Raw genomic sequence first — 57,226 nt, 5'->3', positions numbered from 1 at the left:
TCGTGCCGCGACACCGGCTGGCTGCTCGTCGAAGCGCTGCGCCGCCTCGGACTCGCCGCCCGCTTCGTCTCGGGGTATCTCGTTCAGCTGACGTCCGACCAGGCGGCACTCGACGGCCCCGACGGACCATCGGCCGACTTCACCGACCTGCATGCGTGGGCCGAGGTGTACGTGCCCGGCGCCGGCTGGATCGGTCTCGACCCGACATCCGGTCTGTTCGCGGGCGAAGGGCACATCCCGCTCGCCTGCACACCCCACCCGTCCTCGGCGGCGCCGATCACCGGGTCGACCAGCCCGTGCGAGACCGAGTTCTCGTTCTCGAACGTCGTCCGGCGGGTGCGTGAAGACCCGCGGGTGACCCTGCCGTACACACCCGACCAGTGGGCGAGCATCGGTCGGCTCGGCCGCCGCGTCGACGCCCGGCTCACGGCCGACGACGTCCGCCTCACCATGGGCGGAGAGCCGACGTTCGTGTCGATCGACGACATGGACGGCGCCGAGTGGAACGTCGCCGCCGACGGCACGGCGAAGCGTGCGTTGGCGCTCGACCTGGCCGAGCGGCTGCGCGAACGGTTCGGGTTCGGTGGTCTGATCCAACACGGCCAGGGCAAGTGGTACCCCGGCGAGCCGCTGCCGCGGTGGCAGATCGACATCGTGTGGCGCAACGACGGCGAGCCGTTGTGGCGCCGGCCGGAGCTGCTCGCCGACCCGAACACGCCCGGCGAGGCCACGCTCGACGACGTCGCAGCGTTCGCGAACGCCGTCGCCGATCGATTCGGCATCGACGGGGTCGTCGCCGCGTACGAGGATCCGGTCGATCAGGCCTGGGCCGAGGCCCGCCTCCCGGCCGGTGACCCGCCCGTCGCCGACGTCGACGTCGACGCCGACGACGATGCCGACGATGCGACCGACAGTGATCCGGCCGACGCGAGGCGCGCCCTGATCGAGCAACTGTCGGGCGACGCCGGTCGACCGACGGGATTCGTCGTGCCGCTGCACGAGTCGGTCGACGGTGACGGCTGGGGCACGACCACGTGGCATCTGCGGCGCGGTCGGCTGTATCTGATCCCCGGCGACTCGCCGATCGGACTCCGGCTCCCGATCGACTCGCTGTCGTGGGCGCCGCACCCCCCGACGTTCGAACGGTCGCCGTTCGAGGAACGCGACGAGCTGCCCGCGCCCGGATCACTCCCGCAGCCCGCCGGCCACGTCGAACGCCACCGGTGCCCACCGACGTCGATCGGGTTCGAGCGACGCGACGGGCACGTCGCCGTCTTCCTGCCGCCGATCGAACACGCCGAGCACTCGATCGAGCTGCTCGCCGTCGTCGAGGACGTCGCCGCCGACCTCGACCAGCCGGTGGTCGTCCAGGGATATGGACTGCCCCGCGACCCGCGCCTCGGATCGCTCACGGTCACGCCCGACCCCGGCGTGATCGAGGTCAACGTCCAGCCGAGTTCGTCGTGGGACGAACTGACCGAGGTCGTCGAGACGCTGTACGACGAGGCGCGGCTGACCCGGCTCGGCACGGAGAAGTTCGCGCTCGACGGCACGCACACCGGCACGGGCGGCGGTAACCACGTGACCCTCGGCGGCCGGACCCCGGCCGACAGCCCGCTGCTCCGCCGCCCCGACCTGCTGCGCAGCCTGGTCACCTATTGGCAGCACCACCCGTCGCTCAGCTACCTCTTCTCGGGCCAGTTCATCGGCCCCACCAGTCAGGCGCCGCGCGTCGACGAGGGGCGTGCCGACAACATCTACGAGTTGGAGATCGCCTTCGCGGAGCTCCAGCGGCTCATCGACCAGGACGACGAGCAGACCGCCGACGAGATCGACACCCCGAGCGACGATCCCGGCGGGTCGGCGCCGGCGTGGATGGTCGACCGGTTGGTGCGTCACCTGCTGGTCGACCTCACCGGCAACACCCATCGAGCCGAGTTCTGTGTCGACAAGCTGTTCAGTCCCGACAGCGAACGAGGTCGGCTCGGCATCCTCGAACTGCGGGCGTTCGAGATGCCGCCACATCCCCAGATGGCGCTCGTGCAGTCACTGCTCGTCCGGTCGATCGTGTCACGCATGTGGCGTGACCCGTATCGGGGACGGCTCGTGCGATGGGGGACCGATCTGTACGACCGGTTCATGCTGCCCTGGTTCGTGCGCGCCGACATCCACGACGTCGTCGACGACCTCCGGGCGCACGGGTTGCCGTTCGACGAATCGTGGCTCGACCCGTTCCTCGAGTTCCGGTTCCCACTCATCGGCGAGGCGACCGTGTCGGGCGTACACCTCGAGCTGCGCCGTGCGATCGAACCGTGGCACGTGTTGGGCGAAGAGGTGTCGGGTGGCGGGACGGCTCGCTACGTCGACTCGTCGGTCGAACGGTTGCAGCTCCGGGTCGACGACGTGCTGCCCGAACGCCACGTGATCACCTGCAACGGGGTGCCGGTACCGCTGCAGCCGACGACGACGCCCGGGACCGCTGTGGCCGGGATCAGGTTCAAGGCGTGGGCGCCGTGGTCGGCGCTGCACCCGACCATCGGTGTGCACGCACCGCTCGTGTTCGACGTCGTCGACCGGTGGAGCGAGCGGTCGCTCGGTGGGTGCACGTACGACGTGTCGCACCCGGGCGGCCGGAACTACGACACGTTCCCGGTCAACGCCGCCGAAGCAGAGGCGCGCCGTGCCGCACGCTTCCGTCGGCAGGGCCACCAACCCGGCCGTGTCGACATCGAACACATCGACCGCCTCCTCGCCACCATGCCGAGGGAGTACCCGAGAACCCTCGACCTCCGCAGGTACTGAACAGATGGGGTCAGGCACCTTCTGTTCGACAACCGCTCGGGTTCATCGAGTCCGTTCCAACAGAAGGTGCCTGACCCCATCTGTTCTGTTCGACAACCGCTCGGGTTCATCGAGTCCGTTCCAACAGAAGGTGCCTGACCCCATCTGTTCTGTTCGACAACCGCTCGGGTTCATCGAGTCCGTTCCAACAGAAGGTGCCTGACCTCATCTGTTTGGGCTCGGTGTTCCATGGGTACGGTCATCGGTCGTGGAGGCTTTTCGATGTGCGGTGTGCGGGGCGCTGGTCTTCTTCGACAACTCCCAATGCCTGACGTGTGGGTCGTCGCTCGGATACCTGCGCCGTGATCGGTCGGTCGTCACGCTGACCGACACCGACACCTACCGCTACTGCGCCAACCACGAGGTGGCGCGCTGCAACTGGCTCATCGACGCCTCCAGCCCCGACGCGCTGTGCGACAGCTGCTCGCTCACCTCGGTCCGACCGAACGACGACGACCTCGATGCCCTGGTCGCGTTCGCCGACGCCGAGACCGCCAAGCGTCGCCTGATCTCGCAGCTCGACGCGATCGGACTGCCGATCGTGTCACGCACCGTCGACCCCGACGCCGGACTCACCTTCGAGTTGCTGTCGTCGCGTGGCCGTTCGGTCACGACCGGACACCAGGGCGGTGTGATCACCCTCGACCTGTCCGAATCCGACGACGCCCATCGAGAGTTCGTCCGTCAGCAGCTCGGCGAGCCGTACCGCACGGTGCTCGGTCACCTCCGCCACGAGATCGGCCACTACTACTGGCCGACCCTGATCGAGACGTCGGGCATGCTCGACGAGTTCCGTGACCTGTTCGGCGACGAGCGGGCTTCGTACGAGGACGCGCTGTCGCAGCACTACGGCGACGCCGGTCCGCAGGCCGACTGGGCCGAGACCCACGTCAGCCAGTACGCGACCATGCACCCGTGGGAGGACTGGGCCGAGACCTTCGCCCACTACCTCCACATCCTCGGTGGTCTCGAGACCGCCGACGCGTTCGGTCTCGACGTCGGCGAACCCGCCCGCTCGGCCGGTGCCGGCGCCTGGGCGAGCACCACGAGCGTGTCGATCGGTCCGATGATCGGACGCTGGCTCGGCGTGACGTTCGCGCTCAACGCGATGTCGCGATCGATCGGCCAGAACGACCTGTATCCGTTCGTGCTGTCGCCCACGGCGGTGTCGAAGCTCGACGTCGTCCACCGTGCCGTCGGCACGGCGGCGTGACGCGATGTGACGTGATGTGACGTGATGTGACGTGACGTTGGCGTGACGTCGACGTGACGTGATCCCGATGCCGGCCGCTCCCGGGGCGGTGTGTCGGCAGTGTGAACAAACACGGCCCCCGATGACAGCGAGGTGACGACTGACCTATGGTCGAAATGCAGATGGACGAACTGATCGATCCGAACGGCGCTCCACGGCCGTTGGCGAGTGCGGTGATGGACCTCATCGCCCGCCTCGGCGAGGACGAACTCCGCGCCCGCCAGGAGCTGGCCGAACTCGACATCCAGACGATGGGGATCACGTTCACCGTGTATTCCGACGGTCAGAACATCGACCGGTCGTGGCCGTTCGACATCATCCCTCGCATCATCGAAGGCAGTGAGTGGGATCGGATCTCGCTCGGGTTGCAGCAGCGTCTGGTGGCGCTCAACCGGTTCATCGACGACCTGTACAACGACCAGCGGATCATCGCCGACGGGGTGTTCCCCGCCGACCTGCTCGACCAGTCGGTCAACTACCGGCCCCAGCTGCGTGGCTTCAGCCCGAAGTTCGGGGTATGGGCCCACATCTCCGGCAGCGACCTCGTTCGGGACGACGACGGTGAGATGTACGTGCTCGAGGACAATCTGCGGGTGCCGTCCGGTGTCAGCTACGTCGTCGAGAACCGCGGCGTGGCGAAGCGGGCGTTCGCCGAGTTGTTCGAACGGCAGCGCATCCGCCCCGTCGACGGCTACACCGACGAACTCAACCGGCTCCTCACCTCGCTGGCGCCCGACGGTTGCGACGACCCACAGATCGCGGTGCTGACGCCCGGCATCTTCAACTCGGCGTACTTCGAGCACTCGTTCCTCGCCGAGCGGATGGGTGCCGAACTGGTCGAGGGTGCCGACCTCGTCGTCGGCGACGACGACTTCGTCTACATGAAGACGATCGAGGGGCTCGAACGCGTCGACGTCATCTATCGGCGGATCGACGACCTGTTCCTCGACCCCGACGTGTTCCGGGAGGACTCGCTCCTCGGTGTGCCGGGCCTCATCCGTTCGTGGCAGGCCGGCAAGGTTGCCTTGGCCAACGCGCCCGGCGCCGGCGTCGCCGACGACAAGGTCGTCTACGCCTGGGTCCCCGACATGATCCGCTACTACCTCGGCGAAGAACCGATCGTCGCGAACGTGCCGACGTACCGGACGATGTACGAGGACGAGCGGCGCCATGTGATCGACAACATCGGCGACCTCGTGCTGAAGCCCGCCAACGAGAGCGGCGGGTACGGGATCCTCATCGGCAGCCGGGCAACCAAGGACGAACTCGACGAGGCCGTTCGGGCGATCGAGGCCGACCCGCGCAACTGGGTCGCGCAGCCGATCCTGTCACTGTCGACGGTGCCGACGCTCGTCGACGAGGGGGTCGAGGGTCGACACGTCGATCTGCGACCCTTCGTCCTGACCGGTGAGACGAGCTACGTCACCCCGGGCGGTCTGACCCGCGTCGCGCTGCGCAAGGACTCGCTGATCGTCAACTCGTCGCAGGGCGGCGGGAGCAAGGACACCTGGATCGTCGACGGTCGGTACGGATCGATGTACGACTCGTCACCGCCCGACTCGCCGCCACGGTCGTCCCAGTCACAGTCGCAATCCCAGACGCAGCGAGGGGAGGACGGCTGATGGTGCTGCTCGCCCGCACCGCCGACCGCCTCTACTGGGGTGCGCGCTACGTCGAGCGCGCCGAGGACACGGCCCGTATCGTCCGCGCCTACAACGATCTCGTCGTCGATTATCCGAGTGACGAACTGCTCCGGTGGGACCCGTTGGCCGCGATCCACGGCGCCGCCGTCGACATCGAGCACCCGGCGGACGACCCGGCCGGCGAGCGCGCGGTGTTGCGGCTGCTGATCGAGGATCGAGCCAACACGTCGAGCATCGCGTCGTCGGTCACCGCCGCCCGCGCCAACCTGCGCACCACGCGCGAGGTGCTCCCGCGCGAGGCCTGGCAGGCCGTCAACCAGCTCGCCCAGTACGTCGACTCCACGGCATCCGCTGCGATCGAGCGCCAGTTACGCGACCGGTTCCTGCTCCGTGTCGTCGAGATCAGCCGCCGCCTCGACGGCGTGCTCGAGTCGACCATGACTCGCGCCAACCCCTACCGCATGCTCCGGCTCGGCCGACTCGTCGAACGGGCCGACATGACGACCCGTGTTCTCGGGGTTGCGGCTGCCGGCATCTTGTACATGGAGCGCTCCGACGACGCACAGCAAGTGAACGAGGAGGTCCGCTGGATGAACGTCCTGCGGTCGGTGTCGGCGCTCCAGATGTACCAACGGCGGGTGCGCGGGCCGATCGACGCCATGACCGCCGTCGACTTCCTGCTCAACTACTCGTCGTTCCCGCGCTCGGTGCGAGGGTGCCTCGACGAGATCCGATCGGTGCTCGTGTCGCTGCCGGCCCCGCAGCCCGTGCTCGTCGCGCTGGACGAGGCCGAGGCGACACTGGCCACGATCGACCTCGACGGAGCGGAGGCCGAACGCCTCGACTCGGCGATGGACCGGGTGCAGCAGGCGATCGCCACCATCGACCAGGCGATCCACGACCGATTCGTCGGCACGATCGACTGACGCGACGGGCATCGCTCCGGGGGCGTCGGTGTGCGACGCTGTGGGCACCATGTCCACCGCACTCGGCCGAGGGGCCCCCATCCTGCACCCGACCGGCGACCTCCGCCGGCGCCTGCTCGACCCCGACTCGCTCGCGGCGCGTCAGGCGCGCGCCGACCGCCTGCTCGCGGCGGAAGGCGCCGGTCATCTCGTGCACGACCTGCCCGTTCGAGCCGACGGGCGCACCGCGTCGCTCGAGAGTCGCCCGTGGCGGATCGACCCGATCCCGCTGGTGCTCGACGCCGGGACGTTCCAGTGGTTGTCGCTGTGTGTCGCCGAGCGGATGGAGGCCCTCGAGGCCGTGGTCCGCGATCTGTACGGCCCACGCTCGCTCGTCGCCGAGCGGGTCGTGCCGGCGGAGGCGCTGGCGTCGACGGGGCGGTACCGGGTCGACGCCGTCGGCTCGACGCCGCGGCGCTGGATCACGACGTACGCCGTCGATGTCGTCCTCGACGCCGACGGGATGTGGTGGCACGTCCAGGATCTCGTCGACGCCCCGCCCGGACTCGGGTACGCGCTGCTCGACCGGTCGGTGATGACCCGGGTGCTGCCCGACCTGTCGGCTCGGGCCGACGTCGTGAGCCTGGCCCGGTTCCCGTCGCGGTTGCTGCGTGCGCTCGCCGCGACGTCGACGGTCGACAGCCCGCGAACGGTCGTGTACTCGGCCGGCATCGATCACCCGTCGTACGTCGACCACTCGTACTTGGCGGTGCAACTCGGCGTCAACCTCGTCGAGGGCGCCGACCTGGTCGTCCGTCAGCGGAAGGTCTGGCTGCGCACCCTCGACGGGCTGGAACCGGTCGACGTGCTGTACCGGCGGGTCGAGGACCCGAGACTCGACCCGCTCGCCGTGGCTGCCCTGGGCAACGTCGGCGTGCCCGGTCTGCTGCTCGCCGAACGTGCCGGCGGTGTCTCGCTCGCCAACGCGCACGGCGCCGGGGTCGTCGAGGACCCTGCAATCGTTCCCTTCGTCCGTGCGGCGATCGATCGGCTCGCTCCGCTCACCCAGACCCTGCCCGAGTACGACGGGTCCGTGCCGACGCTCGCGTCGGTCCCATTGGCTCCCGGTTCGATCTCGCCCGACCTCGACCAGACGTCGTCGGTCGTCCGCCTGTTCGCCGTGCACGACGGCGAACGGGTGCACGTCCTGCCCGGTGGCACCGGGCGCGTGCTCGCCCCGGGCGACGATCCGGCCGAGCCGACGGCGTGCACCGCCAAGGACGTCTGGGTGCTCGGTTGGACGCCGGCTCCGGTCGTCGAACCGCCGCGACTGCCCCAGGTCGACTTCGGCCGATCCGTCCCGACCCGTGCCGCCGATGCCCTCTACTGGACCAACCGGGCGGCCGAGCGCGCCGAGGCGATGGCCCGCACGATGCGGGTCATCTCGGCGCGGCTCGAGCAGGACCCGGGCTTGGCGACGATGAGCAGCGGGGCGTGGTGCGAACGGATTGGTTCCATGACCGACCGGGTGATCCGCCGCCCGGTCGGCGACCCGCTGGGGGGCGGCCCCGAGCTGAGCACCCGGCTGTCCGAGGTCGGCGACGCGGTCGCCGCCGAGATCGGCGCACTGCTCGCGGAGGCGACGACCGTTCGCGAGTTCTTGTCGGTCACGACCGGGCGGGTGTTGTCGCACCTCGCAGAGTTGCGTTCGTCGCTCCAACGTCACGTGACCGTCGTCGACGATCTGGACGCCGTGCTCGCCGACTTCGCGGCGATCGCCGGCCTCTGGCAGGAGAGCACGGTTCGCGGTCCGGCGTGGCGGATCGGCGACACCGGCCGGCGTCTCGAACGGTGCCTCGTCGTGCTCGACCTGCTCGAGGGAGCGCTCGATCTCGACAGGCAACGTCCCGACACCGTCGCACCGGTCCTCGAGGTGCTGCTGGCGGCGAACGACAGCCTGGTCGCGTACCGCCGCCGGCACCGCAGCGAGATCGAGCCCGAACTCGCCGTGCGCCTGTTGGTGAACGACCAGTCCAACCCCCGCTCGCTGGCGGCGTCGATCGATCGGCTCGCCGAACACGTCGACGACGGCGAGAACGCGCTCGGCGAGCGCTTCGTCGAGTCGGCGAGGGCGTGCCTGCTGCTGCCGCCCGACCGGATGATCCCCGAGTTGCGCGAACTGATCGAATCCGCCGGGACGGGGATGGTCGGACGCTGGTTCTCGACGCCGGTCGACCCGATCCCGATGACGTTCGACGGGCCGGGCACGACGTGACGACGTACCGGGTCGTGCATCGCACCAGCTACGAGTACGGCGCGACGATGACCGACGGCTATTCGGTCGCGTGCCTGGCGCCGCGCGACACCGAATGGCAAACCGTGCGTCGGGCCGAGATCGACGTCGACCCCGACGTGCCCGAGATCGATCGGTTCCTCGACGCGTTCGGGAACCGTCAGTACCAGTTCGGTGTCCACGAGCCCCACGATCGCCTGGTGATCACCGCCGAGAGCGAGGTCGACATCGCGACGCGGCCCGACCCGGTCGACGCGACCCCGTGGGACGAGGTGGTCGCCCGACTCGCCGTCGAGACGGGCGCCGTCGCGCTCGAGACGGGCTGGTTCCGTTCGTCGTCGTCACTCGTCGACCTGGAAGCGCTCGCCGGTCCGCTCGGCAGGTTGACCCGTCACGTCTTTCGGCCCGGTCGTGGCATCGTCGATGCTGCCCGAGCGCTCTGTCACGAGATCTACACGACCTTCGACTTCGACCCGCATTTCAGCACGGTGTCGACCCCGCTGGTCGAGGTGCTCGCCGAGCGCCGCGGTGTGTGTCAGGACTTCGCGCACCTGACGATCGGCTGCCTGCGGTCGCTCGGGCTGGCCGCCGGGTACGTGAGCGGCTACATCGAGACCGTGCCGCCGCCCGGTCAGGAGAAGCTGATCGGTGCCGATGCGTCACACGCGTGGTGCTCGGTCTGGACGCCGGAGGCCGGATGGGTGTCGTTCGATCCGACGAACGATCATCTGCCCGCCAACGACCACGTGACGGTCGCCTGGGGGCGTGACTACGCCGACGTCATGCCGGTCCGTGGCGTCATGATCGGACCGGCAGCGACGCAGACCCTCGACGTCGCCGTCGACGTCCAACGCCTCTGACCGGCCGCGCCCCGCAACATCGTCGGTCCGGGTGTGACTTGTGTCGGATGGGGAATCGAGTGGTGGCGTCGCACGTTGACTCCGCAAGCATGACCGACGTGTCGACTCCCACCCCCCGGCTGATCACGGGGCCGTTCGTCTCCGTGATGGCAACGGCGCTCGTCTTCTTCGTCTACATCGGCATGGTCGTCGTCACCGTGCCGAGTTTCGTCGAACGAGAACTCGACGGCGGCGAGTTCGGTGTCGGCCTGACCATGGCCTCGTTCGCCGTTGCGGCGATCGTCGCTCGCCCGTTCCTCGGACGGCTGACCGAGCGGTTCGGTCGGCGCGCGCTGATGATGGCGGGAGCGCTCCTGGCGTCGGTCGCCACGTTCTCGATGGCGTTCTCGACCGAGCTGTGGCACGTCATGGTGCTCCGTGGCTTCACCGGTCTCGGTGAGGCGGCGCTGTTCGTCGCCGCCGCCACCCTGGTCGCCGATCTGTCGCCGGCGAATCGCCGCGCCGAGGCAGCGAGCTACTTCTCGGTCGCCGTGTTCGGCGGGATCGGGGTGGGCCCGCTGATCGCCGAAGCGTTCATCGGCTCGAACGACGACTACTCGGCGGCGTTCTTGGCCGCCGGCGTCCTTGCGGCTCTCGCTGCGGTCACCGTGCTCGGTGTGCCGCGCCGCGTCGACCGCACGGCGAAACCTGCCGAAGGTCGCGTCCCGTTGTTCCAACGGGCTGCGCTCGCTCCCGGTCTCGTCTTGGCGTGCGGGATGGCGGCGTTCTCGGTCTTCATGGCGTTCGCCCCCGAGTACTCGAAGTCGGTCGGGCTGCCCGGCGCCGGCGGGTTGCTGCTCGTCTACAGCCTCGTGTCGGTCAGTCTGCGTGTCGTGGCGGCCAAGCTCCCCGAGCGGCTCGGGGCCCATCGCACGGTCACGATCGCGCTGACGTTCCTGACCGCCGGCCTGAGCCTCATCGCGCTCGTTCCCGAGCCGTGGGCGCTCTGGGCAGCCGCAGCGACGATCGGCGTCGGCATGGCGTTCCTGTACCCGTCGTTGATGGCGAACGTGGTCAACCGGGTCTCGGAGCAGGAGCGCTCGACCGCGCTCAGCTCGCTCACGATGTTCTTCGAGGTCGGCACCATCGTCGGCGGCGTCGCGCTCGGAGCGATCGGCGAGATCGCCTCGAAGCAGGCCGGGTTCCTCGGCGGCGCGCTGATGGCCCTGGTCGGCGTCGCCGTGCTCTGGCAGTTCGTCGTCGAGACGCCGTTCGACGGAGCCGACGGGGCGGAACCGACCGAGCTGGCCGCGCCACTGCCGGCGTGCGATCCGGTCTGAGCAACCACGTTCCGTCGCCCGGTCGTCAAGTTCGGCAACCTCGGGAGTCCGTTCGTCAGGGCGGAGTTCACGCCGATCAAGGTCCGGCCAAGAAGGCTTCATCCGTCGTCGAGATCCGCCGATCCACAGGGGATGACCACAACAACCCCCTCGTCACTGTCGCGCCGCTACGCACTCAAGATGGTCGCCGCCGGTGCCGGCGTCGCCCTCGTCGGTTCGGCGTGGCCGACGAATGCCGCGCACGCGGCTGCACCCTCGAACGAGAGTGGTGCGGACCTGGCCGGCTGGAACCTTGCCGTCGGTGACGGTATCTGGACCGGCCCGGGGCAGTCGCCGGTCGGCCAGGCCGACATCGCGCTGACCCACACCGGGACCATGTCGGAGCTCGCCGCCAACGTCCAGCGGCGCGGCGTGATGGCCCATGCCATCGCCTTCCGCCGGTACTTCGATCTCCACCGGCTCAGCCTCCGGCACACCGCCGAACTCGAGTTCCGGTTACCCGACCTGCCGACGACGTCGAACTGGGAGTACAACGCCCAGACGCTGGAGATCGGACTGTTCGTGTGGGACGGACCCGACACGAGGCTCGACCACGGGATGGCGATCCAGTGGGTACTCAACCCGTGGGTGCCGGAGCTCGGCGAGATCCGTGCGTGGTCGATGACCGAACAGGGACCCGTCTGGCTGCCGGTCGGATCGCTCGCTCCCGACACCGCCTGGCACCGCCTGTACGTCGATTACAAGCCGGGCAGTGGCCTCGCCCGCCTCGAGGTCGACGGTCACCGGATCGACGTCGCCGAGACCCTCACGCCGAAGGCGGCACACTGGGGGACCACGATCGACGCTCGCCTGCAGGCCGAGATCGTGTCCGTCTGGCCCGGCTCGAACCCGTCGGTGCCGGCGCACCGCGCCGAGTTCCGGAACTGGGCGTGGACCACGACCCCGGGGATCTCGCTTCCCGACGGCATGGTCTGACCATGGTCTGACGACGCACGCCGCCGCACCTGGTACTGGCTGCACCAGGTTGCCACTGGTCAGGCGGCACTACTCTCGGCTGACATGACGAGCGATACCCCAGTCGACATCAAGCCGCGTTCTCGCGACGTCACGGACGGCATCCAGAAGGCCGCCTCGCGGGCGATGCTGCGTGCCGTCGGACTCACCGACGACGACTGGGACAAGCCCCAGGTCGGCATCGCCTCGTCGTGGAACGAGATCACGCCGTGCAACATGTCGATCCGCCGGCTCACGGCCGCCGCGAAAGAGGGCGTGCAGCGCTCCGGCGGGGTCGCACTCGAGTTCGGCACGATCACCGTCTCCGACGGCATCTCGATGGGTCACGAGGGCATGCGTGCCTCGCTCGTGTCACGCGAGATCATCGCCGACTCGGTCGAGGCGGTCATGCACGGCGAGCGACTCGACGGGCTGGTCGCCACGGGCGGCTGCGACAAGTCGATGCCCGGCATGATGATGGCGATCGCCCGCCTGAACCTCCCGGGCGTGTTCGTCTACAACGGATCGACGTTGCCGGGCTACCTCAACGGCAAGGCGCTCGACATCACCTCCGTGTTCGAGGCGATCGGCGCGTGCGCCGCCGGCTCGATCACGCCAGACGAACTCGATGCGATCGAGAAGAACGCCTGCCCCGGCGAGGGCGCATGCGGCGGCATGTTCACCGCCAACACGATGTCGTCGATCGGCGAGGCCCTCGGCCTGTCGCTGCCGGGGTCGGCATCACCGCCGGCGGTCGACCGTCGCCGTGAGGACGACGCCCGTCGAGCAGGCGCTGCGGTGCTCGACATGTTGCGCACCGGCCTGCGGCCGAGCGACATCCTGACCCAGGGCGCGTTCGAGAACGCCATGGCGTTGGCCAACGCACTCGGTGGGTCCACCAACGCCGTGTTGCACCTGCTCGCGATCGCGAACGAGGCCGGTGTCGCACTCGACCTCGACGACTTCAACAAGGTCGCCGCCCGCGTCCCGCACTTCGCCGACATGAAGCCGGGTGGCAAGTTCCACATGACCGACCTCGACCGGATCGGCGGCGTGCCGGTCGTCCTGAAGCACCTCCTGGAGGAGGGGTTGCTGCACGGCGACGAGGTCACCGTGACCGGCAAGACGATGGCCGAGAACCTGGCCGACATCGACCCGCCCGCCCCCGACGGCACGGTCGTGTACCCGATCTCGAACCCGATCAACGCCGAGGGTGGCCTCAACGTCCTGACCGGGTCGCTCGCGCCGAAGGGGTCGGTTGTCAAGGTCGCCGGCCTCACGAAAGAGCAGCGAACGTTCGAGGGAACGGCCCGCGTGTTCGACGGTGAGGACGGCGCGATGGACGCCGTCCTGGCCGGCGAGATCGAGCCCGGCACCGTCATCGTGATCCGCTACGAGGGCCCGAAGGGCGGCCCGGGCATGCGCGAGATGCTCGCCATCACCGGTGCGCTCAAGGGCGCCGGCCGCGGGAGCGACTGCGCGCTGATCACCGATGGTCGCTTCTCGGGTGGCACGTGGGGGTTCTGCATCGGACACGTCGCTCCCGAGGCCGTCGACGGTGGCCCGATCGCGTTCGTCCGCGACGGCGACCGCATCAAGATCGACGTCCCGACGCTCTCGCTCGACCTGCTGGTCGACGACGCAGAGTTGGAGCAGCGTCGTGCCGACTGGGCCGGTCCGCCCAACCCGCGCTACACGACCGGGGTGCTGGCGAAGTACGCCAAGCTCGCACAAGGCGCCGAGAAGGGCGCCATCACGAACATCACCTGACGGCGACGGTGTCGCCGGCGTCGGCCGACCGACGCCGGCTGACCAGCCGCCAGACCAGGCGCCACCCGACGAGGCACGCGCCGACGAAGAGCGTCGCGACCACGACGAACGAGGCCGCCGTGCCACGGTCGAACACGAGGTTGCGCGTGATCATGCCGACCAGGATCGTGATCGGCCAGATCGCGATCCCGACGTAGACCGACAGCGGATGGCGCCAGGCCCGCACGATCAGCCAGGCGACGGCGAGGCCGATCAGGAACGGGGCGGCGGTCTCGAACACGTCGGCGAGGCCGCCACCCTGCTCGTGTTCACGTCGCCCGATCGCCGCGAACAGCACGATCGCGAAGGTGTCGATACCGATCGCCGCGGCGACCTGCCGTTCGGTGACGGGGCCGGTGGGGCTGGTGAACGGACGCACGCCACCAGTCTGCCGACGAATGTCAGCCTTCCGCGGCGAAGCCGCCGAGCGTGCCCTTGAAGAACAGGAGGGGGAACGGGCCGTTGCCGTCGTGGTCGGCGTCGGCTTCGAGAGCGCCGACCCGGCCGAGCACGAAGTAGTGGTCGCCCATCTCGTAGACCTGCTCGATCGAGCAGTCGATCCAGGCGACCGCACGGTCGATGATCGGCGAACCCGACGGCGCCGCGTGCCAGGCGACGTCGTCGTAGCGCTCGGCCTCGTTCCCGCTCTTGGCGAACTGCCAGCAGAGGTCGGCCTGGTCGCGCGACAGCACGTTGACGCAGAACGAACCGCTGCGCTCGATCGCCGCCCAGGTGTCGGAATCCTTCATCGGCAGGAAGCCGACCAACGGCGGGTCGAGCGACACCGACGTGAACGAGCCGATCGTGAACCCGACCGGGTCATCGCCGTCGGCACCGGTCACGATCGTGACCCCGGTGGGGAAGTGGCCGAGCACGGTACGGAAGTCCTTCGCGTCGAAGGCGGGCGTTGGCTCGGTGTTCTCACTCACGCTCCCGACATTAGAGTCCGGGGCCGTGTCGGAGCAGATCGGCGAGCGGAAGCGGGAACGGCGCGCCGACCTCTCGGCGGTCCGAGCCGGTCTCGACCCGGACGGTGGACGGGCGGTCCGGTTGTGGTCGCACGTGCGAAACGAGGCGTCGGTACGAGCGGCCCGCGTCGTGATGGCGTTCGACTCGGTCCCCGGCGAGCCGACGACCGATGCTTTCGTGGCATGGTGCCGCTCGCTCGGCAAGACCGTCGTCGTCCCGGCAGCCGACCCTGACGCGATCGAACCGGTCGACCCGTCGGTGCCCGACGTCGTCGTCGTCCCCGGGCTCGGCTTCACCGCAGACGGTGCGCGGCTCGGGCGCGGCGGCGGTTGGTACGACCGGTTCCTCGCCCGACGCCGCGCCGATTGTGTGGCGATCGGCGTGTGCTTCGCGGAGCAACTGGTCGACGAACTCCCGGTCGAGGACCACGACGTCGCGGTCGACGTCGTGGTGACCGACGACGGGGTCGTCGCACGGTGAACCGACCGACGCCGCCGGGGCACCCCGTTCGGAGAAATTTCGGTTCGGTTGAAACGCGAGCGGCGTACCGGACGATGTACCGCCTGAATACCACCGACGGTTTCGGCCGCAGGTGAGCACCAGGGACCGGAAGGAAACAATGTGGGCGGGCCGATGGCCCGCCCACATCCGGTTTTTCGGGTCGACTCCGGGTCAGCCGGCTTCGGAGTGGGTGACGGGCTCTTCGCCCATCCACTCGCGGAGGGTGTTCTTCAGCTTCGTCTGCTGGATGAACAGGTCCTGTTCGGCCGGCGTCTCCCCGGCGGCCTGCGGGGCCTTCAGGTAGAAGCTCAGCCACTCCTGGACGCCCGACTCGCCGGCGCGGTGGGCGAGGTCCATGAACAGGGCGAGGTCGAGCACGATCGGGGCGGCGAGGATCGAGTCACGGCAGAGGAAGTCGACCTTGATCTGCATCTCGTAGCCGAGCCAGCCGAAGATGTCGATCGCGTCCCAGCCCTCCTTGTTGTCGCCGCGGGGCGGGTAGTAGTTGATCCGGACGACGTGGTCGATGTTGCCGTACAGGTCGGGGTAGACCTCGGGCTGCAGGATGCCGTCGAGCACACCGAGCTTCGAGACTTCCTTGGTCTTGAAGTTCTCGGGGGCGTCGAGCACCTCGCCGTCGCGGTTGCCCAAGATGTTGGTCGAGTACCAGCCGCGCATACCGAGCATGCGGGCCTTCAGGCCCGGGGCCAGGATCGTCTTCATGAGCGTCTGACCCGTCTTGAAGTCCTTGCCGGCGATCGGCACGCCACGCTGCTTGGCGAGTTCGATGATGCAGTCGAGGTCGGTGGTCAGGTTGGGCGCACCGTTGGCGAACGGCACGTCCGACTGCAGCGCGGCGTAGGCGTAGATCTGGCTGGGCGCGATGTTCTCGTGGTTGTTGCGCAGGCCCTCTTCGAACGAGGCGACCGACGCGTGGACGTCGCTCGGCTCCTGGTAGGCCTCGGTCGAGCCGCACCACACCATCACCAGGCGGTCGCAGTCGTTCTCTTCTTTGAACTTGGCGATGTCGTCGATGAGGGCCATGGCCTGGTCCCACTTGTTCGGGATGTCCTTGACGCGAACGCCCTCGAGGCGCGAGACCCATCGCTGGTCGAACACGGCGTCCATCGGGACGATGCCTTCCATCTCCTTCGACAGGGCGTCGAGGTCGCTGCCCTGCAGCACGCCGGCGGTCTTGGCCGCCTCCATGGCGTTGTTCGACAGCGGGTCCCAGCCGCCGAAGACGATGTCGTCGAGGTCGGCGAGGGGGACGAAGTCGCGGATGAGCGGGTTGCGGCCCTCGTCGCGCTTGCCGAGGCGGATGTTCGCCATCTGGCTGACCGAGCCGATCGGGGGATGGATGCCCTGACGAGCGGCGATCACACCGGCGATGAAGGTGGAGCCGACGGCACCCATGCCGGGGAGGAGGACACCGAGCTTGCCGGTGGCGGGAGCGATGTTGCGAGCAGTCATGACGTGCGATCGTAAGGAACGCTTGCGCGATTCTTGTGACAGTTCAGAAGATCTGAACTATCTTGCGCGGGGTGGTCCGAGCGCTCCCCGACATCTCCCTTCGCCAGCTCGAGTACCTCGTCGCGGTTGCCGAGGCACCCACCTGGTCGGTCGCCGCCGATCGGGTCGGGGTGAGTCCGTCGGCGCTCAGCCAGGGACTCGGTGAGCTCGAGCGGCGCATCGGCGTCACACTGTTCGAGCCCGACGGTCGTCGCCGGGTGCTGCGCCCGGCGGCGCGACCGGTGCTCGACCACGCCCGACAGGTGGTGTCGCTGACCCACGATCTCGTCGACTGGTCCGATCGACTCCGGGCAGCACGATCGGGTCGGGTGCGTCTCGGCATGGTCGACGTGGCCGCCGTCGAGCACTTCCCGCACGTCCTGCGGCGGTTCCGGAGCGACCGGCCCGACGTGGAGCTGACCCTGTCGGTGGCGCCGTCGGCCGATCTGCTCGACGGCTTGCGTGACGGATCGCTCGACCTGATCGTGTGCGTCGATCCACCGCGATGGCCGGGCGGTATCGAGGTCGACGCCTTGCTCGACGAACCGATCGTCGTCGTCGCACCGGCCGGTACGACCGTCGGCAACCCGTCGCGCTGGGGGCCCTGGGTCGTGTTCCCGGGCGACTCGCACACGCGGATCCAGATCATGCAGCACCTCGCCGAGCTTGGCGCCCCGCTCGACGTCGCCGCCGAATCGCACCAGGCCGACGTGCTCCGCCAGATGGTCGAGCTCGGACTGGGCTGGACGGTTCTGCCGGACTCGGCCGTCACCGCCGACCTCGCTCGCGGGCCCGTTTTGTTCGACCGGCGTCTCGTGCTGGCCCGACGTGCCGGTTCCGTGCACGATCCGGCCGCCGACGCCCTGGCCGACGCGCTCCGCTCGGCCTGAGCCGAGCACGGCGGACTACCGTCCGCGCATGCAGCTCGGCGTGCACATCGGTCAGCAGAACCTCTCGATGGACGAACTCCGCGACGTGTGGCGTCGCGCCGACGCAGCGGGCGCCGACTGGATCTCGGTGTGGGACCACCTCTACGAGGCCCCGCCGGCAGGCGGCACGATCGATCACTTCGAGGCCGTGGCGTGTCTCGGCGCGTTGGCCGCAGAGACGACGAACGCTCGGCTCGGATGCCTCGTGTTCTACGTGGGGTACCGCAACCCGGGTCTGCTCGCCAAGGCCGCGGTCACGATCGATCACATCTCGGGCGGCCGGTTCGAGCTCGGGATCGGCGCCGGCTGGCACGAATGGGAGGCGGCCGCATACGGCTACGACTTCCCGCCCGTCGGTCGGCGGCTCGACATGCTCGACGAAGCGGCAGGATTGCTCACGAGCTACTTCACGAACGATCGAACCACCCACGAGGGCGAGTACTTCCGGGCATCGGACGCGTCGATGCTGCCGGGCCCGGTGCGCGGCCACCTGCCGATCTGGGTCGGCGGCGTGGGCGAGAAGCGGACACTGCGCATGGCGGCGCAGTATGCAGACGGCTGGAACGCCGCCTACGTGTCGCCCGCCGAGTACCGCCGCCTGAACGGCGTGCTCGACGAGCACGCCACGAAGCTCGACCGGGATCCGTCGACGATCGAGCGGTCGATCAACCTGATGTTCGACCTCGGCAAGGACGAGGCCGAACTCGAGACGCAGTGGGGTGCGATGTGGAGCCGTGTCCGTGAGGGATCGCTCCACGGCAGCGTCGAGCAGGCGAGCGAACGGATCGCCGAATACCGTGACGCCGGAGCCGGACTCGTCAACGTTGCGCTGCGGGCGCCGGTCGACCACGACCTCCTCGACGCCTACCTCACCGAGATCGCACCCGCCCTGCGGACGTCCTGATCGCAGCCGACCGGATTCGGTCGGCCCCGGAGCGGGTATCGGCGACGGAACCATGGAGCCGTACCCCATTCTCCTGGCGGTCCTCGGGCTGACCGTCCTCGTCGCCGCCGTTCTCCCGAACCTCCTCGAGCGGTTGCCGGTGTCGCTGCCGATGGTCGTCGTGGCGATCGGCATGGTGGTCTTCGCCCTGCCCGTCGGTCTCGAGGCGCCGCGTCCCGGCCTCGAAGCCCGTTCCGCCGAGCGGTTGACCGAGTTCGTCGTCATCGTCTCCCTGATGGGCGCCGGCCTCAAGCTGCGCCGACCCGTGGGTTGGCGTTCGTGGAACACGACCTGGCGGCTGCTCGGGATCACGATGCCGCTGACCGTCGTTGCGGTGACCGTGCTCGGGCAGGCGGCGCTGGGACTGCCGCTGGCGACGGCGATCCTGCTCGGCGCCGTGCTCGCTCCCACCGATCCGGTCCTGGCGTCCGACGTCCAGCTCGCGGGGCCCGGCCCGCACGAGCACCGCGAGACCGACGATCTCGACGCCGTGGAGGACATCGACGAGCACGCCGGCGACGAGGTTCGCTTTGCGTTGACGTCGGAGGCCGGCCTGAACGACGGTTTGGCGTTCCCGGTCACCAACCTCGCGATCGCCATCGCCGCCGGCGGGAGCTGGTTCGTGCCGTGGCTACTCGACGACGTGCTCCTCAAGCTGAGCGTGGGTGTGGTCGTCGGGCTCGTGCTCGGCCGGTTGATCGGGGCGGCGGCGTTCGCGCCGCGCTCTCGCTTCGCGTTGGCATCCACCGGGCACGGCTTCGTCGCCCTCGGCGCCACGCTCGCCGTGTACGGAATCACCGAGATGGTGCACGGCTACGGGTTCCTCGCGGTGTTCATCGCGGCGGTCGTGATCCGCCGGTCCGAGGTCGACCACGAGTACCAGACCCTGATGCACGACTTCGCCGAGACGCTCGAGCGCCTCGCGAGCGTGCTGTTCCTCTTGCTGCTCGGGGGAGCGGTGGTCGACGGAGCGCTCCGCGGCCTCACCACGGTCGGCGTCGTCGTGGCCATCGTGATCGTCGTGCTCATCCGGCCGCTCACCGGCTGGGTCGCGCTCCTCGGCGATCGCCACGATCACTCGACGCGGGCGGCGATCGCCTTCTTCGGGATCCGAGGGATGGGCACGATCTACTACCTGGCGCACGCCGTGACCGAGGACTACTTCCCTCGGGCGACCGAGGTGTGGGCGGTCGCCGTGTTCACGATCCTCGTCTCCGTCGTCGTCCACGGCATCACGGCGACACCGGTGCTCGCACGGCTCGACAGCAGGCGACGCGAACGCGTCGAGAGCGTCGTCTGAGCCTGCTCAGGCGGTGACGGAGCCGCCGGGGACCCGGCCGCCGGTGACCGGGTCGCCGATGGCGATCGAGCCGGGCGCAGTGATCGTGGCGCCGACGGCCAGCCGGTTGCCTCGCTCCGCGATGATCTGCTTCAGCACCCGGAGGTCCCGTTCGATGCCGGGTTGGGCGCGACTGACCATCACACATCGGTCGATCGGCTTGCGGATCGTGACCAGCGTCGAACCGACGAGCTCGACGCCGAGCAGGTCGTCGTCGGACGTCGTGTCGACGACGACGTTGGCGCGGAAGCGACGCCGATCCCACTCGCCGAGCGCGCCGGTCGCCACGAGCGAGATCGTCGAGCGGCCATCGTGAAAGGTCCGGCCGGCGCTCTGCCACTGGATCCAGTCGGTCTCGTCGTCGACGTTCATCGGGTTCTCGAATGTGCCGGGGCCTTCGTCGGCGGCGACGAGCTCGACGGGTCGGCCGAGTCGCTCCGACAGCGCCTGATCGTCGGCGAGCTCGTCGCCGTGCTCGTCGGTGATGTGTGGGCGGTCGTCGGGGCGGTACTGCGCCGAGAGGAAGAGCAGGGCCGGTTCGCGCCTGGCGGTCAGGACGAGTCCGGTCGAGCGATCACGCAACCCCCACGATCGGTCGCCGACGATGCCGTCGGGTCCGACCTCGGCGCTGCGGAGTTGTTCGCCGCCCAACGACTTGACCGGGTACCGCCAGATGTCCACGACCTGCATCCGGCCACCATACGGTGCCGGCCGGGTCGTCTCGGGTCGCGTCCGGTCGGCTCATTCCAGCCGGAGTCGGAGCGGTGTGGGGTCGGGTGCCTCCGGGTCGGCCCAATGGACCTGACCTTTCCCGCCCTGCCGCTTGGCGACCAGCAACTCGTGGTCGGCCTCGATCATGAGGCCCGCGAGATCGATCGTGCGTCCGGCGAGTCGGCTCGCCCCGATCGTGATGTCGACGCCGTACTCGGCGCAGGCGGTGACCACGGCTGTCCGGACGCGGCGCAGGATGCGGTCGCTCTCCGCCTGCCCGGTGCCGCGGATGACGATCGCGAGTTCGTCGCCTCCGAGACGACCGACGAGGTCGTTCCCGCGGACGTTGGCCTTGATCGCCTCGCCGATCCGTCGCAGCACGTCGTCGCCGATCGCATGCCCGAAGGTGTCGTTCACCCGTTTGAAGTCGTCGACATCGACGAGCGCGACGACGAACGGGCCGCCGTGTTGGCGGACGTCGTCGAGCGCCGCCTCGGCATCGCTCAGGAAGGTGCCGCGGTTGGTGACCTCGGTCAGCTCGTCGATGCGGGCCATGCGCCGGAGTTCCTCGATCGGGCGTCGTAGCCACCTGGTCAACCAGGGCGTGGCGACCAGCAGGCAGATGCCGGCCACGGCGATCATCAGCAACGCGATTCGTGCACCTTGATCGAGAGCGCCGACGACTCCGACGTCGTCCGTGCGGATGAGGACCGACCACGACGGCGCATTCGCGCCGGGGAGATCGGTCAGATGGAGTCGCCCGTCGGCGCCGATGTCGACCGGGGCGTCGCTGCGGACGAGTTCGTGGAGCTGATCGAACGTGACGCCGGCGACTTCCACCGACGGCAGTTCGTCACCGTCACCGTCGAGGTCGTACCCGGTCGGCGCCGCGACGATCGTCGTCCCGGCGATCAGGAATGCTTCGGCGCCGTCGTCGATCGGCAGGTCGTCGAGGAACGATCGCAGTTCGGCCAGGCTGATGTCGACGCCCGTCACCGCGGTGACCGAGCCCTCGACTCGCCGCGCCCGGGCCAGCGTGACGCCGGGTTGCCCCGACCGGAAGAACACGTACGGCTCGGTCCACGCCGACCGGACGTCGGCGGCGGCGCCCAGATACCAGGGGCGGGTCGTGGGGTCGTAGTCGGTCTCGATGACGAAGGTGTTGTCGGTCGCGAGGTCCGAGCCCAGGCGATGATCGATGGCGCGACGCGTCGGCGTCGTGTCGATCCGTCGTAGCATCAGTTGGTCTGTGTCCCGATAGGCGAACACGAAGTCGCCATCGGGATAGCCGACGAACGAGCCGGACAGTTGGTCGTGGGCGACGAGCTGGGCGGCGAGGACCCGATCGAGGCGATCGTCACGGTCGGCGATCTCGGCGTCGGTGAGCACGGCGTCGATCTGGTCGAGCGAGGCTGCAGCGACATCGAGGTGGGCCATGACGAGATCGGCGGTCCGGTCGCCGATGCGGGCCACGGTCTCGTCGGCTGCGCTCGTCTTGTTCGCTCGGCTGGTCGCCAGGACGGCGGCGAGGCTCGCTGCCACGATCGCCACGATCACCAGGGTGACGACGAGACCGATCCAGCGTCCGGCCGAGCGCGGGTCGCTACCGCCCCGGTCTCCCGCCCGTGGTCGCGTGTTCGTCGATGATGTCATGTGCCGTTCGCCCGGGTCGCTGATGTCGGGCGGTCCGAGAGGGAGAGAGGGCGACGACGACCCGATCGTGACGTCGTCACCGAGATTTCAGTGGCGAACACATGCTATTTCACTCGGACGCCGCCAAATTCAGTCGTCCCCGAATTCATCGACGGCGGGACGTCTCGGATATCGGGACTTGCGTTCCATGGGTGAGTCGTGGTTGACTGTCAGTCATGCGTGCGAGCACCCGCGCCCTCTCGATCCTCGTAGTACTGATCGACTAGCGCACCGGCTCGACCTGCCGCGTGCGCCACGACCTCCCGAACGGGAGGTCGTTTCGTTTTTTCCGGCCCGACCACCCCTCACCCCTCCCGACAGGAGAGACCCGATGACCAATACGACGACCGGCACGACGACCGGCACCCGCATGACCGGTGCGCAGGCCCTGATCAAGGCCTTGGAGATGGAGAACGTCGACACCATCTTCGGGCTGCCCGGCGGCGCCATCCTGCCCGCCTACGACCCGCTGCTCGAGTCGTCGATGCGTCACGTGTTGGTGCGCCACGAGCAGGGCGCCGGCCACATGGCCGAGGGGTACGCCCACGTGACCGGCCGCCCGGGGGTCGCCGTCGTGACGTCCGGCCCGGCGGCGACGAACATGGTCACGCCGCTGATGGACGCGTACATGGACTCGGTCCCGATGGTGTGCATCACCGGCCAGGTCGCGAGCGGCGGGATCGGCCTCGACGCCTTCCAGGAGTGCGACACCGTCGGCATCACCCGCTCGTGCACCAAGCACAACGAGCTGGTCCTCGACGCGAACGACATCCCGATGGTGATCCGTCAGGCGTTCCACATCGCCACGACGGGTCGTCCTGGGCCGGTGCTGGTCGACCTGCCGAAGGACATCCTGCAGAACGAGATGACGTGGTCCTGGCCGACCGACGAGGAGGTCGCTGCCTCGCTGCCGGGGTACCGCCCGACCACCAAGGGGCACCCACGCATGGTCAAGGAGGCGGCGAAGTTGATCATGCAGGCCGAGCGCCCGGTGCTGTACGTCGGTGGCGGCATGCTCAAGGCGCGCGCCGCCGAGGCGCTGCGCGAGCTGGTCGACCTGACCGGCATCCACGTCGTGACGACGCTGATGGCACGCGGCGTCCTGCCCGACTCCCACGAACTGAACCTCGGCATGCCCGGCATGCACGGCACCGCCACCGCCACCACGGCGCTCCAGAAGAGCGATCTGCTCATCGTGCTCGGTGCCCGCTTCGACGACCGGATCACCGGTCGGGTCGACTCGTTCGCCCCCGAGGCCAAGGTGATCCACGTCGACATCGATCCCGCCGAGCAGGGCAAGATCCGTCGCCCGGACGTGCCGATCGTCGGCGACTGCCGGCAGGTCACCGAAGAGATCGTCAAGGCCGTCCGCGACCTGATGGACTCGGGCATCGAACAGCCCGACCTCGCCCCGTGGAAGAGCCGCATCTCCGGCTGGCAGGAGCAGTTCCCCGTCGCCTACGAGGCCAGTGAGCCGGGTCGAGCGCTCAAGCCGCAGTACTGCCTGGAGCAGCTGCGGGACGCGGCACCTCCGGGGACGATCCTGTGCTCGGGCGTCGGGCAGCACCAGATGTGGTCGTCGCTGCACTGGAACTTCGAGGAGCCGTACACCTGGGTCAACTCGGGTGGCCTCGGCACGATGGGTTTCTCGATCCCTGCGGCGATCGGTGCCAAGGCCGGTCATCCCGACAAGACGGTGTGGGCGGTCGACGGTGACGGCTGCTTCCAGATGACCGCTCAGGAACTCGTCACCGCGACGGTCGAGCGGATCCCGATCAAGGTCGCGCTGCTGAACAACAGCTACCTCGGCATGGTCCGCCAGTGGCAGGAGATGTTCTACGACGAGCGGTACAGCGAGGTCTACCTGTCGACCGACGTCCCCGACTTCGTGATGTGGGCCGAGTCGATGGGCTGCGTCGGCATCCGGGTCGAGTCACCCGAAGAGGTCGCCCCGGCGATCGAGAAGGCGAACTCGATCAACGACCGCACCGTGGTCGTCGAGTTCCGCACCGACGCCAGCGAGAAGGTGTTCCCGATGGTGCCCGCCGGCGCCTCGAACGACGACCTGCTCGTCCACCCCACCCAGCAAGCGATCCGCGACCGCCTGTCCTGAGCCGAAACGAGAACCTCCGATGACTGCCATCAATCCCACCGGTGCGTCGCTGAACCACCACATCCTGTCCGTGCTCGTGCAGAACCGGCCCGGCGTGCTCGCACGTGTCGCCAGCCTGTTTGCCCGACGCGGTTACAACATCTTCTCGCTCGCCGTCGCACCTGCCGAGGAGCAGGGCATGAGCCGCATCACGATCGTCGTCGACGTCGAGTCGGCCCCGCTCGAGCAGGTCGTGAAGCAGCTGTTCAAACTGATCGACGTCGTGAAGATCAGCGAGCTCGATCCGCGTCGCTCCGTCGAGCGGGAGCTGTTGCTCGCCACCGTGCGGTCCGACGCCGCCACCCGCAGCCAGATCGTCGAACTCGCCAGCATCTTCGAGGCCAAGATCCTCGCCGTCGCCCCCGACGCCCTCACCATCAGTTTGGAGGGACATCCCGACAAGTTGGATGATTTCGAGGGCCTGCTGGCCGACTACGGGCTGGTCGAACTCCAGCGCACGGGTAGGGTCGCCCTGCCCAAACTCGATCGTGGTACGCACCTGCGTGCCGTCACCAACAATGCACAAGGAAAGGTGAGCTGACATGGCCGCCAACGTCTACTACGAAGCCGACGCCGACCCCTCGATCATCCGCGACAAGAAGGTCGCGATCATCGGCTACGGCTCGCAGGGCCATGCCCACGCGCTGAACCTGAAGGAGTCGGGCGTCGACGTGTGCGTCGGCCTCCGCGACGGTTCGTCGTCGAAGGCCAAGGCGGAGAACGCCGGCCTGACCGTCAAGTCGATCGCCGACGCCGCGGCCTGGGCCGACGTCATCATGATCCTGGCTCCCGACACCGAGCAGAAGCGGATCTTCGACGATCACATCGCCGCCGGTCTCGAGCCGGGCAACGCGATCGCCTTCGCGCACGGCTTCAACGTCCGCTTCGGTCGCATCGCCGCCCCCGAGGGCGTCGACTGCATCATGATCGCCCCGAAGGGCCCGGGTCACCTGGTCCGCCGCACGTACGTCGAAGGCGGCGGCGTGCCGGCGCTCATCGCCGTCGAGCAGGACGCCACGGGCGAGGCCAAGGCCGTGGCGTTGTCGTACGCCGAAGCGATCGGCGGCGCTCGCGCCGGCGTGATCGAGACCACCTTCACCGAGGAGACCGAGACCGACCTGTTCGGCGAGCAGGTCGTGCTCTGTGGCGGCCTCACCAAGCTCGTCCAGTACGGGTTCGAGACGCTGACCGAGGCCGGTTACGCGCCCGAGATGGCCTACTTCGAGTGCCTGCACGAGGTGAAGCTGATCGTCGACCTCATGTACGAAGAAGGCATCGCCGGCATGCGGTACTCGATCTCCGACACCGCCGAGTACGGCGACCTGACCCGCGGCCCGCGCGTGATCACGCCGGCGACCAAGGAGGCCATGAAGGAGATCCTCGGTGAGATCCAGTCGGGCCAGTTCGCCGACGAGTGGGTCGCCGAGTCCGAGTCGGGCCGCGAGAACTACCACCGCATGCAGGACGAGGGCAAGGCGCACCCGATCGAGCAGGTCGGCGCCAAGCTCCGCTCGATGATGCCGTGGATCTCGGCCGGCAAGCAGTCCGTCAAGGACGCCTCCGGCGGCGACAGCTGACTCCGGGGTTCCGGGTCGGGTGCGCCCGAGAAACGGTTGCGCTGCGCCTCACCGTTCCGTGCGACACCCGACCCGATACACCTCGCCTTGTGTGAGGTTTTGGTGAAGTCGGGATCGCGGCGTCACGAATGACGCTCGCAGGCGCTTCTTCGTGATGTGCAGGCGGCGACCCGTACTCGTCCGGACATTCCGGTAGCGTTGCAGCGATGGCTGCGACGACCACAGCGCGGCGATTCGTCGACCTCGACACGGTCGCGCTGCTCGAACTCGTTCGCGCCGGCGACCACGACGCGTACGGCGAACTGTTCGCGCGCTACCACGACTTCGCGTACAAGGTCGCGCGTCGTCAGTCGCGCCGCCATGCCGACGACTACGTCGCGGAAGCGTTCCGGCGGGTCCTCACCGCGATCTCGCGCGGTGCCGGGCCGACCCAGGGCTTCGGCCCCTATCTCGCCGCCACGATCCGGTCGGTCGCGGCCGGGCAGGCGGCGCCGTATCAGGAAGTCGAACTCGACGTGAGCACACTGCTCGACGACGAGACCGCCGACGTCGATCCGCGTGTGGCGACGGCGTACCTGTCACTGCCGGAGGCGTGGCAGAACGCACTCTGGTACAGCGACGTGGAGGGCATGTCGCCTCGCCACGCCGCACCGCTGCTCGACCTTCCCTCCGCGAACGCCTTCTCGGCGCTCCGCAAGCGAGCGCGGGCCGGGCTGCGCTCGGCCTACTTGACCCAGGTGGTCGACGACGCGTGCAACGACGACGTCCGTCTGCACCTGCAGATGCTGATCGCCGGTGACGCGACCGCCGACGCGGTGGATGCAGTCGTCGACGAGCACCTGGGCGGGTGCGACGAGTGTGCGGCGATCGCCTGGCGTGTCGGCGCCGTGACCGGCAGCAAGCTGGGCGTCGCCCTGGCGCCGGCCATGATCGCGTTCCACGGATTCTCGGTCTCGTCGGCACTCCTGCCGGTCGGGTTGGGGATGACGGGGCTGGTCGGCTGGTTCCGTCGGCTTCCGAAGCAACTGGCCGCCGGGTTGTCGGTCGGTGTGGTGGCCGGGTTGCTCGTGTTCGCTCTCGTCGCCGGAGCGTCCCTGCGCGCCGACGGCTCGTCGGCCGTCGAACCGGCCGGAGCGACCGGATCCGACGGGGCGACAGCCGCCCGACCCGACGACGCCTCCGGGTCGGATGACGACCCCGGTGCCACCGGCGGTGCCTCGGACTCGTCCGCCGATCGGGGAGCCGGCGGCGCCGATGCGGCCGCAACCGCGTCCGATCCGGCCGGGAACGAGCCCGCCGCCGTCGTGAGTACGACGACGCCCGCGACGACCACGACCACGGTCGTGACCACGACCTCGGTCCCGACCACGGCTGCGGTTGCGGTCGAGACGCCGGACCCGACCACGACCATCGCGCCGGTGGTCGTCTCTCCCACCACGGTCACGCCCCGCCGGGCCGTGCCGACGACGACGGTGCCCACGACGACGGTACCGGTGCCCACGACGACGGTGCCGGTGACCACGACGACGACCCCGGTGACCACGACGACGGTACCGGTGACCACGACGACGACACCGGTGACGACGACGACACCGGTGACGACGACGACACCGGTGACGACGACCCCGGCGACGACGACCCCGGCGACGACGACGGTGCCGGTCGTCCTCGGTCCTGGAACCGCCTACATCGTGTCCGACTCGCCGGTCGGGAACTCGGGGGTCAAGCGGATCCACCTCGTCGTGATCGGACTGACCGGTGAGTTGGGAACGATCACCGTGTCGACCTCGTTCGACCTGCGCAGCACCTCGAACGTGTCGTGCGGTGCCGCGTCGTGCTCGCTCGGCGGCGTCGTCGCCCCCGACATCGCGTCGGTCGAGCTGCAGACGGCGGTCGGGCCCGTGACGTTCACCGTGCTCGACGCCACCGGGACCGCCGTGCAGACGCTGACGTCACCCTGAGCGGGAATTTCCGCCGAGGAGGTTCCTTCGCGGCGTTCGGAGCTGCTAGAACGACACCTGAACACTTTCCCTGGTGTTCACACAGGTTGCGCGTCGGCCTTGCCGGCGTGTCGCCTTGCGGCTGCCCCCGTCGCGTGCCCCATCCGCCTGGGGCGACGGTGGTCGGTCGTGGCTGGGTGCCGGACGGCGGGTCCGGCACCCAGCACTGTTTTTCGGCTCGAGTCGCTTCGTCGGCGCTCGCCGAGAAAAAGTCCGGTGACCCGCGTCACGATCGCGCCCGGCACAGCCTCTCTCATTTCGGAACACGCTTCCCGGGTGTTCGATGTGCGACGTCATGTCCGCTGTGACGACGCACATCGCGATTCGCCGTCGTCCTGTCCGCTGTTGGGACGGCGTGTCGGATCGTGGGGCGGCTGGAGCTCCGGCTCACACGCTGCAACGGGAACGGTCCGGACCACAGGACCACACGTCCCGGCGGCGTCCGCTGCGCCGCCGGGACGTGCCAGTCCGGATCGGGTCGGGGAGATCGGAGGTCAGTCGGACGTCGCCACCCGGCACGCGAGGCGCATCATCGCGTCGACGCCCTGCTTCAGTTCCTCATCGCTGATGCGGCTCGTGTCACCCGACTCCTCGAGCAGGTCGGAGACCGTCATGATCGCGAGCGCTTCGAGCCCACGGAGCGCGGCAACGGTGTACATCATCGCCGCTTCCATCTCGACGCCGATGTGGCCGGTGCGCTTCCACCGGGCGAACGTCGTCGAGTCCGGGTCGTAAAAGACACCGCTCGTCACGACGGCGCCGACGTGCACCGTCGCGCCCGACTCGCGTGCGAGGCGGGCAGCCGTCTCGGCGAGGGTGAACGTGCCGGTCGGGGCGTAGGAGTCCATCTGTGCCAGGCGGAGCGGTGTCTGGTCTTCGGCGGTGGCCGAGATACCGACGACGGTGTCGCCCATCTGCATCCCGTCCTTGAGGCCGCCGCAGGTGCCGACGCGCACGAAACGTTCGACGCCGAGCATCGCGAGTTCCTCGAACACGATGCCCGACGAGGGGGCGCCCATGCCGGTGGTCTGGACACTGATCGGTGCGCCCTCGAAGGTGCCGGTGAAGCCGAGCATGCCGCGCTCCTCGTTGACCATGCGGTAGCCCGGGTCGAAGAAGGTCTCGGCGATGTAGGCCGCGCGGCGGGGGTCGCCCGGGCACAGCACGTTGGGGGCGTAGTCCCCGCTCTCGGCACGCAAGTGAATCGGCATGGCCGTCAGCGTAAACGAGACCGTGCCCGCGCTCCACGCCCTCCTAGGCTGGGCGGTCATGCTGCGCTTGTACGACACCGCCACCCGAGAGGTCCGCGAACTCGCGACGCGCGAGCCCGGCACGGTGAGCATCTACCTGTGCGGCCCCACGGTGTACGGCCCGCCCCACCTCGGACACGGTCGGGCCACCCTCGAGTACGACATCTTGCGTCGCTACCTCGAGTGGACGGGGCTCGAGGTCCGGCTCGTGTCGAACATCACCGACATCGAGGACAAGATCATCGAGCGTGCCAAGCGCGAAGATCGCCCCTGGCAAGACATCACGACCAAGTGCGAGCGTGTCTGGTTCGAGGCGATGGACGGCATCGACGTCCAACGGCCCACCGACGTCCCGCACGCCACCGAATACGTCGACCAGATGGTCGAGATGATCGGCCAGCTCCTCGAGCTCGGGCGCGCCTACGACACCGAGGACGGGATCTACCTCTCGGTCGAGACGGTCGAGGGCTATGGCCTGCTCGCGCAGCAGTCACTCGACGACATGCGGTCGGGCGGTGGCGAGCGAGCGGTGTTCGGCGCCGAGTTCAAGCGACACCCGGCCGATTTCGTCCTGTGGAAGTACTCCAAGCCCGACGAGCCGTCGTGGCCGTCGCCGTGGGGTGACGGTCGACCCGGCTGGCACAGCGAGTGCGTCGTGATGAGCCTCGACCTGCTCGGTGAGGGCTTCGACCTGCACTGCGGTGGGCAAGACCTGCGGTTCCCGCACCACGAGAACGAGCGGGCTCAGGCCGTCGCGCTCGGCAAGCGGTTCGCCAACCACTGGATGCACAACGGCTTCGTGGTCGACGCCGAGGGCGAGAAGATGTCGAAGAGCCTCGGCAACGTGTCGAACCTGCTCGACCTGATCGAGCGGTTCGATCCGCGGGCGTACCGCATGGTGCTGCTCCAGTCCCACTACCGCAGCCCGGTCAAGATCACCCAGGACAACATCGATGCCGCCGTCAAGTCGCTGGCGGGTCTCGATGCGTTCGCGGCGCGTACGGCGTCGGTGTCGGCGTCCGAGCCGGATGCCGACGTGCTCGATGCGTTCCGTGGCGCGATGGACGACGATCTCGACACACCGAAGGCGACGGCGCTGTTGTTCGACACCGTTCGTCGTGCGAACGCCGCGCTCGATGCCGGCGACGACGCGGCCGGGCAGCTGGTCGCATCGGCGCTCGAGATCGCGAGCACCTTGGGGATCGCGTTGCGCGGCGCCGACGAGGTGCCCGCCGAGGCGCTCGCGACGGCGGCAGAACTCGACGCCGCTCGTGCCGCGAAGGACTTCGAGACCGCCGACTGTCTCCGTGCGGAGCTGCAGGCCGACGGCTGGACGGTCGAGACGACGAAGGACGGCACGACCCTGCGTCGCTGACGCGGCGAGACGGCCCGCTCCGGCTCAGCCGCCTCCGTCGCCCAGTGGGGCACGGTTGGTGGGGACGTACTCAGCCGTCATGTACGTCGACACGACCGTCATGTCACCGTTGAGTTCGAGACACACGAGATTGAACGTCACACCGAATCCCGTGGACACGTCGCCCGTGTTGTCGGCGGTCGAAACCTCGAAGGTCCGATGGCCGCTCGACTGGTCGAAGTATCCGGTGTCACCGCCGTTGTCGTTCATCCGGATGTACGGGTCGTCATTCACGTAGGTCGAACCGGCCTTCACGATCTGGCAGTTGGAGACGTCGTTGAACCCGTTGTTGACCTCACTCCACACGATGTCGGCGTGCACGATGGCGAGGCCGTCGGCCGGGATGTTGAGACGCACACTGCCGACCGTGGTGCTGTCCGAGTCCAATGCGATGTTCGGGTTGAGGGTCTCGCCGGCGTACGCGGCGCCGGCTTCGTCGAGGATGTCGACCTTGGTGAGGGTGTTGTTCTGCACCTCGTCGCCGGTGATCGTGAACTCGTCGGTGTAGTAGCCGACGACGTCGACGAGGACGTCGACGTTGCCTTGGTTGTTCCAGATCGAGAACCGGTCGCTGTCGTCGAGCTTGACGGTGACGGCGTTCGGGACGGGCGGTTCACCCGGGTACGGGTTGAGGTTCGATGCCGTCGGCGGTGCACCGGCGCCGGGGAAGACCCGCAGGTCGGTTATCGCGCTCGCGCCGAGGGCCGTCACGTTGAGCTGGAGACCGGTCGCGGCAGCAGGGATCGCCGTACCGTCGGCGGCCTTGCAGTTGCCGACGTCGCCGGATGCCGTGACGGTGATCGTGCCGCTCGGTCCGAGCGTGTCGAAGCTGTTGACGCGGTTGGGTGCGTCGCGAGTGTCGAGGATGCGGCACGGGTCGGTCCCGACGAACGTGGCGGCACCCTCCGGGCTGGTGTCGGCGCTGACCATGCTCATGCCGCCGGCGCCGAGGGTGACCGCCACGGCGGCACCGAACGCCGCCCATCCGGACCGGTGGTTCCTCGTGGCCGATGTCGTGGCGGTCGCCGTCGTCGTCGTGGTCGTCGTGGTCTCCATGTCGTCCCTTCGTGTGGATCGCTCGTGTCCGCTGTGGACACCGGTCAACGTATGCGGACCGGTTCGGGTCGTGCTGAGGATTTCTTCGGGGCTTCGCCGGTCGCCGTCGGGGATGCCGCAGTTCGTCGTCACCGGTCCGTAACATTGTCGGGATGTCGACCACGACCGAGACGCCGCCCGGGCTGACGCGCCCGATGCGTCGCGCTCGTCCGTCGCGTTCGGCCACCACGTTGTCGCGACCGCGGATGGGGTATCAGCCCGGCCTCGACGGGCTGCGGGCGCTGTCGGTCGTCGCCGTGATCCTCTACCACGGCGGGTTCTCGTGGATGCACGGCGGCTTCTTCGGCGTCGAGGTGTTCTTCGTCGTCTCGGGCTACCTCATCACGATGCTGCTGATCGAGGAGCACGACAAGACCGGCGGCGTGTCGCTCTCGCAGTTCTGGATCCGGCGTGCACGTCGGCTGTTCCCGGCCCTGTTCACGATGCTCGCCGCGATCGCGGCCTGGACGGCGGTGTTCGGAACCGCCGAGCAGACGTCGCAGCTCCGCAGCGACCTGCCGTGGTCGATCCTCTACGTGAACAACTGGGCCCAGATCGTCGGCGACGTGCCCTACTTCCAGCCGGGTGATCCGCCGCTGCTGCGGCACCTGTGGAGCCTCGCAGTGGAGGAGCAGTGGTACGTCGTGTGGCCACTCGTGTTCACCTTCCTGCTCGCCGGCAAGCGGCCCGATCGGGTGGTGCGGTGGTTGCTCGTCGCGATCGTCGCGGTGATGGCCCTCACGTGGTGGGTACAGCGCGGTGGGCCGACGCCGATCGATGGTCCGATCGGGTTTCTCGACGGCGCCGATCGGGTGAACTTCAACTATCTGTCGACGATCACGCGGTCCGGCGGGCTCCTCATGGGTGCGGCTGCCGCGTTCGTCTGGCGACCGTGGCGATCCGAGGCCGCGTTCCACGCGCCGTCGCGCGGACTCGACATCGCGACCGGGGTCGGGCTGGGGCTGCTCACGTGCTGCTTCGTCGCCGCCGAGCTGACCGCCGACTACCTGTACCCGTGGCTGCTCGCGTTCGTGTCGCTGGTGTCGCTCGTGCTCGTGCTGATCGTCGTGCACCCGGCGTCCGCCGGCACACGGTTCCTGCTGTCGCAGCCGGTGCTCGTCGAGGTCGGCAAGCGGAGCTACGGGTGGTACCTGTGGCACTGGCCGATCTTCGTCCTGATGGGTGCCACGACCGGGCAGTGGTCTCGATTCCTGCCGGCGTTCGTCCTGTCGATCGCGATCGCCGAGGTGAGCTACCGCTTCATCGAAGAACCGGTCCGTCGCGGTGCGCTGGCCGATTGGTGGTCGCGCCAGCGACAGTTCCCGGTCGCCCCCGTCGGGGCACTGAGCGTCGTGCTGCTGGCGCTCGGCGGCTTCTACTGGCAGGTCGACGATTTCGATGTCGCCGCCGGCGGTGACGACGTCGAGTTCGTCCTCGATGCCGCACCGCTCGCGTCGGTGGTGAGCGAAGCCGCCGCTCCCGACGCCACCATGCCCGCCGTTGCGCCCGCCGAGCCGATCGACGTCACGATCGTCGGTGATTCGCAGGCGCACTCGCTCGCCATCAACCTGCCCGACGGGATCGAGGACACCTTCGACATCACCGACCGTGCGCTCGACGGATGCAGTGTGTACGACCACGGGTCGGTTCTGAGCGAACGCACCTCGTTCAGCAACTCGTTCGCCAGCCTGTGTCCGAACTGGTCGGCCTACTGGGGCGAAGGAGCACAGGGCGCCGATGTGGTGCTGGTCGTCCTCGGTGCCTGGGACGTGTTCGACCTACAACAGGACGACGGCACCTATGTGTTCGGAACGCCGGAATGGGACGCGTTGTTCACGGCGAACCTGAACGAGGGGCTCGACGCGATGGCGCCGTCGGGCGCCCGGATGGCGTTGCTCGAGGCAGCGTGCATGCGGCCGGTCGAGGCCGAGGGAGCGGGTGTCCCACCGCTGCCCGAGCGTGCCGACGACGCCCGTGTCGCCCGGGTGAACGATCTGCTGCGGTCGGTCGCCGACGGCCGTGCCGACACGACGTTCGTCGAGGGGCCCGACGAGTGGTGTGCCGACGAGGTGATCGCGACCGATCTCGGGTACCGATGGGACGGTGTGCACGTCTACAAGCCCGGCGCCAACCTGATCTACGAGACGATCGCTCCGAACCTCGTGGCCCTCGCCGGATGACGGTCTCGCGACAAGTTACCCGAGGGTAGACAAACCCGGTTACCCGGGAGTAACTTGGTTCCATGGCCGAATTCTCCATGGAACTCAACGAGGACCAGCTCCAGCTGCAGAAGTGGGTGCACGGGTTCGCAGAAGACGTGATGCGCCCGAACGCCGAGGAGTGGGACGAGCGTGAGGAGTTCCCGTATCCCGTCGTCGAGCAAGCCGCCCAGATCGGGCTCTACGGTTGGGAGTTCATGGCCGAGGCCATGATGAACGACCCGACCGGGCTGACCATGCCGGTCGCAATCGAGGAGCTCTTCTGGGGCGATGCCGGTCTCGGCATGGCGATCATGGGGACGGGCCTCGCCGCTGCCGGTATCGCCGCGTCCGGCACGCCCGAGCAGGTCATGGAATGGGTGCCGCAGTGCTATGGCACGCCCGACAAGATCGCCCTCGGCGCCTTTGCCGCGAGTGAGCCCGACGCCGGTTCCGACGTCGGTGGCTACCGCACGAGCGCCGTCTACGACGAGGCCAACGACGAGTGGGTGCTGAACGGCACCAAGGCCTGGATCACCAACGGTGGCATCGCCGACGTCCACGTCGTGGTCGGCGTCGTCGACCCGTCGCTCGGCTCGAAGGGCCATGCCAGCTTCATCATCCCGCCGGGCACCAAGGGGCTCTCGCAGGGCCAGAAGTACAAGAAGCACGGCATCCGTGCGAGCCACACCGCCGAGGTCGTGCTCGACGACGTCCGTGTTCCGGGCAACTGCCTGCTCGGTGGCAAGGAGAAGCTCGACGAGCGTCTCGCTCGTGTCCGTGAGGGCAAGCCCGGCAACGCCCAGGCCGCCATGCAGACCTTCGAGGCGACCCGCCCGTCGGTCGGCGCACAGGCGCTCGGCATCGCCCGCGCCGCCTACGAGTACTCCCTCGAGTACGCCAAGGAGCGCGAGGCGTTCGGCCGTCCGATCATCATGAACCAGTCGATCGCGTTCATGCTCGCCGACATGGCGACCGAGATCGAGGCGACGCGCGGAATGATCTGGCGGGCCGCTTGGCTCGGCAAGCAGCGCAAGTTCCAGAACGCCGAGGGTTCGATGGCCAAGCTCAAGGCCGGCCGTGTCGCCACGTGGGTGACCGAGCGTGCGATCCAGATCCTCGGTGGGTACGGCTACACCCGTGAGTACCCGGTCGAGCGTTGGCACCGTGACGCCAAGATCCACGACATCTTCGAGGGCACCGAGCAGATCCAGCAGCTCGTGATCTCCCGGGCCATCTCCGGCCTGCGCATCGAGTGATCACGTCGCTCGCCCGACCTCGGCGCCGCTCTCGGATGGCGCCCACACAGTGTGATATCGCCCGCACCCGTCGTGGTGCGGGCGATGTCGTCTTTTCGGTGCTGGTCTGTCACCGTCCTGTTACACGACCACGGCAGGATGCGAGGCAACTCGAGGAGGACACCGCTGATGCTGCCCGAATCACCCCGCCCCGCTGTCAACCCGTCCGACGGGCCCCGGCTCGTCGTCGAGATGGGGGGATCGAATCTCGTCATCCGGTCGACGTTCAATCTCGACCATGCCGACACCGACTCGTTGGTGAGTGCGCTCAACGCCGCCAACGATGCCGACGTCGACGTGGTGATCGACCCGGCGTCGGTCCGGTGCGACGACGCCTTCGCCAGCTTCACCCATCCTCGCCCGATCGACGAGCCCGACTTCGCTCGGCCGGTCGGTGCCGAGTTCGCCGCCGTCGGGATGATCCGGCTGGCGGGGGAGGGGACCTGCTGGACCGTCGACGTGGCCGGCGGTCGTATGTGCCGCACCGACGTCCCCCACGACGTCCGATTCCTCGGCCCCGAGGCGTGGACGCCGATGATCGCCTTGTGCGTGACGCACGATCGACTCGTCGCTCTTACGGCCGACGGCCGTCACATCAGCGAGCGGCGTGCACGTCGCGGGGTCGGCCCCGACGCTCCGCCCCGGCCGCTGCGCGTCGCCTGATGGTTTGACGCGGTCGCTCACCGGGAATCGATCGGTCGTCCGATCGATCTTCCACAGGAGCGACCATGAACATCTTCGAGGCCCTACGCGACGACCACGAGACCCAGCGCCAGCTGGCCGATCTCTTGCTCAAGACCGAAGGCGACAGCGATGGACGACGGGAGTTGTTCGATCGCCTGAAGCGCGAACTCGAGGCGCATGCCGGTGCCGAGGAGCGCTACTTCTACGTGCCGCTGATGGAGCACGATCTCACGCAGGACAAGGCGCGTCACTCGGTGTCCGAGCACAAGGAACTCGACGACTACGTCGAGCAGCTCGAGGAGTACGACATGAGCGGTCCGCAGTGGATCCAGACTGCTCGCGACCTCGCCCACCGTCTCACGCATCACCTCGACGAGGAAGAGCAGGAAGTGTTCCAGGTGGCCGGGAAGGCGCTGACCGAGGACGAGAAGCGTCAGCTCGCCGAGGGGTATCGCGACGACATGGAGCGTCGCCGCGAAACGGTCGGATGATCGCCCGAGTCTCGGACGATCCGCTGCCTCCGCCACAGCCGCCCGCGCGCCCGGAGCCCCCGGAGCCGTATCGTCCCGACCCGGCCCCCGGGCCCGACCGCCCGATCCACCCGGGTCCGTCGCCATCGCCGCCACCGAGTCCGCCGCCGACGGAACCGTTCCGGCCGGCACCGGTCCGACCGTGATCGCCGAGGCGGCGAACGTCCCCGAGTGGGAGATCGCAGTCCGACTCCTCGTCGCCAGCGTGATCGGTGGTTCGCTCGGACTCCAACGAGAGCACCACGGACAGCCCGCCGGGCTCCGGACGCACATGCTCCTGTCGCTCGGTGCAGCGTTGTTCGCCGTTGTTTCCGTCGCAGGGTTCGACGGTTTCATCGTCGACGACCGGTCGGCGACAAATGTGGTCGTCGACCCGGGCCGCATCGCGTCGTACGTCGCTGCCGGTGTCGGCTTCATCGGCGGCGGGACGATCTTGAAGCGGGAACGAGAGGGTGAGGTCAAGGGGCTGACCACCGCTGCGTCGCTGTGGGTCGCCGCCGCGATCGGTGTCGCGTGCGGGCTCGGATTGTGGATCGCTCCACTGGTTGCCGCCGCCATCGCGCTGATCTCGCTCGCCGTGCTGCACCCACTCTCGAAGCGGATCGGCGACCAGTGACCGGCGACTGATTCGACGCCGTGCGTGGGGCGGGCGGCTGGCATCGGTACATTCGCTGCCGTGTCAGGAGTCGACGGCTCGCGTGGGTGAGAAGAAGAAGGCCTCGAAGCCAGCTGTCGCTGGAATCGGTGACGGCAACCCGAGCTGGGCGGTTCGGCCGTCACCCGTCCACGGTCGGGGCGTGTTCGCCACGCGCAAGATCCAGGCCGACGAGGTCGTGCACGTTGCTCCGGTCCTGCTGTTCTCCGACGAGGAGTACGAGTCGCTGGCCGAGACGCTGCTCGTCGACTACGTGTTCGAATGGCACGAGGGCGGGGTGGCACTCGCCCTCGGTGTGGGTGGGCTGTTCAACCACGATCCGGACGCGAACCTCCGGTACGAGTTGTGCGACGACGGGGATCCGGCGAAGCCGGCGCACGTGTACGTGGCCGAGCGGACGATCAAGAAGGGCGAGGAGCTGTGCATCAACTACGGCGACGACTACGCCGAGTGGCACGGCTGGCTGTAGCGCTCGACGACGTGCAGCCACGATGAACGCAGGCACGGCGAGCCCGGGCACGATGATCCCGGGCGCGCTCGTGGCGGGGCGGCTCGAAGCCGCCCCGCCACGCGAACGCTGATCGGGTCGTCAGCGGATCATTCGTCGGCGTCACCGTCGTCCGGGTCGCCGTCGAGCTCGTCCTCGACCTCGTCGACACCGTCCTCGACGTCGTTCTCGGCGTCGTTGACGTCCTCCTCGACATCCTGTTCGACGTCGTCGTCGATGCCGTCGCCATCGTCTTCGCAGGCAGTGAGGCCACCGAGGGCCAACACGCCGGTGACGGCGAGTGCAGAAGTACGGCGGGTGATGCGGTTCATGTCCGGGGTTCTCCTTTGCTGTCACATCGTCGTGACGTCGGATCCGGTACCCGGTCACCGCCGGCGTGAAGCCACGTCGCGGCGCAATCACGCTGTCGGGTGACGCCGCCACCCAGCTCAGGCGACGCGAAGCCCCACCGTCACACGGTCGCCGTCACCGATCCCCTCGGCCCGCCTCACGGCTGCTTTGAGTGGCAGGATGAACGACTCGGCTCTGCGATCGGGGAACACCGAGGTCGACCAGGTCGTCGATCCGATCGTGGCTTCGACCCGCACCGATCCGAAGCCCACCTTGGCGTCGGGGGCGTGGTCGTCGATCTCGTCGGAGAGATCGAACGGGAGCGTCACGAAACGCCAGGAGCCGTTTTCGGCGACCCAGACCTCGGCGTCGAAGCGATGCTCGATCATCACCGCAGTCTGCCAAGCCCCGTTGATCGCTGCTGACTTGGCGTTCGCCGATGGCCCCGACGTACGGTCGGCCGGGTGCGTGAGCTGATCGGGAAACTGTCGTACGAGCGGCAGATCCTGATCGTCTACATCCTGGCGGTCTTCATCACGGTGATCGACGGGACGATGGTGAATGTCGCCTTGCCCACGATGGCCGACGAGTTCGGCGTCGCCGCGAACGAGGCGGAGTGGGTCGCGGTCGGCTACCTGCTGGCGGTGGCAGCGGTGATCCCGGCCGCCGGCTGGTTGGGGGACCGGTTCGGCTCGAAGCGGGTGTTCGTCTCCGCATTGGCGTGGTTCACCGTCTGGTCGGTCGTGTGCGGACTCGCCCGGACGCTCGATCAGCTCGTCGTGTTCCGCGTGGCGCAGGGGCTGGGCGGCGGCGTCCTCGTCCCGATCGGGTCGGCGATCGTGTTCCGTGCCTTCCCGCTCGAGCGTCGAGCCAGCGCCGCGTCCGCCGTCCTGAGTGTTGCGGTGGTGGGCCCGGCGCTCGGACCGCTGCTCGGGGGCCTGCTCGTCGACAACCTCTCCTGGCACTGGATCTTCTTCATCAACCTGCCGATCGGGTCGCTCGGGGTGCTGTTCGCCTGGATGGTGCTCAGGGAGGAGCGCGACGACGACGCCGGGTCGCTCGATCTCGCCGGTCTGATCCTGAGCGCTGGTTCGGTGAGCGTGCTGGTCTACACCCTGTCGGTCGGGCCCGAGCGCGGTTGGGCCTCACCCGAAGTGATCGGTTTGGGGGTGGCCGGTGTCGCGATGTTGCTGGCGATGATCTGGGTCGAGACGCACCGCAACCGGCCCATGCTGGCGCTGTCGCTGTTCCGGGATCACCACTTCCGCGTCGTCAACATCTCCGCCTCCATGTTGTACGCCGGGTTCTTCGGGCAGATCCTCGTGCTGCCGATCTACCTGCAATCACTGCGCGGGTATTCGGCCTCGACGAGCGGGTTGATCGCCGCGACGACACCGGTCGGCGTGTTCGTCGTCTCGAATCTGTTCGGGCGGCGTTCGTACGCCCGGTTCGGGCCGCGAGCGCTGATGTCGGTGGCAGGGCTCGCCGGAGGTCTGATCTCGTGTTCGTATGTCTTCGTCGGCCTGGACACGTCGCTGTGGGTGCTCGCGGCCATGGGGTTTGCGCGGGGCCTCGCCATGGGGTTTGTGTTCATCGCGATCCAGACCTCGGTGTACGCGACGGTCTCGATCGCCGACACGGCGCGGGCCGCGTCGGTGTTCAACACACAGCGGCAGGTGGCGTACGCGTCGGGAGCGGCGTTGGGCGCGACCGTGCTGACGGGTGGGCTGCAGGGGATGTCGGACTCGGCCTCGCTCGTCGATCAGTTGCCGCCGTACCAGTGGTCGTTTCTCGCGGTCGGCGTCGTGATGCTGCCGGCGGTGTTCACGGCTCGCTGGATCCGAGACGACGACGTCGACGCGACGCGAGCGCGGATCACGACCGGCGGTCGCTGACAGCCGCTAGGACCGGGTGCGGCGCGACTCGGACCAGGTCAGACCCTGTTCGACGTTGATGTCGCGCGGGAGACCGAGCACCTGCTCGGCGATGATGTTGCGCTGGACGGCAAAGGTGCCTCCGCCGAGGGTGAGTGCCGGAGCGAACAGATAGCCGTAGTGCCAGATCGGCTCGACGTCGGGATAGTGCGAGGTCTCCCTGGTGAAGTTGACCTCGGTCGGTCCGCCGGTCGAACCCGACGGGAGGTCGCCGCTCGGTCCGGATCCGGCGATCATGCCGTCGGCGCCCGCGAGTGACTTCGCCAACTCCATCACGACCTGACCTTGCTCGTCACCGATCACCTTCTGGATCGATGCCTCGACGCCGGGGGTCTTGCCCTGGAGGCGGGCGGACAGGGTGCGGAGGCGGCTCAGGCGGAGCACCTCGGCTTCGATGTGGAGCTGGGCGAAACGCTGTCGCGCGATCGGGTCGTCGAGACCACCGTTCTGACGGACGAGGTCGAGGAGCTGGTCGGCGCTGGGGCCGACTCCCCAGAGCGAGCCCGCCGACGAGAGCGACACACGTTCGTTGGCGAGGGTGACCTTGGCGAGGCGCCAGCCGTCGCCTTCGTTCCCGACGAGGTACTTCGCCGGGAGCCTGACGTTGTCGAAGAACGTCTGGTTGAACGAGTGGGCTGTCGTCATGTCGACGATCGGCTGGAGCTCGATGCCGGGCAGGTCCATCGGCACGATGAAGTAGGAGATGCCCTTGTGTTTGGGGACGTCGGGGTCGGTGCGGGCGATCAGGATGCCATACTGCGAGTGATGGCCGCCCGAGGTCCAGATCTTGGAGCCGTTGATGATGTACTCGTCGCCGTCTCGGACCGCACGTGTGCCGAGGTTGGCGAGGTCGGAACCGGCGTCGGGTTCGGAGAAGAGCTGGCACCAGATCTCGTCGCCGCTGAAGATCTTGGGAAGGAATCGCTCCTTCTGCCAGTCGGATCCGGCGAGGTAGATCGTCGGTGCAGCCCAGCCGACGCCGATCGCATTCGTCGACGACGAGGTGCGGACCACGCCGCCGCGTTTCAGCTCGTCGTCGATGATGAGCTGGTGCATCGGGTCGGCGTTCAAGCCGTACGGTTCGGGCCAGTGGGGGACGATGTAGCCGGCCTCGTGGAGGTCGGCATTGGTCGGGTCGGGGTTCGCCTCCAGCCACTCGCGGACGGCGAGACGGCGAGGATCGTCCTCGGCGGGCATGTCGAAGTCCATCAGCGGTCTCCTCGGGGGGATGGGCCGGAGGTCGCGCCGCCGGCAAAGGCCTGAGCTTTCGACATCCAATCCTGGGCCGCCTCACCGGTGATGACCAGATCGGTGTCGGACGGATGCCGTCGTTGTGTCACGACGAGACAGAAGTCGATCGCCGGCCCGGTGATCGTGTCGGCGTCGTCGGCGTCGGCGTCGTTCCAGTGCCAGATCTCGCCGGACGGTGCCGTCAAGGTGACGGCGACGGGTCGCTCGGGCGGCTGTTCGCCTCGCACCAGATAGCTCCAGCCGCGTGTGATGACGCCGAGTTGTGCGATGTGGCGTACCCGGTCGGTGGCGGGGCGCTCGACGCCGACGGTGTCGCAGATGTCCTGACCGTGGGCCCACACCTCCATGAGTCGTGCGGTGAGGAACGACTTGGAACCCATCGAGGGGCCGTACCACTCGACTCGTGTCGAGTCGTCGAGGGTGCGGCCCGCCTCTTCGAGTTCGGCGCGGCGGCGTCGCCACTCGGCGAGTTGGGCGTCGGGCGCGAGCGATCGGAAGTGGCCGAGTGTCGCTTCGTCGACCGCGAGTTCGTCGGTCATCGAGGCCACGAGCTCATCTCGATGTGCCGTGAACCCGTCGGCGTCACGGATGGCGAGCGCGGCGGTGGTGTCGAAGTAGGTCAGGTGGCCGACCTGGTCGGCGATCGACCAGCGCGGGGACGGTGTCGGCAGCGACCACTGCTCGGGGTCGAGGGGAGCAACGACCTCGTCGAGCGCTGCCTGTTCGGCGACGAGATCGTCGAGTACGGAGTGCACGTCCATCGGCGGCGACCGTAGCAACGGCCGTCCGTCGACGACGATGCCGGGCACGACCTCGGTCGTGGTGATGTTTTCCAGCACGTGGTGAATCGTCTCGGTGTCCGGGTCCGGGGGTGTGTTGGAGCACGTGGTGAATCGTCTCGGTGTCCGGGTCCGGGGGTGTGTTGGAGCACGTGGTGAATCGTCTCAGCGGGACTCGGCATGGGTCGAGACGATTGACCACGCCGAGTCGGTCGTGGTGAGACGATTCACCAGGAACGTCGTCCTGTGCCGGTGAGACGATTCACCACGTGCGGGAAACGACCCCCCCCGACAACACAACCGGTCGAGCGGACCGAGCCGCCGCCCCTCTCCGGAACCGTGTGACACCCATTCATCACACTGGTCACATGAACCCGCCGCTGCTCGCCCGAACCTCGCAGCCGGACCGTCAGGACCGGAGCCACTGTCGTGTCGAGGACGACCGAGAGATCCATCCCTGCCCCATGTGCGGCGTCGACGTCGAACGGTACCTCTACGCCCCTGGCCGTTCCCGTGTGTATTGCACCAACGCCTGCCGACAGCGCGCCTACCGCTGGCGCAGAGCGAACGGCGTGCGGTTGTGCGTCGACCGCACCGGCCCCACGGTGCGGATGATCAACCAGAAGTCTCACGCACTGCGAGACAGCCGAGACCCAGTGGGCGATGTTCGCGACCGCCGCCGACGGCAGGTGGCGGTCTGCGGCGCCTACGCCGGCGCGGTGTATCCCGACCACGTCTCCCACACCAACTTCGTCCCCGACCACCCGTTCTCCTGCGAACGTTGCGCCGATCTGGTGGGAGCGAGTGAGCCGTATCACGGCATTCCCGAGCGGCTGATGGGCATCGTCACGTTCCCACCGAGGAGCGAACGCGATCGAGCCGCTCCGGTTGGATGGCGACAGTGGTCGATCAATTAGGTTCGCCGCGGTGGAGACCCAGACATGAGTGTCATCCGGTCCAAGCTCGACACCAGGTCCGACGACTACCGGGCGAACCGGCAGGCCATGGAAACCTTGTGGGCCGACGTCGAGGAGCAACTCACCTCGGTCCCGTCGATCGGCGGGCAGCGCTACGTCGACCGTCACCGGAGCCGCGGCAAGATGCTCGCTCGCGAGCGCGTCGAACAGCTCGTCGACCCCGACACCCCGCTGCTCGAACTCAGCCCGCTCGCCGGCTGGGGGAGCGAGTTCCCGATCGGTGCCGGGAGCGTGAACGCAATCGGCGTCGTCGAGGGCGTCGAGTGCGCGATCACAGCGAGCGACATGACGTATCGCGGTGGCTCGATGAACCCGCGATCGGTCGACAAGGGCGAACGATTCCGCGAGATCATCCGCCAGAACCGCCTCCCGTGGATCAATCTGATCGAATCGGCCGGTGCCGACCTCCCGCATCAGGCCGACATCTTCATTCGCGGCGGTGCGGGATTCCGCGATCAGACGCAGTTCTCTCGGGAAGGCATCCCCACGATCACCGCCGCCTTCGGACCGAACACCGCCGGTGGCGCCTATGTGCCCGGCATGAGCGACTACACGGTCTTCGTCAAAGAACGAGGCACCGCCTACCTCGGTGGCCCGCCGCTCGTGAAGATGGCGATCGACGAGATCGTCGACGAGGAAACCCTCGGCGGTGCCGAGATGCACAGTCGCACGAGCGGTCTCTCCGACTACCTCGCCCACGACGAGATGGACGCACTGCGCATCACGCGCGACATCGTCCGCCACCTCCGTTGGCGCAAGCTCGGTCCCGGCCCCTCCGAACCGGCCGACGACCCCCTCTACGACCCAGCTGACCTGATCGGCTGTGCGTCTGCCGATGTTCGGATCCCGTTCGACATCCGGGAGATCTACGCCCGCGTCCTCGACGGCTCACGTTTCGAGGAGTTCAAACCGCTCTACGGCGACAAGCTGGTCTGCGGCTGGGGCTCTGTCCACGGCTTCCCCGTCGGCTTCATCGGCAACAACGGCATCCTGTTCGCCGAGGAAGCCAAGAAAGGCGCCCAGTTCGTCCAACTGTGCAACCGCACCGACACCCCGTTGGTGTTCCTCCACAACATCACCGGGTTCATGGTCGGCTCCAAGTCCGAGCAGGGCGGCATCATCCGCAACGGGGCCAAGCTCATCAACGCCGTCTCGAACAGCGACGTCCCGCACTTCTGCCTGATGGTCGGAGCGTCGTACGGCGCCGGCAACTATGGCATGGCGGGCAAGGCCTACAACCCCCGCTTCCTGTTCTCCTGGCCGAACCACAAGATCGCCGTGATGGGCGGCCGCCAGCTGGCCGGCGTCATGGACATCGTGGCGCGCAACGCCGCCGCCGGCCGCGGGATCGAGGTCGACGAAGCCCAGCTGACTGCCCAGAAAGAAGCCCTCGAGGCGCAGATCGAAGGCGAGTCGTCGGCCCTGTTCGCCACGGGCCGTGTCTGGGACGACGGCATCATCCACCCGAACGACACCCGCACGGTCCTCGGTCTCGCCCTGTCGGCGGCCCACAGCAACGTCGTCGCCGGCACCTCCGAGTACGGCGTCTGGAGGCACTGACCATGCACCGCATCGACCGTCTCCTGATCGCCAACCGCGGCGAGATCGCCTGCCGGATCGCTCGCACGGCGCGCCGACTCGGTATCGAGACCGTGGGCGTCTACTCCGACCCCGACCGGGACGCGCTCCACACCGACGCCGTCGACATCGCGATCGCCCTGGGTGGATCGACGCCGGCGGAGTCGTACTTGCGCGGTGATGCCATCATCGACATCGCCCGCCGTACCGGCGCCGACGCCGTCCACCCCGGCTACGGCTTCCTCGCCGAGAACGCCGAGTTCGCCGAAGCCGTCGCCGCGGCCGGCCTCGTCTGGGTCGGTCCCACACCCGACCAGATCCGTCTCCTCGGCGACAAGGTCGCCGCGAAACAGGCAGCCGTCGACGCCGGGGTCCCGACCACACCGATCATCGAGGTCGGCGAGGGCGAGGTGCCGTCCGACGTCTCGATGCCCGCCCTCGTCAAAGCGGCCGCCGGTGGCGGCGGCCGTGGCATGCGCATCGTCCACGACGCATCGGAGTTGGCGGACGCGATCGAGTCGGCCACACGCGAAGCGCAAGCCGCCTTCGGTGACGGCACCGTCTTCATCGAGCCCTACCTCGAGCGCGGCCGCCACATCGAAGTCCAGATCATGGGCGATGCGCACGGCAACGTCATCCACCTGCACGAGCGCGACTGCTCGGTGCAGCGACGGAATCAGAAAGTGATCGAGGAGGCGCCCGCTCCGGCACTCGACGACACCGTCCGCCGACGATTGCACGACGGCGCCGTTGCGCTGGCGCGGCACGTCGGCTACCAGAACGCCGGCACGGTCGAGTTCCTGGTCGGCGACGACGGCACCATCACCTTTCTCGAGGTCAACACCAGGCTCCAGGTCGAACACCCGGTCACCGAAGCCATCACCGGACTCGACCTCGTCGAGCTCCAGCTCAGAGTCGCATCCGGCCTGCCGCTCGGCCTCGGGCAAGACGACGTCACGGTCTCCGGCCATGCCATCGAGCTCCGCCTCGTGGCCGAAGACCCGACGTCGGACTGGCTGCCGTCGGTCGGCACGATCGACCGCTTCCACATCGACGCCCCCGACGGCATGCGTGTCGACACCGGCTTCCGCGCCGGCTCGACGGTGTCGTCCGACTACGACTCGTTGCTCGCGAAGGTCATCGACCACGCCGACGATCGAACGACCGTCTGTCGCCGTCTCGCCACGGCGATGCGGACCGCCGAGGTCGCCGGCGTCGCCACCGACGCGAACGCACTCGCGGCGATCCTCGCCGAGCCCGACTTCGTGGCTGGTGGTGTGCCGACCGCGTATCTCACCGAACACCCCGATGTGGAAGGTGCCGGCGGCCCCGAGGGCGAGGCGCTCCACGCCCACCTCATCGCCGCTGCCATCCACGAACAGACGGCGAACCGGGTGGCCAACGGTGTCACCGGGTTCGCTCCGGCCGGCTGGCGCAACCTGCCCACCCGCGGTCAACGTCGCACCTACGAGCGCGGCACCACGAGCCACTCCGTCGAGCACGCAGTCGGTACGGCGTCATCGGCACCGTTCCTGCTCGGGCCCTGGCCCGAAGCCGGTGCCGACGGCGTCCTGCCGCCCGACGAACGCGAATCGATCGACGTCACGACGATCGACGTGACCGTCGGCGACGACGTCACCGGTGGCCGGGTGGTGTTCGAGGCAGCGGGCCGCCGATGGTCGGCGACCGTCCACGACGACGGGCACCGCGTGAGCGTCGGCAGTCGCGCCGGCTGGACCGAGTTCATGCGCCCTGCGCGCTTCGTCGTGCCCGACGATGCCGCCGCAGCCGGCGGCCCCGTCTGCCCGCTCCCCGGCACGGTGATCGCCGTCCACGTCGCCGACGGTGACCACGTCGACGAGGGGCAACTCCTGATGGTCGTCGAGGCGATGAAGATGGAACACAAGATCACCGCCGGCGCCGCCGCCACGGTGACCGACGTGCGCTTCGCCGTGGGCGACCGTGTCGACGCCGGCGACCTGCTCGTTGCGCTCGACGTAACCGAGTCCTGACTCCGATTTGGACCGACCGACCCTCCGATTGCGAAACTGCCCCGCATGACCCTCGCCAGCACCCCCCTCAGCATCCGCCGCGAGCGCACGCTCGCCGACCTCGTTCCGCACAGCCGCGCGACCGACGCCGTCCTCGTCGTCGGTTTCGCCCTGCTCACGGCGCTCGCCGCCCAGATCTCGATCCCGCTCGGATTCACACCGGTGCCCGTCACCGGCCAGACGTTCGCCGTCCTGCTCGCCGGTGGCACGCTCGGCGCAGTGCGTGGCATGGCGTCGCAGGGCCTGTACGTGGCGCTCGGCGCGATCGGTCTCCCGTTCTACGCCGACGGTGACGGCGGCTGGACCGCTGCGACCGGTTCGACGGCGGGCTACCTCGTCGGATTCGTCATCGCCGCGGGCGTCGTCGGCCTCCTCGCCGAGCGGGGTCAGGATCGCCGCATCTCGACCGCCATCCCGGCGTTTCTCGCCGGCACCGTCATCATTTACAGCCTCGGCGCCGGCTGGCTGGCCCACTCACTCGGCATCCCCGTGACCGCCGCCGCCGGCGAGCCCAGCGCCGTGGCGTACGGCGTCGCCCCGTTCATCGTCGCCGACGTCGCCAAGGCGGCGCTCGCCGGCGTCCTCCTCCCGACGGCCTGGCAGCTGTTCGGGACCGAACCCCAGGACGAACTCGACTCATGACACGACCGGTCCGCATCGCCAACTGTTCGGGATTCTTCGGAGACCGTCTCTCCGGGGCCGAGGAGATGGTCGAGGGCGGACCGATCGACGTCCTCACCGGCGACTGGCTCGCCGAACTCACGATGCTCATCCTGAGCCGGATCCGCACGAAGCGACCGGGCGGCGGATTCGCGTCGACCTTCGTCACCCAAATGGACCAGGTGATGGGCCGGTGCCTCGACCGCGGCATCAAGGTCGTCTCCAACGCCGGCGGGCTCGATCCGGCCGGCTGCGCCGAGGCCGTCCATGAGGTCGCCGACCGGCTCGGCCTGTCGCCGACGATCGCCTACGTCGACGGAGACGACCTGATGCCACGGCTCGGTGACCTCGCCGCATCCGGGGCGATCCGGCCGTTCGACGACGGTGTCGCCGAACAGATCGGTGATCTCGACCAGGCCCTGACCGCGAACGCCTATCTCGGGTGCTGGGGCATCGTCGATGCCCTCGACCGAGGTGCCGACATCGTGATCACCGGTCGCGTCACCGACGCCGCCGTCACGTGTGGCCCGGCCGCCTGGCACCACGGCTGGCGACGCGACGACTGGGACGCCCTCGCCGGCGCGGTCGTGGCCGGCCACGTGATCGAGTGTTCGGCGCAGGCGACTGGTGGCAACTACTCGTTCTTCACCGAGGTGCCCGGCATGGAGCGGCTCGGTTTCCCGTGGGCCGAGATCGCCGCTGACGGGTCGTGCGTGATCGGCAAGCACGACGACACCGGCGGCCAGGTCTCCATCGGCACGGTGACGTCGCAACTGCTCTACGAGATCGGCGGCCCCCGCTACCTCGGACCCGACGTCACGGCACGGTTCGACACGATCGCCCTCGAGCAGGTCGAACCCGACCGGGTCCGCATCTCCGGCACCACCGGTGAGCCCCCGCCGCCCACGCTGAAGGTCGCGACGAACGAACTCGGCGGCTACCGGAACTCGGTCGCGATCGCGCTCACGGGTCTCGATATCGAGGCCAAGGCCGAGGTCGTCGAGGCGGCGTTCTGGCGAGCCTGCCCGTTCGGCCCCGACGACTTCGCGAGCGTCGACACCCGCCTCATCCGCACCGACCACGACGACCCGACCTCGAACGAGGCAGCCACTGCACAACTCCGGATCACGGTGAAGGACCCCGACGAGCGCAAGGTGGGTCGCGCCTTCTCGAACGCTTTCGTCGAGACGGCACTCGCCAGCATCCCTGGTCTGTACGGTCTGGGCGGTGGCCCATCGGCGGCGAGCCCGTACGGGGTCTATCGCCCGGCCACCGTGCCGGCCGACCTGGTGCCGGCCTACGTCCACGTGTCCGGCGAGACCCACCAGATCGACAGCTCCGCGCCGTCCACCGGCTCCGATCAGGCCGAACCCGATGCCGATCACGCGGCCGACGCCGCGCCGCCGGCGCCGTTCCGCCCGGCGGGCGACACAAAACGGGTCCCACTCGGCTCGATCGTGGGTGCTCGCTCGGGCGACAAGGGAGGCAACGCCAACGTCGGCGTGTTCACCCGCAGTGACGCCGCGTACGACTGGCTCACCGGCTACCTGACGGTGGAGCGGCTCCGTGAGCTCCTCCCCGAAACGGCCGACCTGCACATCGATCGTTACGACCTCCCCAACATTCGATCGATCAACTTCATGGTGCGCGGCCTGCTGCAGGAAGGTGTGGCTGCATCGACCCGGATCGACGCCCAGGCCAAGAGCCTGGGGGAGTGGCTCCGAGCTCGGTACGTCGACGTCCCGGCCGAACTGCTCACCTGATGCGCTGGGTCGTCGACGGCAACAATGTCTTCGGCTCCCGACCCGACGGCTGGTGGAACGACCGGCCGGCGGCCCAACAACGACTTGCGCAACGCACCGCCGAGTGGTGTCGCACGCACGACGACGAGGTGCTCCTCGTGTTCGACGCGCCGCTCGCCGACGAGACCGCCCGACTCGCCGGCGGCAACCTGACGATCGTCGAGTCGAGCCGTCGCGGTCGGGACGCCGCCGACCACGAGATCGTCGAACGTCTCGCCGATCTCGAGCACGCCGGCGACACCGCCGACGTACGCGTGATTACCTCGGACAAGGGACTCCGGGAGCGGGTGCCGGTGTGGGCGTCGGTGTGGGGCGTCGGCCGCTTCCGCGACCTGATCGGCTACTGACGGTCGATCACATCGGCCGGCTCAGACGAAGCGTGCCCACTCGTCGAGCGGCATCCGCTCGCTCTCCAGGGTGTTGATCGGCGCTGCTCGATCGGCATATCCGATCGCCATGCCGCAGAACAGCATCTCGTTCTCGGGTGCTCCGACGAACTCCTGCACCGCCCCGTGTCGCACCGTCCAGTACTCCTGCGGGCACGTGTCGAGCCCGGCCTCGACGGCGAGCAGCATGAACGTCTGCAGGAACATGCCGAGATCCGACCACTGCGGCGGGCCCATGCCCCGGTCGATGAAGCAGAACAGGCCGGCCGGTGCTCCGAAGAACTCGTCGTTGCGGGCGAACTGAGCGAGGCGGCCCGCCTTGTCGTCTCGCTCGATGCCGATCGTGGCGTACATCGCCTCGCCGAGCGCGAACCGGTTGGTCCGGTACGGCTCCCACAGCGACGGCGGGTAGATGTCGTACTCCGCCGCCTCGAGGGGTCGGTCGACCAGCGACTCGCGGAACCGAGTCATTGCGTCACCGTTCACGACATAGATCCGCCAGGGCTGAACGTTGCCACCGCTCGGCGCGCGAGCGGCGGTCTCGAGCAGCGAGCGGAGCTGGTCGTCGTCGACCGGCTGATCGGTGAACGCCCGGATCGAGGCACGCTGACGGACGGCGTCGGAAACATCCATGCCGGGCAGTCTGTCGGCAGTGCTGCGGCGCGATCGAATCGGATCAGCGGGACCGGAGCTTCGTCCAGTAGTGACGGCCGACCTCGATCAGGACGGTCGCCGTGATCGCGGCGCCGAAGGCGACGAGGAATGCTCGGGTGTGGTCGTCCTCGAACGCCTTGCCGCCGATGTAGCCGAGGAGCGCGGCGTACGTCGCCCAGATCAGCACGGCGGCGGTGATCCACGACGTGAACCAACGCCGAGGCTGGCGCGTCACGCCCGACGAGATCGTGAGCGCGGTCCGCCCACCCGGGATGAATCGTGCCGTGATCAGCAGGAGCCCGCCACGGACACGGATTTGTTCCTCGGCCCACACGAGTCGGTTCTTCTGCTTCGGGCGAGACTCGGCCTGGCGCTCGATCCAACCGGACAGGTGGTTGCCGATGAAGTACGCCGTGTGATCGCCGATGAACGCACCGGATGCGCCGAACAAAATCACGAGCAAGAGCGACTGGTCGCCAGCGCCGGCAGCGACGCCGCCGATGATGACCATCGTTTCGCTCGGCACGATCGGGATCACCGAGTCGAGGATCGCGATCACGAAGATGATCAGCAGGAACCACCAGTTCGCCGAGAACTCCCCGAGCCAGTCGGCGAGATCGGTGATCACGTTCGCGAACAGGACGGGTTGCATGCCCCCGGCACGCTATCGCCAGGCCGGTGTGACCGGCGGGCAGTTCGGTCGCGTCAGGCAGTTCGTCGCGTCAGTTCGACGAGTCGTGGAACGCAGCCGGCCGGAGGCCGGTGATCGCGACGTCGGTGGCCGACGCATAGATCTTCGCCCAATCGACGACCTCGTCGGCGATGCCGTCGAGCTCGAGGCTGACGAGCCCGTGGCACGTGCCCCACAGCCAGGCCGTCGCGGCGGTGCTGTCGAGATCGGCGGGGAAACGCACGGCACCCCGTTCGGCCGCCCGTTCGAGGCGAGCGACGAAGTTGCCGAGCCCGGCGAGTGCACGGTCGACCGACTGAGCGCTGGGATTCGCGCCTCGGAACATGATCTCGTAGTACATCGGGTGCTCGGTCGCGAAGGACCGGTAGGCGATCGCGACTCGGCGGAGATCGTCGAGCGCGTCGTCGGTCTCTTCGACCTGCTCGATCGCGTCGAACAGCTTGTTGTAGCCGTAGACGTACAGCTCGTCGATGACACCGTCCTTACCGCCGAAACGGGAGTACACGTTCATCGTGCTCATGCCGGCCTCGGTGGCGATGCGGCGGACGGTGAGCGCGTCGGGGCCCTCGCCGGCCAAGAGGCGGTGTGCGGCGGCCAGCAGTGCTTCGCTGGTCTCGTCGTGGACTCGGTTCATGGTGCAACTCCTGTCGGTGACCGGTCGCCCTCCCGTCCGCCAAGCCGGGAAGGTGAGATCCACGGTAGTGATCGCGGCGGTCAGCGACCAGCCGATAACACCAGTACTGAACGGAATTTCTCGCTATGCGTTGCGTCAGTGGCGCCGAGAGTGGTGAATGTACCGCTACGGCCACCAACCGTGAAATACGTGATGACGTCGTCATCCGGCGCGCGTCGTCGGGCCTGTGTCCGCACCCCGGTGCCCGCGGACGTGTGATGCCGATCTACGCTCCACTCATGCGCGTCTCCGTCAACACCGAACTGTGCCAGGGGCACAACCGCTGCTACGCCCTCGCTCCCGAACTGTTCGACGTCGACGACTACGGCACTGCCGTCGTCATCGGCGACGGCACCGTGTCCCCCGAACTCGAGGACAAGGCGCGACTCGCCGTCGCCAACTGCCCGGAATACGCGATCACGATCGACGAGGCGTCCTGATGAGCGCCACGTCCGACGCCTCGAGCGACCTGTACGGGCCGGTCGAGGACTGGGCCGACGACCTCGACCACGCCGACCCCGAGTACAACCGTCGGGCGCACGAGATCTGGCACGACCTGCGTGAAGGCGGATGCCCCGTCGCCCACTCCGACCGATACGGCGGCATGTGGGCACCGCTCACCCACGACTACGTGAAGGAGGTCGCGTACGACACCGAGCACTTCACCAGCCAGGGCGTGATCGTCAACCGCGGCCGGCCGATCGCACCGCCGCCCGTCGGCCCGGCACCCCCGATCACGAGCGATCCGCCGTTCCACCAGGTCGCACGCCGTCTGTTGCTGCCGCCGTTCTCGCCGAAGCGGATCGAGGCGTGGGACGACGACGTGCGCGACCTGTGCCGATCGTTGCTCGACGACATGGGCGACATCGAGGCGGGTGCCTCGGTCGTCGACGCAGCGGTGCAGTACGCCCAACACATCCCGGTCAACGTGATCGCTCGCATGCTCGGCTTCCCGACGACGGACGACGACTACTTCCGGCGCTGCGTCCACGAACTGATCGAGCGGGTCAACGAGCCGCTCGACGACGAACGCGACGACGGCCCGCGGCTCGATCTCTATCTCGATCGCCAGATCGAGGAGCACCGCGCCAACCCACGCGACGACCTCACGACGTTCCTGCTCGAGGCGGAGATCGACGGTAACAAGCTGTCGCACGAGCACGTCCGAGGTTCGATGGTCTTGCTCCTCATCGCCGGGATCGACACGACGTGGAGCGCGATCGGCTCGTCGCTCTGGCACCTCGCCACCCATCCCGACGATCTCGAGCGGCTGAGGAACGAGCCCGATCTGATGCAGTTCGCGGTCGAGGAGTTCCTCCGGGCCTACGCACCGGTCACCATGGCCCGTCTCGTCAAGGAGGACCACGACTTCCACGGCTGCCCCATGAAGGCCGACGAGTGGGTCCTGCTGCCGTTCCCGGCGGCCAACCGCGACCCGGCGTTCTTCGACGACGCCGAAGAGTTCGTGATCGACCGGGCCGAGAACCGCCATGCAGCGTTCGGGCTGGGCATCCACCGGTGCCTGGGTTCCAATCTGGCCCGGCTCGAGCTCCGGGTCGCGATCGAGGAGTTCATCGCCCGCTTCCCGGCGTTCAGCCTCGGCGGCGAGACGCGCTGGAGCGTCGGCCAGATCCGCGGGCCGCGGGAACTCCCGCTTCGCATCGACGCCGTCGCGTGATCGAGGGCGCCGCCGACGAACCGACCGCCGCCGATCGTTGGCGTGACGCGCTCACCGCCTGGTCGCTCCCCGAGCGAGTGCTCGAGGCCGCGACCGAGTCGCCGTTCCGCCACGACGTCGCCCGCTTCGCGGTCGACGACACGATCGAGCGGGAGTCGACGTCCGCCCGCTGGGCGCGCGAGGTGCTGCCGCCGCGCGGCGGCACCGTGCTCGACGTCGGTTGCGGCGGCGGGAGGTCGGTGGCACCCCTGATCCCGCCCGCGACCGAAGTGATCGGGGTCGACCGGACCGGGGCGATGCTCGACGAGTTCGTCGACGCCGCCACCCGAGCCGGAGTCGCACGCCGAACCGTGCACGGAGACTGGCCCGACGTCATGGCGACGACACCGACCGCCGACGTCGCGATCTGTCATCACGTCCTGTTCGACGTCGCCGACGTGGTGCCGTTCCTGATCGCGCTCACGGCTCGCGCCCGGCTCGCAGTCGTCGTGGAGCTCCCCGTCCGGCACCCGATGACGGCCTGGAGCGAGGCGTTCGAACACTTCTGGGAACTCGATCGTCCGGACGGCCCGACGCATCTCGACCTGGTCGCGGTCCTTCGGGAACTCGGACTCGACCCCGAGTACACGGTGTCGCCGCGTCGCCCGCTGTCACGGTTCGGTGCCGATCCCGACAACCTCGTGCCGGTCGCCCGTCGCCGCCTGGCGCTCCCGGCCGACCGCGATGGCGAGTTGGCACACTGGCTGGCCGAGCACCCACCGGCGTTCGTCGCCGAGGTGGCGACGATCCGGTGGCCGGGCGCCGCCGACCCGGTCGGTCACCCGATCGCGTAGCCGACCGTCGCCGCGGCGAGACAGGTCGCCGTCGTGATCGAAACGATCGTTGCCCGTGCCTGCCATGGACCGCGGCTCGCCTCGAGCGCGAACGTGCTGAACGTGGTGAGCGCCCCGCAGCCCCCGGCGCCCAGCACCAGCAACCAGTCGCGCCCGACGTCGATGCCGAGCAACAGCCCGAGCAGGAACGACCCGGCGACGTTGACGGCGAGCGTGCCACGCCAACCAAACCCGGCCAGCGCATACCGAGCGACGCCGCCGAGGGCGGCTCCTGCGGCGATCCCGAACGCGATCACGCGCCGACCCGCCGCCCGGCGGCAACTGCCAGGAGACCACCGGCGAGCGTGACGGCGACGTAGGCGACGGCGGTGCCGACACGGTCGGCGTCGAGCAACGCCCGCGTCTCGTTCGAGAACGCCGAGAAGGTGGTGAATCCGCCGAGGAGGCCCGTCACGCCGAAGAGCCACCGGTCGGAGCCGGGCTCGATCCGCGATGCGGCGAGGCCGATGAGCAGGCAGCCGATCAGGTTGACGAGCAGGGTCTCCCAGGGAAGGCGGCCCGGCTCGGTGCCGATCCACTCGGCGATCTGCCAGCGGCCGAGCGCGCCGGCGGCGGCGCCGACGGCGACGAGCCCCGCCGATCGTGCTTCGAACGCGGGCGACCGATCCATTCGGACATTCTCACCGAACGCTCACCTGGTTCTGGTGTACTCGTACCGTGAAACTGCTCGTGGCCGAAGACGATCGCTCGGTCCGCACGTCGTTGGTGCGCGCCTGCGGTCTCGAGGGGTACGAGGTGGCGGCGGTCACCAACGGCGCCGAGGCACTCGAACGGTTCGCAGTCGAGCAGCCCGACCTCGTGCTGCTCGACGTGTCGATGCCCCACGTCGACGGGCTCACGGTGTGCCGGGTGCTCCGCGCCGAAGGGCACCGTGTCCCGGTGCTCATGCTGACCGCCCGGACCGAGACCGGTGATCGCGTCGCCGGCCTCGACGCCGGAGCAGATGACTACCTCACCAAGCCCTTCGATCTCGACGAGTTGTTCGCCCGTCTCCGCGCCTTGACCCGGCGAGCACACGACTTCGCCGAGTCGCCCGTGAGCGGACCCGGGGAGGAACTGGTCCTCGACGATCTCCACCTGGACCTGGCAGGGCGACGCGCTCGGCGCGCGGACGCAGACATCGACCTCAGCAAGACCGAGTTCGACCTGCTCGAACTGCTGGTCCGGAACGCCGGCATCGTGCTCGATCACTCCACGATCTACGAACGGATCTGGCACTACGACTTCGGCCCGGACTCGAAGAACCTCGCCGTCTACATCGGCTACCTCCGCCGCAAGACCGAGGTCGACGGCGCCCGACGCCTCATCCACACGGTGCGTGGGGTCGGATACGTCGCTCGATCGGACGATCGATGAGCTTGCGCTGGAAGATCGCGCTGGCGATGGCGGCGATCGCCGTCGTGTCCACGGTCGCCATCGGCGCGGTCAGCTATCGCTCGACGCGTCAGCAACTGTTGAGTGAGGTCGACCGCTCGCTGCTCGACGTCGAGAGCGTCTTCCGCCAGGGCCAGTTCGGCCGCGACCCGCTGCCGGAACGAGGACCGCTCTCGGGGCTCGACGCCCGGATCGTCGACTCGTCCGGTTCGGTCCTGGAGTCGACGTTCCCCGTCGACTTCCCCGTCGACGCCGCCGCAGCGGCGACGCTCGGACGTCGAGCGGCGACCACGATCGACACGGTCGACACCGACGACGGCGCCTATCGGGTTCGCACCGTGGGGTTCGCACGTGGAGCGATCCAGTTCGGTCGATCGCTCGCCGAGACCGAGCGAGTTCTCGACGGGCTCCGTGTCCGGATCGTGCTGTGGTCGCTGCTGGTCGGTGGTCTCGCCGCGGCGCTCGGTTGGTGGATCTCGTCGGCGGCGACGAAGCCGCTCCGTCGTCTCACCGAAGCGGCCGAGCAGGTCGAGGCGACCGGCCGTCTCGACGTCGAGGTCGGCCCGGACGACCGCACCGACGAAGCCGGTCGCCTCACCGCAGCGTTCCGGGGGATGCTCGCTGCACTGGCCCGCTCGAAGGACGAGCAGCGACGCCTGGTGCAAGATGCCGGTCACGAACTGCGGACGCCGCTCACGAGTCTGCGGACCAATCTCGACGTCCTGGACCGCTATCCCGATCTGAGCGACGACGACCGACGCGAGATCGTGCGTGACCTGCGCGCCGAGGTCGACGAGCTCACCGATCTCGTGGACGAGGTCGTGACCGTGGCGACGGGTGAGTCGTCGGACGAGCCCGCGGTCGAGCTCCGACTCGACCAACTGGTCGCCGACGTCGCCGAACGGTACGGACGACGAACCGGCCGGACGATCGAACTGTCGTCCCGACCGACGACGGTGACCGCACAGCGGTCGGCGGTGCAGCGGGCGGTGTCGTGCCTGCTCGACAACGCAACCAAGTTCGATCCGTCCGACGAAGCGATCAGCGTCACGGTGGCCGAGGCGACCGTCACGGTCGCCGACCGGGGCCCGGGCATCGCCTCGTCCGACCTGCCGTACGTCTTCGAGCGCTTCTATCGCGCCGACGTCGATCGCACCCGGCCGGGATCGGGCCTCGGCCTGTCGATCGTCGACGCGATCGCCCGCCGACATGGCGGTCGTGCGTTCGCCGACCGGCGGGTGGGCGGTGGCGCCGAGGTCGGCTTCCGGCTCGGCCCGTGGCCGCCCCCGCAGACTGCCGACTCTCACCCTCCTCTCACCTCCGTCTGATCTGGTTCACGTCGGGGCGCACGAACGTGGCATGCGTCCCACCGATGCACAGGAGATCCACATGACGAACCAACTCCCGCCGCCCCGAGTCCCCGAACCGCCGGCCACGCCGCCCGCCCGCTCGACCAGCCGCCGCCTGGTCGCCGCCGGTGTCGGCGCCGGCATGCTCGCCGGGGGCGTGATCGGCGTCGCGGCCGGCGTCCCGAACCTGACGAGCGCCGCGACCCCTGCCGTCGTCGACGAACCCGTCGAACAGACGTCGACCGACGAGACCGACGAGACCGACGAGACCGATGCCGGCCGCCAGGCGACCGG

Annotated in this window: 53 protein-coding genes (2 of these 53 cut by a window edge); 37 read left to right on the top strand and 16 right to left on the bottom strand. The window is 68.7% G+C overall.

Annotated features, from left to right (window positions below; translation table 11 throughout):
• From BDK89_RS16435 to ilvD, 9 genes are all read left to right on the top strand, one after another.
• Positions 1–2,802: the 3' portion of a transglutaminase family protein gene (locus BDK89_RS16435; protein ID WP_133869983.1), read on the top strand. The gene continues 543 nt to the left of window position 1, outside the view; only the last 2,802 of its 3,345 coding nucleotides appear in the window; the start codon falls outside the window, past its left edge; its stop codon occupies positions 2,800–2,802.
• A 247-nt stretch (positions 2,803–3,049) separates the two neighbouring features.
• The gene (locus BDK89_RS16430; RefSeq protein ID WP_133869982.1) at positions 3,050–4,054 is read left to right on the top strand and encodes a zinc-binding metallopeptidase family protein; all 1,005 of its coding nucleotides are present in this window, start codon (positions 3,050–3,052) and stop codon (positions 4,052–4,054) included.
• A 146-nt stretch (positions 4,055–4,200) separates the two neighbouring features.
• The gene (locus BDK89_RS16425; protein WP_243839196.1) at positions 4,201–5,715 is read left to right on the top strand and encodes a circularly permuted type 2 ATP-grasp protein; all 1,515 of its coding nucleotides are present in this window, start codon (positions 4,201–4,203) and stop codon (positions 5,713–5,715) included.
• The gene (locus BDK89_RS16420; protein ID WP_133869981.1) at positions 5,715–6,662 is read left to right on the top strand and encodes an alpha-E domain-containing protein; all 948 of its coding nucleotides are present in this window, start codon (positions 5,715–5,717) and stop codon (positions 6,660–6,662) included. The genes BDK89_RS16425 and BDK89_RS16420 overlap by 1 nt, the downstream gene beginning before the upstream one ends.
• 49 nt (positions 6,663–6,711) lie before the next feature.
• Positions 6,712–8,916 carry a circularly permuted type 2 ATP-grasp protein gene (locus tag BDK89_RS16415; protein ID WP_133869980.1) on the top strand — a complete coding sequence of 735 codons (2,205 nt, stop codon included), beginning with the start codon at positions 6,712–6,714 and terminating at the stop codon, positions 8,914–8,916.
• Positions 8,917–8,930: 14 nt separating this feature from the next.
• Positions 8,931–9,794 carry a transglutaminase family protein gene (locus BDK89_RS16410; protein ID WP_133869979.1) on the top strand — a complete coding sequence of 288 codons (864 nt, stop codon included), beginning with the start codon at positions 8,931–8,933 and terminating at the stop codon, positions 9,792–9,794.
• A gap of 98 nt (positions 9,795–9,892) precedes the next feature.
• Positions 9,893–11,113 (top strand): MFS transporter, encoded by a 1,221-nt coding sequence (locus BDK89_RS16405; protein ID WP_166657636.1) that lies wholly within the window; start codon positions 9,893–9,895, stop codon positions 11,111–11,113.
• Between the two features lie 132 nt (positions 11,114–11,245).
• A complete protein-coding gene (locus tag BDK89_RS16400) occupies positions 11,246–12,088 on the top strand; it encodes a twin-arginine translocation signal domain-containing protein (RefSeq protein WP_133869977.1) in 843 nt (280 codons plus the stop codon).
• Between the two features lie 84 nt (positions 12,089–12,172).
• Positions 12,173–13,876 (top strand): dihydroxy-acid dehydratase, encoded by a 1,704-nt coding sequence (gene ilvD / locus BDK89_RS16395; protein ID WP_133869976.1) that lies wholly within the window; start codon positions 12,173–12,175, stop codon positions 13,874–13,876.
• Here the strand turns inward: ilvD and BDK89_RS16390 are convergent.
• Both BDK89_RS16390 and BDK89_RS16385 read right to left on the bottom strand, forming a co-directional pair.
• Positions 13,869–14,294 (bottom strand): DUF3054 domain-containing protein, encoded by a 426-nt coding sequence (locus BDK89_RS16390; RefSeq protein ID WP_208294103.1) that lies wholly within the window; start codon positions 14,292–14,294, stop codon positions 13,869–13,871. The two genes, ilvD and BDK89_RS16390, sit on opposite strands and share 8 nt — an antisense overlap.
• 22 nt (positions 14,295–14,316) lie before the next feature.
• A complete protein-coding gene (locus BDK89_RS16385; protein ID WP_133869975.1) occupies positions 14,317–14,844 on the bottom strand; it encodes a flavin reductase family protein in 528 nt (175 codons plus the stop codon).
• A 25-nt stretch (positions 14,845–14,869) separates the two neighbouring features.
• On the opposite strand from BDK89_RS16385, the gene BDK89_RS16380 reads away from it, so the two are divergent.
• Complete coding sequence (locus BDK89_RS16380; RefSeq protein ID WP_208294102.1) at positions 14,870–15,364, top strand: 5-formyltetrahydrofolate cyclo-ligase; 495 nt, start codon at positions 14,870–14,872, stop codon at positions 15,362–15,364.
• Positions 15,365–15,556: 192 nt separating this feature from the next.
• On the opposite strand, the gene BDK89_RS16375 is transcribed toward BDK89_RS16380, so the two are convergent.
• Entirely contained in the window at positions 15,557–16,858 is a 1,302-nt protein-coding gene (locus BDK89_RS16375; protein ID WP_133869974.1) for an inositol-3-phosphate synthase, read from the bottom strand.
• Positions 16,859–16,929: 71 nt separating this feature from the next.
• On the opposite strand from BDK89_RS16375, the gene BDK89_RS16370 reads away from it, so the two are divergent.
• The 3 genes from BDK89_RS16370 to BDK89_RS16360 are packed head-to-tail and all read left to right on the top strand — an operon-like array spanning position 16,930 to position 20,069.
• On the top strand, positions 16,930–17,787 hold the full coding sequence (locus BDK89_RS16370) for a LysR family transcriptional regulator (RefSeq protein WP_133869973.1): 858 nt from the start codon (positions 16,930–16,932) through the stop codon (positions 17,785–17,787).
• 28 nt (positions 17,788–17,815) lie between these two features.
• Entirely contained in the window at positions 17,816–18,730 is a 915-nt protein-coding gene (locus tag BDK89_RS16365) for an LLM class flavin-dependent oxidoreductase (RefSeq protein WP_133869972.1), read from the top strand.
• Between the two features lie 52 nt (positions 18,731–18,782).
• Positions 18,783–20,069 (top strand): cation:proton antiporter, encoded by a 1,287-nt coding sequence (locus tag BDK89_RS16360; RefSeq protein ID WP_133869971.1) that lies wholly within the window; start codon positions 18,783–18,785, stop codon positions 20,067–20,069.
• 6 nt (positions 20,070–20,075) lie between these two features.
• On the opposite strand, the gene BDK89_RS16355 is transcribed toward BDK89_RS16360, so the two are convergent.
• Positions 20,076–20,798, bottom strand: a complete 723-nt coding sequence (locus BDK89_RS16355) for an MOSC domain-containing protein (RefSeq protein ID WP_133869970.1) — start codon at positions 20,796–20,798, stop codon at positions 20,076–20,078.
• Positions 20,799–20,849: 51 nt separating this feature from the next.
• Positions 20,850–22,370 carry a sensor domain-containing diguanylate cyclase gene (locus BDK89_RS16350; protein ID WP_166657635.1) on the bottom strand — a complete coding sequence of 507 codons (1,521 nt, stop codon included), beginning with the start codon at positions 22,368–22,370 and terminating at the stop codon, positions 20,850–20,852.
• Positions 22,371–22,842: 472 nt separating this feature from the next.
• Between BDK89_RS16350 and BDK89_RS16345 the strand changes: the two genes are divergently transcribed.
• The 4 genes from BDK89_RS16345 to BDK89_RS16330 all read left to right on the top strand — a co-directional run bounded on the left by BDK89_RS16345 (position 22,843) and on the right by BDK89_RS16330 (position 28,201).
• Positions 22,843–24,624, top strand: coding sequence for an acetolactate synthase large subunit (locus BDK89_RS16345; RefSeq protein ID WP_133869968.1), 1,782 nt, complete (start codon positions 22,843–22,845; stop codon positions 24,622–24,624).
• Between the two features lie 19 nt (positions 24,625–24,643).
• On the top strand, positions 24,644–25,204 hold the full coding sequence (gene ilvN / locus BDK89_RS16340) for an acetolactate synthase small subunit (RefSeq protein WP_208294101.1): 561 nt from the start codon (positions 24,644–24,646) through the stop codon (positions 25,202–25,204).
• A 1-nt stretch (position 25,205) separates the two neighbouring features.
• Positions 25,206–26,240: a ketol-acid reductoisomerase gene (gene ilvC, locus BDK89_RS16335; RefSeq protein WP_133869967.1), complete on the top strand. Its 1,035-nt coding sequence runs from the start codon at positions 25,206–25,208 to the stop codon at positions 26,238–26,240.
• Between the two features lie 206 nt (positions 26,241–26,446).
• The gene (locus tag BDK89_RS16330; RefSeq protein WP_133869966.1) at positions 26,447–28,201 is read left to right on the top strand and encodes an RNA polymerase sigma factor; all 1,755 of its coding nucleotides are present in this window, start codon (positions 26,447–26,449) and stop codon (positions 28,199–28,201) included.
• 533 nt (positions 28,202–28,734) lie between these two features.
• On the opposite strand, the gene BDK89_RS16325 is transcribed toward BDK89_RS16330, so the two are convergent.
• Positions 28,735–29,451 carry a phosphorylase family protein gene (locus BDK89_RS16325; protein ID WP_166657634.1) on the bottom strand — a complete coding sequence of 239 codons (717 nt, stop codon included), beginning with the start codon at positions 29,449–29,451 and terminating at the stop codon, positions 28,735–28,737.
• A gap of 58 nt (positions 29,452–29,509) precedes the next feature.
• Between BDK89_RS16325 and cysS the strand changes: the two genes are divergently transcribed.
• Positions 29,510–30,865 (top strand): cysteine--tRNA ligase, encoded by a 1,356-nt coding sequence (gene cysS, locus BDK89_RS16320; protein ID WP_166657633.1) that lies wholly within the window; start codon positions 29,510–29,512, stop codon positions 30,863–30,865.
• Positions 30,866–30,889: 24 nt separating this feature from the next.
• On the opposite strand, the gene BDK89_RS16315 is transcribed toward cysS, so the two are convergent.
• Entirely contained in the window at positions 30,890–31,960 is a 1,071-nt protein-coding gene (locus BDK89_RS16315; RefSeq protein WP_133869963.1) for a hypothetical protein, read from the bottom strand.
• Between the two features lie 152 nt (positions 31,961–32,112).
• Here BDK89_RS16315 and BDK89_RS16310 point away from each other — a divergent pair, with 152 nt between their 5' ends.
• The 6 genes from BDK89_RS16310 to BDK89_RS16285 all read left to right on the top strand — a co-directional run bounded on the left by BDK89_RS16310 (position 32,113) and on the right by BDK89_RS16285 (position 37,833).
• Positions 32,113–34,179 (top strand): acyltransferase family protein, encoded by a 2,067-nt coding sequence (locus tag BDK89_RS16310; protein WP_133869962.1) that lies wholly within the window; start codon positions 32,113–32,115, stop codon positions 34,177–34,179.
• A 62-nt stretch (positions 34,180–34,241) separates the two neighbouring features.
• Positions 34,242–35,456: an acyl-CoA dehydrogenase family protein gene (locus BDK89_RS16305; protein ID WP_133869961.1), complete on the top strand. Its 1,215-nt coding sequence runs from the start codon at positions 34,242–34,244 to the stop codon at positions 35,454–35,456.
• Positions 35,457–35,624: 168 nt separating this feature from the next.
• Entirely contained in the window at positions 35,625–36,158 is a 534-nt protein-coding gene (locus BDK89_RS16300; RefSeq protein ID WP_133869960.1) for a hypothetical protein, read from the top strand.
• 65 nt (positions 36,159–36,223) lie between these two features.
• Positions 36,224–36,670 (top strand): hemerythrin domain-containing protein, encoded by a 447-nt coding sequence (locus BDK89_RS16295; protein WP_133869959.1) that lies wholly within the window; start codon positions 36,224–36,226, stop codon positions 36,668–36,670.
• A 181-nt stretch (positions 36,671–36,851) separates the two neighbouring features.
• Complete coding sequence (locus BDK89_RS16290) at positions 36,852–37,325, top strand: MgtC/SapB family protein (RefSeq protein WP_166657632.1); 474 nt, start codon at positions 36,852–36,854, stop codon at positions 37,323–37,325.
• Between the two features lie 181 nt (positions 37,326–37,506).
• Positions 37,507–37,833, top strand: a complete 327-nt coding sequence (locus tag BDK89_RS16285) for an SET domain-containing protein-lysine N-methyltransferase (RefSeq protein WP_166657631.1) — start codon at positions 37,507–37,509, stop codon at positions 37,831–37,833.
• A 128-nt stretch (positions 37,834–37,961) separates the two neighbouring features.
• On the opposite strand, the gene BDK89_RS16280 is transcribed toward BDK89_RS16285, so the two are convergent.
• The gene (locus BDK89_RS16280; protein ID WP_133869956.1) at positions 37,962–38,183 is read right to left on the bottom strand and encodes a hypothetical protein; all 222 of its coding nucleotides are present in this window, start codon (positions 38,181–38,183) and stop codon (positions 37,962–37,964) included.
• 117 nt (positions 38,184–38,300) lie between these two features.
• A complete protein-coding gene (locus BDK89_RS16275; RefSeq protein WP_133869955.1) occupies positions 38,301–38,591 on the bottom strand; it encodes a DUF1905 domain-containing protein in 291 nt (96 codons plus the stop codon).
• Positions 38,592–38,666: 75 nt separating this feature from the next.
• Between BDK89_RS16275 and BDK89_RS16270 the strand changes: the two genes are divergently transcribed.
• The gene (locus tag BDK89_RS16270; protein ID WP_133869954.1) at positions 38,667–40,097 is read left to right on the top strand and encodes a DHA2 family efflux MFS transporter permease subunit; all 1,431 of its coding nucleotides are present in this window, start codon (positions 38,667–38,669) and stop codon (positions 40,095–40,097) included.
• Positions 40,098–40,103: 6 nt separating this feature from the next.
• On the opposite strand, the gene BDK89_RS16265 is transcribed toward BDK89_RS16270, so the two are convergent.
• Entirely contained in the window at positions 40,104–41,345 is a 1,242-nt protein-coding gene (locus BDK89_RS16265; RefSeq protein ID WP_133869953.1) for an acyl-CoA dehydrogenase family protein, read from the bottom strand.
• On the bottom strand, positions 41,345–42,226 hold the full coding sequence (locus BDK89_RS16260; RefSeq protein WP_243839195.1) for a TIGR03084 family metal-binding protein: 882 nt from the start codon (positions 42,224–42,226) through the stop codon (positions 41,345–41,347). The genes BDK89_RS16265 and BDK89_RS16260 overlap by 1 nt, the downstream gene beginning before the upstream one ends.
• A 308-nt stretch (positions 42,227–42,534) precedes the next feature.
• Here BDK89_RS16260 and BDK89_RS16255 point away from each other — a divergent pair, with 308 nt between their 5' ends.
• The 6 genes from BDK89_RS16255 to BDK89_RS16230 are packed head-to-tail and all read left to right on the top strand — an operon-like array spanning position 42,535 to position 49,581.
• A complete protein-coding gene (locus tag BDK89_RS16255) occupies positions 42,535–43,083 on the top strand; it encodes a hypothetical protein (protein WP_133869952.1) in 549 nt (182 codons plus the stop codon).
• A gap of 24 nt (positions 43,084–43,107) precedes the next feature.
• Positions 43,108–44,703, top strand: coding sequence for an acyl-CoA carboxylase subunit beta (locus BDK89_RS16250; RefSeq protein ID WP_133869951.1), 1,596 nt, complete (start codon positions 43,108–43,110; stop codon positions 44,701–44,703).
• 2 nt (positions 44,704–44,705) lie between these two features.
• Positions 44,706–46,733, top strand: a complete 2,028-nt coding sequence (locus BDK89_RS16245; RefSeq protein ID WP_133869950.1) for an ATP-binding protein — start codon at positions 44,706–44,708, stop codon at positions 46,731–46,733.
• A gap of 45 nt (positions 46,734–46,778) precedes the next feature.
• Positions 46,779–47,414 (top strand): biotin transporter BioY, encoded by a 636-nt coding sequence (locus BDK89_RS16240; RefSeq protein WP_133869949.1) that lies wholly within the window; start codon positions 46,779–46,781, stop codon positions 47,412–47,414.
• The gene (locus tag BDK89_RS16235; protein ID WP_133869948.1) at positions 47,411–49,195 is read left to right on the top strand and encodes an acyclic terpene utilization AtuA family protein; all 1,785 of its coding nucleotides are present in this window, start codon (positions 47,411–47,413) and stop codon (positions 49,193–49,195) included. Before BDK89_RS16240 ends, BDK89_RS16235 begins: the two co-directional genes overlap by 4 nt.
• Positions 49,195–49,581: an NYN domain-containing protein gene (locus tag BDK89_RS16230; protein ID WP_133869947.1), complete on the top strand. Its 387-nt coding sequence runs from the start codon at positions 49,195–49,197 to the stop codon at positions 49,579–49,581. The genes BDK89_RS16235 and BDK89_RS16230 overlap by 1 nt, the downstream gene beginning before the upstream one ends.
• A 21-nt stretch (positions 49,582–49,602) precedes the next feature.
• Here BDK89_RS16230 and BDK89_RS16225 read toward each other — a convergent pair whose 3' ends face one another.
• From BDK89_RS16225 to BDK89_RS16215, 3 genes are all read right to left on the bottom strand, one after another.
• Complete coding sequence (locus BDK89_RS16225) at positions 49,603–50,253, bottom strand: nitroreductase (RefSeq protein ID WP_133869946.1); 651 nt, start codon at positions 50,251–50,253, stop codon at positions 49,603–49,605.
• Between the two features lie 43 nt (positions 50,254–50,296).
• Complete coding sequence (locus tag BDK89_RS16220) at positions 50,297–50,926, bottom strand: DedA family protein (RefSeq protein ID WP_133869945.1); 630 nt, start codon at positions 50,924–50,926, stop codon at positions 50,297–50,299.
• 70 nt (positions 50,927–50,996) lie between these two features.
• Positions 50,997–51,599, bottom strand: coding sequence for a TetR/AcrR family transcriptional regulator (locus tag BDK89_RS16215; protein ID WP_133869944.1), 603 nt, complete (start codon positions 51,597–51,599; stop codon positions 50,997–50,999).
• Between the two features lie 278 nt (positions 51,600–51,877).
• On the opposite strand from BDK89_RS16215, the gene BDK89_RS16210 reads away from it, so the two are divergent.
• The 3 genes from BDK89_RS16210 to BDK89_RS16200 are packed head-to-tail and all read left to right on the top strand — an operon-like array spanning position 51,878 to position 54,149.
• Positions 51,878–52,078, top strand: a complete 201-nt coding sequence (locus tag BDK89_RS16210; RefSeq protein ID WP_133869943.1) for a ferredoxin — start codon at positions 51,878–51,880, stop codon at positions 52,076–52,078.
• Positions 52,078–53,316 (top strand): cytochrome P450, encoded by a 1,239-nt coding sequence (locus tag BDK89_RS16205; protein ID WP_133869942.1) that lies wholly within the window; start codon positions 52,078–52,080, stop codon positions 53,314–53,316. The genes BDK89_RS16210 and BDK89_RS16205 overlap by 1 nt, the downstream gene beginning before the upstream one ends.
• The gene (locus BDK89_RS16200) at positions 53,313–54,149 is read left to right on the top strand and encodes a class I SAM-dependent methyltransferase (RefSeq protein ID WP_166657630.1); all 837 of its coding nucleotides are present in this window, start codon (positions 53,313–53,315) and stop codon (positions 54,147–54,149) included. Before BDK89_RS16205 ends, BDK89_RS16200 begins: the two co-directional genes overlap by 4 nt.
• Here the strand turns inward: BDK89_RS16200 and BDK89_RS16195 are convergent.
• Together BDK89_RS16195 and crcB are read right to left on the bottom strand one after the other, a co-directional pair.
• Complete coding sequence (locus tag BDK89_RS16195; RefSeq protein ID WP_133869940.1) at positions 54,134–54,445, bottom strand: CrcB family protein; 312 nt, start codon at positions 54,443–54,445, stop codon at positions 54,134–54,136. The two genes, BDK89_RS16200 and BDK89_RS16195, sit on opposite strands and share 16 nt — an antisense overlap.
• Entirely contained in the window at positions 54,442–54,819 is a 378-nt protein-coding gene (gene crcB, locus BDK89_RS16190) for a fluoride efflux transporter CrcB (protein WP_133869939.1), read from the bottom strand. The genes BDK89_RS16195 and crcB overlap by 4 nt, the downstream gene beginning before the upstream one ends.
• A 53-nt stretch (positions 54,820–54,872) precedes the next feature.
• On the opposite strand from crcB, the gene BDK89_RS16185 reads away from it, so the two are divergent.
• The 3 genes in view from BDK89_RS16185 to BDK89_RS16175 are tightly spaced (at most 31 nt apart) and all read left to right on the top strand, a layout consistent with a single transcriptional unit that may run on beyond the window.
• Positions 54,873–55,565 carry a response regulator transcription factor gene (locus BDK89_RS16185; protein ID WP_133871130.1) on the top strand — a complete coding sequence of 231 codons (693 nt, stop codon included), beginning with the start codon at positions 54,873–54,875 and terminating at the stop codon, positions 55,563–55,565.
• Positions 55,562–56,911: a sensor histidine kinase gene (locus BDK89_RS16180; protein ID WP_133869938.1), complete on the top strand. Its 1,350-nt coding sequence runs from the start codon at positions 55,562–55,564 to the stop codon at positions 56,909–56,911. The genes BDK89_RS16185 and BDK89_RS16180 overlap by 4 nt, the downstream gene beginning before the upstream one ends.
• A 31-nt stretch (positions 56,912–56,942) precedes the next feature.
• Positions 56,943–57,226 carry the beginning of a hypothetical protein gene (locus BDK89_RS16175; RefSeq protein WP_133869937.1) on the top strand. 439 nt of this gene lie beyond the right edge of the window, so 284 of the gene's 723 nt are visible here — the first part of the coding sequence; the start codon lies at positions 56,943–56,945; its stop codon lies off the right edge, out of view.

Origin of the sequence: Ilumatobacter fluminis (assembly GCF_004364865.1) — a bacterium.
Lineage (GTDB): Bacteria > Actinomycetota > Acidimicrobiia > Acidimicrobiales > Ilumatobacteraceae > Ilumatobacter > Ilumatobacter fluminis.
Note: the sequence above shows the minus strand (reverse complement) of the source record. Positions and strands in the feature narration are given on the sequence as shown.

Excerpts from the sequence above, each read along its gene's own strand:
- ilvC (WP_133869967.1), top strand. The coding sequence starts at position 25,206 with ATGGCCGCCAACGTCTACTACGAAGCCGACGCCGACCCCTCGATCATC.
- BDK89_RS16355 (WP_133869970.1), bottom strand. The coding sequence starts at position 20,798 with ATGCAGGTCGTGGACATCTGGCGGTACCCGGTCAAGTCGTTGGGCGGC.
- BDK89_RS16400 (WP_133869977.1), top strand. The coding sequence starts at position 11,246 with ATGACCACAACAACCCCCTCGTCACTGTCGCGCCGCTACGCACTCAAG.
- BDK89_RS16425 (WP_243839196.1), top strand. The coding sequence starts at position 4,201 with ATGGTCGAAATGCAGATGGACGAACTGATCGATCCGAACGGCGCTCCA.
- BDK89_RS16310 (WP_133869962.1), top strand. The coding sequence starts at position 32,113 with ATGTCGACCACGACCGAGACGCCGCCCGGGCTGACGCGCCCGATGCGT.
- BDK89_RS16420 (WP_133869981.1), top strand. The coding sequence starts at position 5,715 with ATGGTGCTGCTCGCCCGCACCGCCGACCGCCTCTACTGGGGTGCGCGC.
- BDK89_RS16205 (WP_133869942.1), top strand. The coding sequence starts at position 52,078 with ATGAGCGCCACGTCCGACGCCTCGAGCGACCTGTACGGGCCGGTCGAG.
- BDK89_RS16280 (WP_133869956.1), bottom strand. The coding sequence starts at position 38,183 with ATGAACCGCATCACCCGCCGTACTTCTGCACTCGCCGTCACCGGCGTG.
- ilvN (WP_208294101.1), top strand. The coding sequence starts at position 24,644 with ATGACTGCCATCAATCCCACCGGTGCGTCGCTGAACCACCACATCCTG.
- BDK89_RS16305 (WP_133869961.1), top strand. The coding sequence starts at position 34,242 with ATGGCCGAATTCTCCATGGAACTCAACGAGGACCAGCTCCAGCTGCAG.
- BDK89_RS16250 (WP_133869951.1), top strand. The coding sequence starts at position 43,108 with ATGAGTGTCATCCGGTCCAAGCTCGACACCAGGTCCGACGACTACCGG.
- cysS (WP_166657633.1), top strand. The coding sequence starts at position 29,510 with ATGCTGCGCTTGTACGACACCGCCACCCGAGAGGTCCGCGAACTCGCG.
- BDK89_RS16255 (WP_133869952.1), top strand. The coding sequence starts at position 42,535 with ATGAACCCGCCGCTGCTCGCCCGAACCTCGCAGCCGGACCGTCAGGAC.
- BDK89_RS16265 (WP_133869953.1), bottom strand. The coding sequence starts at position 41,345 with ATGGACTTCGACATGCCCGCCGAGGACGATCCTCGCCGTCTCGCCGTC.
- BDK89_RS16245 (WP_133869950.1), top strand. The coding sequence starts at position 44,706 with ATGCACCGCATCGACCGTCTCCTGATCGCCAACCGCGGCGAGATCGCC.
- BDK89_RS16295 (WP_133869959.1), top strand. The coding sequence starts at position 36,224 with ATGAACATCTTCGAGGCCCTACGCGACGACCACGAGACCCAGCGCCAG.
- BDK89_RS16210 (WP_133869943.1), top strand. The coding sequence starts at position 51,878 with ATGCGCGTCTCCGTCAACACCGAACTGTGCCAGGGGCACAACCGCTGC.
- BDK89_RS16240 (WP_133869949.1), top strand. The coding sequence starts at position 46,779 with ATGACCCTCGCCAGCACCCCCCTCAGCATCCGCCGCGAGCGCACGCTC.
- BDK89_RS16300 (WP_133869960.1), top strand. The coding sequence starts at position 35,625 with ATGCTGCCCGAATCACCCCGCCCCGCTGTCAACCCGTCCGACGGGCCC.
- BDK89_RS16345 (WP_133869968.1), top strand. The coding sequence starts at position 22,843 with ATGACCAATACGACGACCGGCACGACGACCGGCACCCGCATGACCGGT.
- BDK89_RS16330 (WP_133869966.1), top strand. The coding sequence starts at position 26,447 with ATGGCTGCGACGACCACAGCGCGGCGATTCGTCGACCTCGACACGGTC.
- BDK89_RS16275 (WP_133869955.1), bottom strand. The coding sequence starts at position 38,591 with ATGATCGAGCATCGCTTCGACGCCGAGGTCTGGGTCGCCGAAAACGGC.
- BDK89_RS16230 (WP_133869947.1), top strand. The coding sequence starts at position 49,195 with ATGCGCTGGGTCGTCGACGGCAACAATGTCTTCGGCTCCCGACCCGAC.
- BDK89_RS16215 (WP_133869944.1), bottom strand. The coding sequence starts at position 51,599 with ATGAACCGAGTCCACGACGAGACCAGCGAAGCACTGCTGGCCGCCGCA.
- BDK89_RS16220 (WP_133869945.1), bottom strand. The coding sequence starts at position 50,926 with ATGCAACCCGTCCTGTTCGCGAACGTGATCACCGATCTCGCCGACTGG.
- BDK89_RS16325 (WP_166657634.1), bottom strand. The coding sequence starts at position 29,451 with ATGCCGATTCACTTGCGTGCCGAGAGCGGGGACTACGCCCCCAACGTG.
- BDK89_RS16360 (WP_133869971.1), top strand. The coding sequence starts at position 18,783 with ATGGAGCCGTACCCCATTCTCCTGGCGGTCCTCGGGCTGACCGTCCTC.
- BDK89_RS16315 (WP_133869963.1), bottom strand. The coding sequence starts at position 31,960 with ATGGAGACCACGACGACCACGACGACGACGGCGACCGCCACGACATCG.
- BDK89_RS16180 (WP_133869938.1), top strand. The coding sequence starts at position 55,562 with ATGAGCTTGCGCTGGAAGATCGCGCTGGCGATGGCGGCGATCGCCGTC.
- BDK89_RS16415 (WP_133869980.1), top strand. The coding sequence starts at position 6,712 with ATGTCCACCGCACTCGGCCGAGGGGCCCCCATCCTGCACCCGACCGGC.
- ilvD (WP_133869976.1), top strand. The coding sequence starts at position 12,173 with ATGACGAGCGATACCCCAGTCGACATCAAGCCGCGTTCTCGCGACGTC.
- BDK89_RS16225 (WP_133869946.1), bottom strand. The coding sequence starts at position 50,253 with ATGGATGTTTCCGACGCCGTCCGTCAGCGTGCCTCGATCCGGGCGTTC.
- BDK89_RS16365 (WP_133869972.1), top strand. The coding sequence starts at position 17,816 with ATGCAGCTCGGCGTGCACATCGGTCAGCAGAACCTCTCGATGGACGAA.
- BDK89_RS16235 (WP_133869948.1), top strand. The coding sequence starts at position 47,411 with ATGACACGACCGGTCCGCATCGCCAACTGTTCGGGATTCTTCGGAGAC.
- crcB (WP_133869939.1), bottom strand. The coding sequence starts at position 54,819 with ATGGATCGGTCGCCCGCGTTCGAAGCACGATCGGCGGGGCTCGTCGCC.
- BDK89_RS16375 (WP_133869974.1), bottom strand. The coding sequence starts at position 16,858 with ATGACTGCTCGCAACATCGCTCCCGCCACCGGCAAGCTCGGTGTCCTC.